The following is a 56,741-nucleotide window of genomic DNA, read 5'->3' as shown; positions in this document are numbered from 1 at the left end:
AAGCGGCAGTCCGTGCAGCAGGCCGAGTGATTCGCCGCGCATGACCGCCTGCTCGGCGGCCCGGGCTTCCGTGCGTGCCCGCTCGTAGCAGGTCGCCGTGATCGCGTTGATGGCCGGGTTGTAGGTTTCGATGCGGGAAATGCACGCGTCCAGCAATTCAACCGGCGAGATTTCCTTGGTGCCGATCAGGCGGCGAAGTTCGACTGCGGAAGCCGAGGTCAGCTTGTCTTGCTCGTTCATGAAGWAGGGTCTCCTCGGGCCGTTTCGTCCTGGAACCGGCGGCCCGCGTCTGGAAGGTCAATCGAGCTTGATATTGGCGCGTTGCGCGATGGCGCGCATCTGCGGCATTTCCTTTTCGATCATGCTGGTGACTTGCTTGCCCGGCGCGTAGGAGGGCTCGATGCCGTTGTCAGCCAGTTTCTTGCGCGTAGCCGGATCGGCGATGGCCTCGGCCAGCGCCTTCTCCAGCTTTGCCTTGACTTCGGGCGGCAGGCCTCGCGGCGCGACGAGCGCGATCCAGGTGCTGGCGTCCATGCCGGGATAGCCGCTTTCCGCCACGGTCGGCACGTTCGGCAGCAGCGACGAGCGCTTTGCCGTGGTGACCGCGATAGCCTTGATCTTGCCGGACTTGAGTTGCGGGATGGCCGCGGCCACGGTGTCCACGCTGAAGGGGATCTGGCCGCCGATCAGGTCGGTCATGGCCGGAGAGCTGCCCTTGTAGGGCACATGGAGCATCTTGATGCCGGTGAGGTTCAGGAGCGCTTCGCCGGCGAAATGGGCGGTCGTGCCGGCGCCGAACGAGCCGTAGGAGTACTTGCCGGGGTCTGCCTTTGCCGCGGCGACGAACTCCTTGAGGTTGTTGACGGGAACGTCGTGGTTCGCGAGCAGTATCAGGCCGGTCGAGCCGATCAGGCCGATCGGCTCGAAGCTCTTCTGCGGGTCATAGGGGAGCCGCGGGTAGACAGCGGGGTTGACCGTGAACGTGGTGCCGGACGTCGCCATCAGCGTGTAGCCGTCCGGCGCGGACTTCGCGACATAACTCGCGCCGACAACGGTGCCGGCGCCGGGACGGTTGTCGACTATCACGGTCTGGCCAAGCCGTTCTCCCAGTTTCTGGCCGACCAAGCGGCCAACGACATCGGTGGCGCCGCCTGGCGGAAACGGCAGGACAAGCTGGATCGGTTTCGACGGGTAGCTTCCCTGCGCGGCGGCGAGGGCTGGCGCCAGGCCGGCCCCGGCGGCAAGGCCGCAAGCCATGAGGAGGGACAAGACGGGGCGGGCAGGGGATCGCATATTGATGCTCCGGCAGGATGGGTAAGCGACGCGCGACAGCGGTGCGCCGGGTAACACCATCATCGTACGATCAAGTTGGAATGAAATCGTAGCAATGTTTAGAACTATTGATTGCCAAATCGGCAATCCGTAGAATTGACCGCATCCCTGTTCATTTGCGCCGAGGCGCCCCCATGTCCTACCGCATCCTGCAGGAAACCGCCGTGCGCTACTTTCTCGAGGTGGTGCGCACCGGCACGGTCAAGGACGCTGCCCTGAAGCTGAACGTCGCGCCGTCGGCGGTGAGCCGGCAGATCGCCAAGCTGGAAAGCGAGCTCGATACCCTGTTGTTCGACCGGCGGGCGAGGGGGCTGGTCCCCAATGCGGCAGGAGAGTTGCTGGCGGCACACGCCAAGCGCACGCAACAGGACATCGACCGCGTGGCGGGCGATATCCAGGCGCTGCGCGGCTTGCGCGTGGGGCGGGTGCGGCTGGCGAGCGTGGAGGGCATCGCGCACGAATTCATTCCGTTGCTGGCGGCGAGCTTCAGGGAAAAGTACGTCGGGATCCGCTTCGACCTCGACGTCTGCCCGCAAGGCGACATTGCCCGGCGCATCCGCGATGGCGAGGCCGACGTGGGCATCACGCTGAGCGGGCTTCCCGAGCCGGAGATCGAAGTGGAGCTGCGTCATCCGGCCCCCGTGCTCGCCATCATGGCGCCCGGCCATCCGCTGGCTGGACAGCGCCAGATTTCACTGTCGCAGGTCGTCGAATATCCGCTCGCGCTGCCGCCCAAGGACAGCTCGCTGCGGCAGTTGCTCGACACCAGCTGCAGTCGCCAGGGCCTGCGCTACCAGACCGTCTTTTCCAGCAACCATCTGGACTCGCTGGCCGGATTCGCGGCAGCGGGGGGCGATGTCATCACTTTCTACGGCGAGCTTTCCGTGCGGGGCCGCCTGAAGGCCGGCACCGTCGCCGCCGTGCCGTTGCGCGACCGGGAGCTGAACGAGCGCTATATCGAGATCCAGACCCTGGCCAAGCGAAACCTGCCGCCCGCGGGGCGGGCCTTCGTCCAGCACCTGACGGAGGCCATCACGGCGTGAGCGGTGAATGATTGCCTTATCGGCAATCATTTATTCGATTAATTGCTCGCGACGCATATTCCGTTTAGCCGGGCCAGCGTGGAGAATCGGGGCACGGATTCTCTCCCTCCTGCTACCCCTACGGCTCGCCATGACCCAGATCGCAAATCTGCCCTTTTCCAAGATCCGCATCGCCAACGGCCTCGCCTTCCTCTCCGGCGAGTTGCCGCTCGAGGCCAACGGCAGCATTCCCGAGGGCATCGAGGCCCAGACGCACCTGGTGCTCGCGCGGATCGCGGCTACGCTTGAAGAGGCCGGCCTGACGCTCGGCGATGTGGTCTCGGCAACGGTCTATCTCACCGACAAGACGGATTTCGCGGGGTTCAACCAGGCGTATCGCGAGCATTTCCAGGATCCRCTGCCGGTCCGCACCACGGTCTGCTGCGACCTGGTGCTGCCGGCCCGCCTCGAAATCTCGGTGGTCGCCGCGACCCGCTCCTGAAACACGGACTACCGGCATGACAACGGACATCGTGGTACTTGGCGCCGGCATGGTCGGCGTGTGCACGGCAGTCGCGCTGCGCCAGCGCGGGCATGCGGTCGTGCTGGTCGACCGGCAGGCGCCCGGCAGGGAAACGTCATATGGCAACGCGGGCATCATCCAGCGCGAAGCGGTTCAACCCTATGCTTTTCCGCGCGAATGGATGGCCGTCCTTCGCGTGATCACCCGCCAGGGCAACGATGTCCACTACCACCCCGGCGCGCTCGCGGGCCTGCTGCCGACGCTGGCCCGCTACTGGCGCGAGTCCGCGCCCAAGCGGTATGCGGGCACGGTGACAGCCTACAGCGCGCTGATTCGCCACTGCCTCACCGAGCACGACAGGCTCATCGCGCTGGCCGGCGCGCAGGACCTTGTGCGCAAGTCAGGGTGGCTGCAGGCTTATCGCAGCAACTCGCCATTCGACCATGCGGCGCGCGCCGCGAGCGCGGTCGCGCGCGAGCACGGGCTCGATTGCCGCATCCTCGACCGGGCCGGGCTTGCCGCTGCCGAGCCGGCGCTGCACGGGACGATGGCCGGCGCGATCCACTGGCGCGATCCCTGGACCATCGCCGACCCCGGCGAGCTGGTCAGCCGCTACGTCACACTGTTCGAGAAAGAGGGCGGCATCGTCCGCCGCGGCGACGCCACCACGCTGAAGCCGGCCGGCACCGGCTGGACCGTGGCAACCGAAGACGGCCCCCTCACGGCGGCGCATGCCGTGATCACGCTAGGCCCTTGGGCGCCAGCCTTGACCAGGCCTCTCGGCTATCGTTTTCCGCTGTTCGTGAAGCGCGGATATCACCGCCACTATGCGGTCGAATCGATGCCGGAGCTGCCGCTGCTCGATGCCGAGCATGGCCTGATGCTGGCGCCGATGCAGCGCGGCTTGCGCCTGACCACGGGGGCTGAGTTCGCCCACCACGAAGCGCCGCCGACCCCCGTCCAGTTGCAGCGCGCCGAGCGCTACGCCCGCGAGCTGGTCCGGCTCGGCGCGCCGGTAGAGGACACGCCCTGGCTCGGCGCCCGGCCGTGCGTTGCCGACATGAAGCCCGTCGTGGGCAGGGCGCCACGCCATCGTGGGTTGTGGTTCAATTTCGGGCACGCCCATCAGGGCTTCACGCTGGGCCCGGTCACGGCGCGCCTGATCGCCGAACTGCTCGACGGCGTGCCACCCTATATCGATCCCCGCCCGTACGACCCGATCCGCTTCGGGGGCTGACGTCTGCAGACGGTGCGCCGCCCGCACCGGGAGCCAGTGCCAGGACTCGTCCGCGCATCGACGCTGTCGGCGCCAGAGAACGCAATTAACGCCCCAGAGAATTACCCACTGACAACACGCGCACGTTGTGCGCGGGCTTGCAACCGTCCTGGCTCTGCCTGGTGCCGGGGGCTGCCCAGGCGCATGTGGCACGGCAGCAAGCAGGCGAGCACGAGACAGTTGGCGACGGTCGTTTGCGTGATGCGAATGATTATGACAATCATCAGTAATTGACGGCGCCATCAACTAGACTTAGCCGCATGTATCGCCTGCCGAGCATCCGCGAGCTGGGAGGAGCCAATGCCCGCCTTCGCCGTTCCTGTTCTCGCCCCCCGCTTGCTCCCGAAGACGCGCGCACAACGCATCACCATTGTCGTGCGTATCGGAAGCGCCGCCCCTGTTGCGTACGCCCAGCCGGCAGAGGCCACGGAGCCATCCGGTACGCCATCCGCGCCGGCATCGGCGGCCATGCTGCCTCAGGTCACCGTGCGTGGCGACACTTCGCCCGACGTATCGCCGCCGCCTCATGCCACCAGGAATCACCATGCAGAACGTTGGAATCTTCCACCTCTGGTCGCAAGGCGACTTCGTCATACGCGCGGCCGCCATTGTTCTGCTCGCAATGTCACTGCTGTCGTGGATCGTGATTCTCAGCAAGGCGTGCGATCTGGTTCGCCTCAGGAAGAATGTGCATGACGCAGAAGGGCGCTTCTGGCACGCGGACGATTTCGACCACGCGCTGGACACGCTGGGCGCCGGCCAAGTCAATCCCTTCCGCGCGCTCGCCCTGGCCGGCAAGGACGCCATGCAGCGCCACCACGCACACCAGCCGCAACTGCATGCCCAACTGGATATCTCGGACTGGCTGACCCGCTCGCTGAAGATGTCGATCGAAGAAGCCGTGGCCCGTATGCAGGCGGGCCTTGCCATCCTGGCATCGGTAGGCTCCACCGCACCGTTCGTGGGTCTGTTCGGCACCGTATGGGGGATCTATCACGCGCTGATCGGCATTGGTGCGTCGGGCATCCCGACGGTAGACAAGGTGGCCGGCCCCGTTGGCGAGGCCTTGATCATGACCGCATTCGGCCTGGCCGTGGCCATTCCCGCCGTGCTGGGCTACAACGCGCTGAGCCGTGGCAACAAAGGCGTGATCAGCAAGCTCAACCGTTTTGCGCACGATCTGCACGGCTACTTCGTGACCGGAACACGCCTGCACCCCAGCGCTTCCCGCCGGGCCGAGGACGGGCCGGTGCGGCTGGCTGTCAGGAACTAAGCGGGTTTGGCGGTACCAGAGGGACACCCATGCAATCTGGCACGCTCCACGCCATATCCATGGCGCCGGTGCCTGCCGCCGCGCCGTGGTCTATCCTGAAGGCAGCCCGGCCTCGCCGGCTGGACGCCGGGCGCAGGATGGCCGTCATCTGTTCGGTATTGCCAGCCGTGCTGACCAGAAGCGAGGCAGGTGCCATGCTCAGGAACACCGTTTCAGCGCTGGCCGCGATCTTGGCGCTGGGGCTGCCGGCGTTCGCCGGCGCCGCCGCTCATCCGTCCGGCACGCTGGCCGTGACGTTCATCCATCCCGAGACCTATACCGATGCCTCATGGTCGCAGGGATACGGCAGCGACCGCCAGGTGCTTGAGGAAATCAACCAGCATCTGGCCCGGCTCGCCGCCCGCTCGCTTCCCGAAGGCTACGCGCTCACGATCGAGGTGCTCGACATCGACCTGGCCGGCTATGTCGACTGGCGCTACGCGTCGCAGATCCGGGTGATTCGCGACGCCACATGGCCGCGCATGAAGGTCAGGTATGTGCTCAAGCATGGCGACGAGGTCGTCGCCAGCGGCGAGGAGCGCATGTCCAACATGAACTTCAACTGGGGCGTCAATCTGTACGGCTACTCGGACCGGCTGCGCTACGAGAAAGCCATGCTCGACGACTGGTTCGAGCGGAGGATTGCCAAGGTCACTGGCCACGCCTGACCGGCCAGGGCAGGGCGTTCCAGGCCGGACGCGCGGCGGTCCCGGCACCGCGCGCAAGCGGATGCGCCATCCCTGGCGTCCCGGGCTGCGCACATGCCCTGGCCCGCACGACTATGCCTCGTCGATCTCGCCGAAGCGGGCGGCGAGGAAGTCGATCAGTGCTCGTACTGACGGCAGGAGGCCGCGGCGCGACGGATACACGGCATGAATGACACCGCCCCGCGGCTGCCAGGCGGGTACGAGGTGGACCAGGTGTCCTTGTCTGAGCTGATCCGTGATCAACATGGACGGCAAGCACACAACCCCGATCCCCGCCGTTGCCGCGCGAAGAAGCGTGAGCATGTCGTCTGTCACGAGCCTGGGTACATGCCGCACTTCGGCGAAGGCGCCTTCCGGGCCTTCCAGGCGCCATACGTGGCTGGACTGGGCCGGGCCCAGGTCAAGCGTGGGAAGGTGCGCCAGATCCGCGGGAGACCGCGGCTCGGCCTGGCCCGCCAGGAGCCGGGGACCCGCCACCACGCACCATGCACGCCCGGCCAGCACCTTCATCACGAGATCGCTGTCGTCTAGCGGCGGTACCCGTACCCGGATGGCAACATCAACGCGCTCTGCAATCACGTCCACGCGCCGGTTGGTGGCCTCGAGATGCACGGTTACCTTGGGGCACGCAGCCATGAACTCTGCCACCATCTCGCCAACTCTGGCGTGAAGCAGGGCCACCGGGCAGGTGACGCGGACAATGCCCTGGGGCTCCGAGCGGGTCAGGTCGATCGCCTGCTGTGCCGCTTCAGCCTCCACCAGCACCGCCTTGCAATGCCCGTAGTAACTGTGTCCGATCTCGGTCACCGAAAAGCGCCGCGTGGAGCGCTGGATCAGGCGCACGGCGAGTCGCTCCTCCAGCAAGGCAATGCGACGGCTGAGCTTGGACTTCGGGATCCCGAGTGCGCGACTGGCGGGCGCGAAACCTTGATGGTCCACCACCTGGGCAAAGTAGAAGAGATCGTTCAGGTCCTGTTGCATCGCGGCATCATCATCGTCCTATGGATAGAACACAGAGGATAAACGACGCTGCCTACCGGTATGCGAGCGGCATGCCTATGCTTCCTATCACCGCAGCCGGACAACCGGCCGACGAATCAGGAGCATCGGATGAAGAAGGTTCTGGGTATATATGGCAGTCCACAAGGCCACTGGGTCGGCGATGGCTTCCCCGTGCGCACGCTCTTTTCGCAGGCGAACCTTGGCAATCGCGCGAGCCCTTTCCTCATGCTCGACTACGCGGGCCCGGCTCACTTTGCGCCGACCTTCGGGCGCCGCGGTGTGGGCGAGCATCCGCATCGCGGGTTCGAAACGGTCACCATTGTCTATCAAGGTGAACTGGAGCACCGCGATTCAACTGGGCAGGGCGGAAAGATCGGCCCGGGCGATGTGCAATGGATGACTGCCGCAGCGGGGATCCTCCACGAGGAGTACCACTCGGAGGCGTTCGCCAGGCAGGGTGGCACGCTTGAGATGGTGCAACTCTGGGTCAACCTGCCAGCGCGCGAAAAAATGAGCGAGCCGGGCTACCAGACGCTGCTTGACGCAAATATCCCGCAAGTTGCGCTACCTCGAGGCGCTGGATCGGTGCGCGTGATTGCAGGGGAATTTGGTGGCGCCCTCGGGCCGGCGCGTACGTTCACGCCGATCGACGTCTGGGATGTACGCCTGCTGCAAGGGCATGGTGCCGAGTTCACGGTCCCCTCAGGGCGGAACGTGCTGATGATCGCGCTGCATGGCAACGTAACGGTCAACGGAACGCAGTCGGCGCACGAAGCCCAGCTGGTCGTCCTCGAACAGGCGGGCACCGGCTTCACGCTCGAAGCCGACAGCGACGCCACGATCCTGCTGCTCTCCGGCGAGCCGCTGGACGAACCGGTGGTGAGCTACGGGCCGTTTGTCATGAACACGCAGCGGGAGATCGAACAGGCTCTGTCGGACTATCGCAGCGGTCAGTTCGGGCGGATTCCCGCCAGCGTCGACTGATACCGCCGCCGATGTAACCCCGTTCCTGGCGTGTGGCAGGTCGTCACGCGCCATCGCCCGGCAGCCGGGCCGTTTCCGGCATGCCCAAACAACACTGTTCCAGGAGATTTACCATGAGCGCTCCCGTCAACTTCAACGGCAGGGCTCCGAAGATCGACCCTTCGGATACCGCCATGCTGTTGATCGACCACCAGAGTGGTTTGTTCCAGACCGTGGGCGATATGCCCATGCCCGAGTTGCGCGCACGCGCCGCGGCACTGGCCAAGATGGCCACCCTGGCCAAACTGCCGGTCATCACCACGGCGTCGGTGCCGCAAGGGCCCAATGGTCCGCTGATTCCGGAGATCCACGAAAACGCACCCCACGCGCGCTACGTCGCGCGCAAGGGCGAGATCAATGCCTGGGATAACCCGGAGTTCGTCGCGGCGGTGCGAGAGACCGGTCGCAAGTCGCTGATCATCGCCGGCACGATCACCAGTGTCTGCATGGCGTTCCCCTCCATCAGCGCGGTCGCGGATGGCTACAGGGTCTTCGCCGTGGTGGATGCCTCCGGCACTTACTCGAAGATGGCGCAGGAAATCACGCTGGCCCGCGTGGTACAGGCGGGGGTAGTACCGATGGATACCGCCGCGGTCGCCTCCGAACTGCAGCAGACCTGGAACCGGCCGGACGCGCAGGAATGGGCGGATGTCTATACCCGGATCTTCCCCGCCTATCAGTTGCTGATCGAAAGTTACACGAAGGCGCAGGACGTCCTGGCGCACCACGAAACTCTCGATTCTCAACGTTGATCCGAACACTTTCCTCCAGGAGTTGAAGATGACCAAGACCTACAAGCGGCTGGACAAGAACGACGTCGCCGTTCTGATGGTGGATCACCAGGCTGGGCTGCTCTCACTGGTGCGTGATATCGAGCCGGACAAGTTCAAGAACAACGTGCTGGCACTGGCCGACCTGGCCAAGTACTTCAAGCTTCCCACTGTGCTGACCACCAGTTTCGAGGACGGTCCGAACGGTCCCCTGGTGCCGGAGCTGAAGGCGATGTTTCCGGATGCGCCGTTTATTCCCCGGCCTGGCCAGATCAATGCGTGGGACAACGAGGATTTCGTCAAGGCGGTCAAGGCCACGGGCAAGAAGCAGTTGCTGATCGCTGGCGTGGTGACCGAGGTATGCGTTGCGTTTCCTGCGCTGTCAGCCATCGCGGAAGGCTACGACGTGTTCGTGGTCACCGACGCATCCGGTACGTTCAATGAAGTGACGCGACATTCCGCATGGAACCGCATGGCCGAAGCCGGTGCGCAACTGATGACCTGGTTCGGCGTCGCGTGCGAACTGCATCGCGATTGGCGTAACGATATCGAAGGGCTGGGCACGCTGTTCTCGAACCATATCCCGGACTACCGGAACCTGATAACGGCCTACACCACGGCGAAGGCATCCAGATAGACTCCGCCGATCGCTCAGAAACTGGCGATCTGCGGCGGGAATGGGGCCGCGCCCCGATCGGCCGACCGGGGCAGCAAGTTGCCCCGGGGCCGCGACTGCAAAGGAGGAAATCAAAGGAGGAAGTACTTCCAGGGTGCGCTACTTGCCTGCCGGTACGGCCGGCGCCTCCTCCGTGCGCGGTTGGTCAGCTACGATTCTGGCGCCGACATCGTTCAGCAGTCGCTGGAAATCGGGCGACGTCATGATGATCTTCCCGGCGGCGGCACGCAGGCGGTCGACGGCCTCGGCCGGCAGCGAGAACGACGTCGGGAGTTCATTCAGGTAGGCCAGTTCCTCCTTGTCGGCCAGCTGCGCGAACGATACGTCGATTGCATAGATTGTCGCGTCTGGCGTGCGTAAGGCGGTGGTTACCGCGGCGTCCTTGTTGGCGGCAAAGGCACGGGACTCGCGCACCCGGCGCATGGATTGCCACCGCGCCTGGTTGTCCTTCAACAACTCGGTCGCCTCGTAGGAATAATGGTCAATCGGAACGCCGGTGGCTTTCACCAGGATCTCCAGCGTGCCCGGCGGGGATTCCGATTTGTCCCATGCTGTTTTGGGCGTGGACAGGGAGTTGACGACAAAGACGACGATTCTTCGCGTATGGTCGAGCGGCGAAGGCTGGCGGATCAGATGCAGCGCCTCCATAATCTCCAGCGAATCCAGCACGCTACGCATGCCGAGGTTGTCTGAAACGCCGCCATCCACGATATGGATGTAGGGCCGGTCGGCGCTGTCTCCGAATTCCGCCTCCTCCCTCAGATGGCGGGTCGCGCGCGCAGCCGGCCTGGGCGGGTCGCTGGCGTCGAGAAACGGCTTGATCCAGCCGGGAGGGGCGTAGCCGCAATGGCCGCCATAGTTGTTGAGCGTGATCGGCGTGAGCACCACCGGCACTGCCGACGACGCCGCTGCGGCGCGGGAAAGCCGGATCGCACTCAGATCGGAACAGAGCACGTCGAATGTGGTCTGTGTAAAGGGCAGGCGGGCTCCTGTGGAAATGTCCGTGGCCGAGGCGATGATGAACGGWCCGTKTCCGCGATTGAGGTCGCCGAACGTSGCRCCRTGGAACAGGATCTCGTCATACAGGTCTGCCGCCAGTTCCGAGCGGCCCCAGCCGCTCGACCACAGGGACGGCCAGTAGGCAGGATTGAACGTGCGCAACGTAATCGTGCCTTGCACATCGCGCTTGAGGAAACGTTGTTCGTAGTCATCAAAGAGTTTGTCACCGTAGAGCCCATAGGCGAGCGCCGTGAAGCTTCCGCCCGACACACCGGTGATGACGGCGACATGGTCAAGCAGGCGAGACTTGTTCCCCTTCGGGCCGACAACTTCCGTATTGCGCAGGAACTCGAGGACGCCGTACGAAAAGGCGGCCGCACGTGTTCCCCCGCCAGAGAAGGCCAGGATTACCAGGTTTTCGTTGTCCGTTGAGTGTTGCGGGCGGGTAAGGAAGCGATAGCCGGTGTTTGGGTCGGCGTTGGCGATCGGCGGGTTGACCGGCCGGCTGGCGCAGCCGCCAAGCAGGAGCAACAACGCAAGCATCAGCACTGCAGGCGTCGGCAATCGTGTCATGGATCCTCCGAATCAGACGATGCAAGCCTCGCTATCTCGAGGGAGTGTGCAAACCGGGCTTTCTGGAAATCGGTTGATACCAGCAATTAGCATAGTCGGAAAAAACCGTGCGACCGCCACAGCGGGCGAAGAATGGTGGCGCAACCGCATGGAGAATCCGACGCTAACCTGGTTGGCGTCCCTCGGTTATCGGAACAATATGTCGTTATCCGCACTCCTTCGGCTTGTTCCGGGCTACCCTGCGGCAATGCCGGGCCGTCATCTTGCCTGTTACCGGCTTCCCGATGCGGACAGCGAATCGTAGTCCGGTGAGCGCATCAAGTCGTGCAACTGGCGGCGCCGCACGCCCATATTGCCGCCATCGAACAACGGGAAGGCCAGCGCATCCTGCAACATGCCAGCCAGGGGAAGGGCATGGTCATAGCTGTCGATGCCCACGACCCGCATCAGGTCGGTGATCACGCGGACTGCCATTTCCGAGCAGAAGACCTTGGCGTGCAACGCGAGTTCAAGCGCGCCGGGAGCGCCTGCGTCTATCGCGCTGCAGGCGCGCAAGCTCAGCGCACGGCACGCCTCGATGGCCATCTTTGCATCTGCCAGCGCATAGCCGACCGCCTGGTGCTCGATGATGTTGGCAACTCCCGCTCGCTTCTCTGTCCTCGCAAAGTGCAAGGCAAAGTCAAACGCTCCCCGCATTACCCCGACTGACATGATCCCGACCAACGCTGCCGTGCCGGAGAAGCTTGCCTCGACCAGGTCCTTGCCACCACCGACGGTGCCGATCACGCTGTCCTTCGGCACGCGGACATTGTCCAGGCGGAACTGCGGCGTATAGTGCGCCCGGTGTCCCATGGACTCGGTGCAGCCGTCGGGCACGATGCCCTCTCCCGGTTTCGCCACCGCCAGGATGCTGATTGCATGGTCAGGATCGGCTTGTGGATCCGTCCGGCATACCACGCACAGCAGGTCCGCGCCCTTGTTATCCCAGCCCGTCGCCGACGATACCCACTTCTTGGTGCCGTTGATGACCCACTCGTCGCCTTCCATGCGCGCCGTCGTGCGCACGCCCGCGCCGGGGGCGGGAGAGGAGAAATTGGCGCTGCCGCCGGGTTCGGAGTTCGCAAGTGCGGCCAGCGGGGCGCCTTTCCGTGCGAGGAATGGCGCGAAATAGCGCTCGTGTTGTTCAGGCGTGCCGGCTAGCACCAGCGGGAACAGGCCGAGCAGTGTGGCAAACATGGTGAGCGGCACGTTGACATCCACCGCGTAGAACTCCTCGGCAACGATTGCCATGTCCAGCATGCCGGCCCCTTCGCCACCGAATGGCTTGGGAATGATGCGCCGCAGGAAGCCCGCCTCGATCAACTGCGCATACATAGGCCTGGTTGCGGAGAATCGCGCCTCGGGTGTGTGCAGGTGGTGCGTGGCCGGCGCCACCTCGGACAGGACCTGCTGCGCAAAGCGCCTGGCGGATCGCCTGAGGTCGCATTGCTCGGCGGTGGGCGTGAAATCAATCGGCATGGCGGCTCCTTGTGACGGCAGGACGTGGCAGGACGTGGCAGGACGTCTATCGATTCGTAGTATCAGGCCGCCACGAAGGCAACGCTGGCGCCCGCGCATGCGTCTGACAGAAGTTGTCAGGGGCCCTCGCGTCGAGATCCTCCGCGGGACTGGCCGCGCGGCAGGTCAACGGTCTGCCTTGGTCCTGACAGAATCATTCTGCGGCGAAATCGGAGCGAACCATACTGCGCGGTTTCGCAGCCGGGTCTTCCCCGATCGCCAAAGTGTTGTCGGCGAGTTATTGCGCTGGTGTTGGCCAGCATGGAACCGCGGTACAGCGCTATCCGGCCCGTCCTTTGTGCTGGCCACGCGAGAGGATGGCGAGCGCGGTCGTGTCAAAAAAATCCCCGGTCGATGCCGGGGCGCAATGCACTGTCGCGAGTGGGCGGCGACAGGGCTGGAGATACCGATGATTCAGGTCAGAAGACGTGGCGGACGCCGACGGCGACGCCGAACATGCCTTTCTGCCCGGGCGTCTGGAAGTAGCCAGTGGCGAAGCTATCCTGGGTGCCGTCGAAGTTCAGGCCGGCATTGTGCGAGTAGGCCGTAGTCAGGTAGACGTCGGTACGCTTTGACAGGGCGTAGTCGGCGATGAAGTTGACCTGCCATGGATTGGCCGGATTCGTGGGGAGTGCCGTCGCCGTCGGCGTCACCGTCTTGACGTCGGCGTAAGCGTAGCCAAGCGTGAAGCCGAGGGCTGTCGTAGCCTGGTAGTTCGCGCCGATCCAGTAGTAGTCGTCACGCAGGAAGGTGGCGCCATTGCCGAAGTCCATCTTCGCCCATCGGTATCCGGCCATCACCTTCAGCGCGCCGGTAGCGTAGCTGGCGGCCGCGCCCGCCTTGCGGCTGCGTCCCGCTTGCCCGGACACGAGCGCAGGGTTCCACTGGTCATAGAAGGCCGTGAGGCCCAGCGTGCCGTCGAGATACGTCACCGACGCGCCGTAGCCGGCGTTGTCGCTGGCGTGGCCCGGCGTTTCGGTGGGCAGCGCGATGGGCGTGAGGCCGATCGCCGGTGCGCCGACGCCGAACGAATAGTGTGCCGCCATGCTGACCGGGCCCCACGCGTTGGTGTACTTCACCACATTGTCTTCGCGGTAGTTCAGGCCGGCCATGAAGACGTCGGGTTCGTAGAGGGTCGCGAAGCGGGTCGGGCTGAAGTTGACTGCGCCCTCGAACATGCTCGTGTACTGGCGGCCGAAGGTTACCTTGCCATACTGGCTGCCGATGCCCACATAGGCCTGGCGGTTGAACGCGCGGCTCTGTGCGGCAATGCCGGTGTCGATGCCGAAGCCGCTTTCCAGCACGAACAGCGCCTGCATGCCGCCGCCAAGATCCTCGGTGCCGCGCATGCCCCAGCGAGAGCCCGAGAGGCCGCCGTTGGTTGGCATCGAAAGGCGGCTGCCGCCCTGTTGCTGCGGCCCGGCAGCCACCCGGTTGACATATTCGATCGGGGCGTCAATGACGCCGTACAGCGTGACACTCGTTTGCGCTGCAGCGTGGCCGCTAAGCAGCGCCGCGGCAGCCGCCAGGGAAATGGCCGTTCTTTTCATTGCAGATGGTCTCCGTCCAATTTGTTTATTGCGCTTCCGGCTCTCCTCCGACCCGCCGGAAGTCATGTGACCGCACTCTTCATCGCTGGCACGGCGCCGGCGCTAAATCAGGCGGCTCTTCGCATTGGAGCGCGACAGCGGGGGGGCGCATGCCACCGAAATCGGGGGGGAGGGTTTTTACGGCCGCTGGCGATCCGGTTTCATGCGCAACAAGACGTTCGAGCTGACGCAGGGTCAGGCCGAACTGTTCGAAGACCGCGTCCTCGAGTTGGCAGCGATCGGAGAAGCCATAGCGGGTGACCATGGCATGGGAGGGCCGCCCCAGGCCAGGGAGGTCGAGCAGCAGGCGGAGGAGGCGGTGCGCGCGGACGGCTTCGCGGAAGCTGGAGCCTTCGGCGAACAGACGTCGTGACAGGGATGCCTTTGAAATGCCGGCAATGCCGGCAAACCAGTCCAGGTTCCAGTCTTCGAGTGGTTCGGTGAGGACCAGGCTGGCTAGCCAGCGCGTCAGCGGTCGGGATGCGGACGACCCTGGCCCGGGGTGGGCAAGAGCGTCCATCGCGACATCGATGCAGGCGGCGCCCTCATGGCCCAGTTCGATCGCGATCGGCGTGAAGGGCCGCAGCGTCAGGCGCTGGGTCGGCCGCAGCAGCCGGCTCCGGGCGCCGTGGCTGCAGCGGATCGTGCCCGCATCGGCGGAGATGATCGCCGTGGATGGGAACGCGAGGTTACGGATGGTGGTGCGCACGGACGTGTGCGCGCGGAGGAGCAACTGCATTGGAATCTGCTGGCATGTGCGCCGCACGGCGCGTGTCGGGGCAGCGCCTCGCGAAGCCGGGCGCCGTCGTCATCGGTCCATGACCTTGCCGGTGACCTTACCGGCTGCGTGGGCCTGCGTTCCAACCGCCTTCGGGGGGGCGCGCGACGGGCAGTGCCGCCCGTGTTGGATGAACCCGATCCACGCTGTAGAATCCAGCGTACACAAGCATCCTTCCCCGACCTCCCATCCGGGGCATCAATCGAGCATGCCAGAGACTCCCGCGAAGCCCGGGCCGCCATCGCCAAGGGCGACGCTCAGGCCAGTTATCGCCAGCAAGCTGGTGCCTCCGCACATTGGCCGCAAGACCGTGCCGCACGAGCCCTTGCTGGCGCGCCTGATGGCGGAGCGCCGCCGTCGCTGCTTCCTGCTGCAGAGCCCGGCCGGCTACGGCAAGACGACGACGCTGGTGGCATGGGGGCAGGCCTTGACTCCGCTGGGCTATCACGTCACGTGGCTGTCGCTGGATGCCGACGACAATGAGCCGTCCACGTGGGTGGACTACCTGCTGTCCAGTGTTGCGATTGTCGACCCGGCGATCACGCGCGACGCCATGCTGCTCGAAGGCGTCGGTACGGACCAGGAAGCCATCGAGCGCACGGTGATCGCACTGGTGCGAGGCATCGCCCGCTACCGCCGCGAACTGGTGATCGTGCTTGACGACCTGCACCACATCACCGACAGCCGGATCTGGGAAGCCCTGCAATGGTTGCTGGACTATGCGCCTTCGAACCTGCACCTCGCTTTTGCATCGCGCTCGGCGCTGCCCGTGTCGCTCGAACGTTTGCGCGCGGCCGGCCAGACGCTGGAGTTCGGCCTTGCGGACCTGCGTTTCTCGCCGGAGGAAGCCGAGCGCTTCCTCCGGGTGCAACTCGGCGATATTGAGCCGGCCGCCGCCCGGCGGTTGCACGCGCAGACCGATGGCTGGGTCGCCGGCCTGCAGCTATTGAGTGTCGCGCTGAAGAAGAAGCGCTCCGCCTTGTCCGCCGATGATCTTGATGTGACGATCCGGGAGTACGTGCGCGACTCGCAGACGTTCGCCGCCTACTTCGAGCGCGAGGTGTTGTCGCGGATGACGCCGGGCGAACTGGAACTGCTGACGCCAGCCGCCGCCTGCGACCGCTTCTGCGCCTCGCTATGCGCAACGCTGACCGGACGTGATGCCGAAGGGAAGGGCGGGGAAGAAGGGGCCCTGCTGGAGCGGCTGGAGAACGACAACCTGTTCATCGTCTCGACCGAGYAGGACGGTGCCGAGACCTGGTACCGGCTCCATCCCTTGCTGCGCGAGACGCTGCTGGTCCGCTTCCAGAGCTGGAGCACGGGGACGCGCCACGCCATCCATGCGCGGGCGTGGCAATGGTTCCTGGGCCGCGGACACCTCGACGAGGCCGTGCAGCATGCGCTCAAGGCTGGCGAGCCCGCGCGCGCGGCCGAACTGGCCGAGCGCTGTGCGCATTCGCTGTTTGCGCGCGGGGAACTGGCAAAGCTTGTCGCCCTGGTGCGGCTCCTTCCGCCCGAGCAGGTGCAGGCAAGCGTGCCACTGCGCATGTGGATGGCGCGCCAGCACCTTTACCACCGCGATTTCGCGGCCTGCGCGGCTGGCATCGAGGCGCTCCAGCGCGATCTTCCCGCCCAGGCCATGGCGGATCGCTTCACGCTCGTGGCCCTGCGGGCCGTGCTCGCCGTCCAGCGCGACGATGTGGAAGGCGCGATGGCGCTGCTTCCGCAATTGCTGGCGCCGCCGCCCGCGACCGACGGCATCACCCTCGCGGCCTGCAATAACCTGCTGTCGTGGATCTACATGCAGCGTGGGGAGTATGAGCGCGCGCGCGCCATCCAGCTCGACGCGAAGCGCCCCACCATCGACGGCGCAGCGCTGATGGGAACCTCGGCGGGTACCCTGCAAGGCCAGTGCATGGTCGGCCTGAGCCATGCGCTCGAGGGTCAACTGCTGCAGGCCGAGCGCATCTACCGTTCTGTACTGCGTGAAGCCGAGGCGCGCGGGCGGTCCTGCAACGACCCGGCGTGCATGGCGGCGTCGCTGCTGGGCGAGGTGCTGTACGAACAGAACCAGAACGAAGCGGCGCGGGAACTGCTGGAGAGTCGCGTCGACCTGCTGGAGCGTGTATCAATTCCGGATTCGGTGCTGCGGGTGATGATCGTCCTCTCGGGCGCCCACTGGCATGCCGGCAACCGGCTGGAAGCCTTCGCCTACCTGGATCGCCTGGAGGAATACGCGAGCGGCCTCGGACTGGACCGCTTGCTGGCCTACGCCCTCGGGGTGCAGGTCCAGCGGCGCCTGCTGCTGGGAGAGCTTGACGCGGCGAAGGCCTGCCTGGCGCGCCTGCAGGAAGTCGAGGCACGCCGCCCCCGAAGCGGGGCCGAGCGCTTCAGTGGCCCCGACTTCGCGCTGCGCGGGGCCACGGTCCGCTGGCTGCTGGCGACCGGAGACATGGAGCAGGCGGCGCTGATACTCAATCCGCTGATCGCACACTGCGAGGCCCACGGCCGCATGCACAACGTCGCCGCCCTGCAGCTGCAGCGTGCCGTCGTCGATGCGAAGCTGGGGCGTTCCGCCGCTGCCCGCGCCAACGTCGTATCGGCCCTGCATCTCGGTCATCGCCTCGGGCTGCTGCGCAGGCTGCTGGATGCCGAGCCATCGGCGATGGATCTGGTTGGCGAAATCGCGCGGCAGGAAACGCTCGACCCGGTGCTGACCTTCTACGTCGAGCGGCTACAGGCGGCGTTGCCGCCAAAGCCCGCCACGGACAACGCAAGAGCCCGCAAGCGAGCGGCATCCGTCGGCGTTGCCGCGCTCAGCGAGCGCGAGACCGATGTGGTGCGCATGCTGCCGGAGTTGATCACGACCAAGAAGATCGCGCGGGCGCTCGGCCTTTCGCCGGAGACGGTCAAGTGGCACCTGACCAATATCTACGCCAAGCTCGGCGTGAGCGGTCGCGACGAAGCGCTGGAGCGCCTGCGCGACGTGGACTGGGGAACGGACGACGACACCGGCGGCTGACAGGCAAGGGGCCCGCCGCCGGTGCATGGGCGGCGCTCCCTTACTGCGGACCGCCTGCCACGGCCACCACCTGGCCCGTGATGTAGTTCGACTCAGGCAGGCAGAACAGGTACACCGAGCCCGCCGCTTCCTCCGGCGTGCCGCCCCGGCCCAGCGGACAGCGCTGCGCATGGGACTTGATCAGTTCCGGATTGATGCCCACGCGGATGTCGCGGCCTTCGATCTTGACGGTGGCGCCGGCCTTCGCGTCGGCTTCGGTCATCCGGGTGTGGATCAGGCCGAAGGCGACGGCATTGACGTTCACCTTCAGCCGGCCCCATTCGCGGCTCAGCGCACGCGTCATGCCGATCACGCCGGCCTTGGCCGACGAATAGTTGAGCTGGCCGGCGTTGCCGTTGAGCGCAGACGTCGACGACACATTCACCACCTTGCGGAACACCTCGCGCCCGGCGGCGACATCGGCCTGGTGCTGCGCCTTCAGGTGCGGATAGGCGGCCCGCAGGATGCGGAAGGGCGCCGTCATGTGGCAGTCGAGGATGGCGTACCACTGCTCGTCCGTCATGCGCTGGACCACGTCATCCCAGGTGTAGCCGGCGTTGTTGACGATAATGTCGATGCCGCCGAACGTCCTGATCGCGGTGCCGATATAGCGCTCGGCGAAATCCGGCGCCGCCACGCTGCCTACGCAGGCCACGGCTTCGGCGCCGTTCTTGCGCAGCATCTCGACCGTCTCGTGCGCCGGATCGGCATCGAGGTCGTTGACGACGAGGCGTGCGCCTTCGCTCGCCAGTTTCAGTGCGATGGCCTGTCCGATGCCACGGCCGGAGCCGGTGACGAGGGCGACCTTTCCATCAAGCTTTCCCACGATATTTCCTTGTTCAGTATTTGGGTTTCACAGCGCGACGACCGCATCGCCGAGGACCTTCGCCTCGCCATACTGGTTCGTGGTCTGGATCTCGAGGCGCGCGCGGCGCTCGCCTTCGGCTTCGAAGGTCTCCACCACGCGGCCGGTGCAGGTGATCTGGTGGCCGAGGTGCGTGATACCGGTGAAGCGCACGCTGAAGTCGCGGATCTGGCGCTGGTCGACCCACTGCGTCAGCAGCCGGCCGAGCCAGGCCATCGACAGCATGCCGTGCGCGAACACATCGGTCATGCCGGCCTTGCGGGCGTAATCGAGGTCGATGTGGATGGCGTTGTGATCGCCCGATGCGCCGGCGAACAACGCCAGCATGGTGCGGTTGACCGGGGCCAGCGCCAGCGGGGGGAGGGTGTCGCCGGCCTTGACGGCGGCGAGGTCGGTCTTGCTCATGAGCTGGTCTCCTTGTCAGCCGTTGCGGTGCACTAGTACGCTGCGGAGGTCGGCGATGTGGTCGCCGTTCTGGTTGGTGACGCGCGTCTCGCGCACGAGGAAGGACAGCGCGCCGCCTTTCTTGTCATAGATGTCGCCGATGCGGCTCTCGAAGCGCAGCGTGTCGCCCGCATAGGCCGTGCGGTGGTAGTGGAACGATTGCTCGCCGTGCAGGACGCGCGACGGCTCGATGCCCACTTCCTGGCGCCAGGCGGTGGTCGGCTGGGTGAATTCCAGCGAGAACAGAAAGGTCGGCGGCAGCGGCAGGGTCGGGTGCCCGGCGTCGCGTGCGGCGGATTCGTCCGTGTAGATCGGGTTCGTCTCGCCGATGGCCTTGGCGAAGAAGCGCAGTTGCCCCGCCTCGGCGGTGGCGTGGAAGCTCGGCAAGACCTTGCCGATATGCGATTTGTCCAGCATCTCGATGTCTCCTTGATGTCCGTGAGCGCAGGGGTCAGGCCACCTTCTTGAACGCGGTGACCACGCAGGCGCCGCCCAGGCCGAGGTTGTGCTGCAGCGCGACCTTGGCGTCTGGCACCTGGCGGTCGCCGGCCGTGCCGCGCAGCTGGTGGACCAGCTCGTAGCACTGCGCCAGCCCGGTCGCGCCGAGTGGGTGCCCCTTCGACAGCAGGCCGCCCGACGGATTGACCACCCAGCGACCGCCATAGGTGTTGTCGCCGTCCTCGACCAGCTTCTCGCCTTCGCCGTCCTTGCACAGGCCAAGCCCTTCGTAGGTGATCAGTTCGTTCTGTGCGAAGCAGTCATGCAGCTCGATCACGTCGATGTCTTCCGGGCCGATGCCGGCCTGCTCGTACACCGATTGCGAGGCGGACTTCGTCATGCCAACGCCGACCAGGTCGATCATGGTGGGCGATTCGAACGCATCCGGCCGGTCGGTGGTCAGGGCCTGGCCGGCGATGACCACATCCGTGCGCAGGCCGCGCTTGCGGGCAAATTCCTGCGACACCACGATGGCGGCCGCCGCGCCACAGGTGGGCGGGCAGGCCATCAGGCGCGTCAGCACGCCTTCCCACACGGCCGGTGCGGCCAGCACTTCCTCGGGCGAGACCACCTTGCGGAAGATCGCCAGGGGATTGTTGGCGGCGTGACGGCTGGCCTTGGCGCGGATTTTGGCGAAGGTTTCGAGCTTGGTGCCGTACTTCTCCATATGGGCGAGACCAGCCCCCGCGAACATGCGGATGGCGCCTGGCAGATCGCAGTCCGGCTGGATCCGCTCGACGATTTCCAGGGTGCGGCTCATGGCGCGCGGACGGTCACCCCAGTGGCTGGCCAGCGCGCCCGGCTGCATTTCCTCGAAGCCGACCGCGATGGCGCAGTCCACGGTGCCGCTCTGCACGGCCTGGCGGGCGAGGAACAGCGCCGACGAGCCGGTGGCACAGTTGTTGTTGACGTTGACCACCGGCACGCCGCTCAGGCCCACGCGATACAGCGCGGCCTGGCCGCAGGTCGAATCGCCGTACACATAGCCGGCGTAGGCCTGCTGCACGTCGGCGTAGGACAGGCCGGCGTCTTCCAGCGCCTGGACGATGGCCTGCGCACCCATCTCGTCATAGTGGGCGCTCATGCCGGGCTTGGCGAACGGGATCATGCCGACGCCGGCGACAAACACATTGCGTGTCATGGGACTTCTCCTTGCTTCTGGAATGCGGGATTGTTGGAATCAGAGCTTGCGCGAGATCAGCTCGCGCATGACTTCGCTGGTGCCGCCGTAGATGCGGTTCACGCGCGAGTCGACGAAGGCGCGGCCGACCGGGTACTCCATCATGTAGCCGTAGCCGCCATGCAGTTGCAGCATCTCGTCCAGGCACTTGCCGAGCGTCTCGGTGGCATACAGCTTGGCCACGGCGGACTCTTCCAGCGTCAGGCTGCGGCGCATGTGCTCGCCGAGGTAGTGGTCCACCATCAGGCGTACGGCGATGGCCTGCGCCTGGATGTCAGCGAGCTTGAAGCGCGTGTTCTGGAAGTCCCACACGGTCTGGCCGAAGGCGCGGCGGTCCTTCACGTAGGCAAGCGTGTGCTCCAGCACGGCTTCGAGCCGCGCCGCTGCGCCGACGGCGATGGAGAAGCGCTCCTGAGGCAGCTCTCTCATCAGATACGCGAAGCCCTTGCCTTCCTCGCCGAGCCGGTTGGAGACCGGGACGCGGACGTTGTCGAAGAAGAGTTCGGCGGTATCCTGCGCATGCTGGCCCACCTTCTCCAGCTTGCGGCCACGGCGAAAGCCGGCACGGTTGGTCTCGACCACGATCAGGCTGATGCCCTTGGCCCCGGCGGTGGGGTCGGTCTTGCAGACCACGACGACGAGGTTGGCGGTCAGGCCGTTGCTGATGAAGGTCTTGCTGCCGTTGATCACGTACTCGTCGCCGTCACGCACGGCGGTGGTGCGCACGGCCTTGAGGTCGCTGCCGGTGCCCGGTTCGGTCATGGCGATGGCCAGGATGGTCTCGCCGGAGCAGGCGCCCGGGAGCCACTTCTGCTTCTGTTCTTCGTTGCCGATGCGGGCGATGTACGGGGCGATGATGTCCGAGTGCATGCCGATGCTGAGGCCGGAGAGGCCGCAGCGTTGATATTCCTCGACCATCACGGCCGAGTGACCGTAATCGCCGCCACCGCCGCCATACTCGGTAGGCAGGGTCACGCAGAGCAGGCCCTCGCGGCCGGCCTTCAGCCAGGTCTCGCGGTCGACCTTGCCGGCCTTGTCCCACTCGGCCTGCTTCGGCGCGCACTCGCGCTCAAAGAAGCGGCGGGCCGTGGTGCGGAACATCTCATGGTCTTCGCGATAGATGGTACGGATCGGTTGCAAAGCAGTCTCCTTACTTGGGTTCGGTATGGATGGGGGCCGGCTGGCGGTCCCAGTCAAAGCGGGGTGGCTCGCCGGCCAGGAAGGCGTCGACGGCGGCGGCGTGATAGGGGGCGGCGGCGGCGATCGCCTGTGCGCTGCACTCCAGGTCCGCCAGCGGGGCGTATTGCGACTCGAAGCTCTGGTTAAGCAGCCGCTTGCTCAGGCCCATGGCCTCGCGCGGGCCGGCGAGGAAACGGCGGGCGAACTCCCACGCCTGCTGCGAGAGGTCATCCGGCGAATGGATGGCATGCACGATGCCAAGCTGCTTCGCCTCCATGGCATTCACGCGGCGCGCGGTCAGCACAGTTCCTTCGCCACCGACATGCCGACCGCGCGCGGCAGCAGGTAGAACGCGCCGAGGTCCGGCACCAGTCCCACCTTGGCGAACGACATGCAGAAGAACGCGCGCGACGACGCCAGCATGAAGTCCGCCGCGAGCGCCAGCGAGAAGCCGGCACCGGCAGCAGCGCCGTCCACGGCCGCGATGACGGGAATCTCCAGGTTGCGCAGGCGCTGCATCCACTGGTGGGCGGACTGCACGCGGCGGCGCATCGCGTCGGGTGAGCGAGCCTCCGCGTCGGTGCTGGCGCGGACTTCCTGAAGCGACTTGAGGTCGCCGCCGGCGCAGAAGCTGCCGCCGGAGCCGGTCAGGATCAGGGCACGCACGCTGCGGTCGCCCTCGATGCGCGCAATCATGTCGGCGTAGTCCGCGCGCAGGTCGAGGGACAGCGCGTTACGGGCGGCGGGGCGCTGGTGCGAGAACTCGGCAACGCCGTCCTCGATGAGGAGCTGCGCGTCGCGCAGGCGGATCAAATCTGCAGCCATGGTGTCTTGTCCTGGTTTGGCGAGTCGTCGGGAGTCGCGCTGCGCGGGCTCCCGGGATGCATTCGATATTGGGGAATGGCAAGGGGTGCCAGCCCACCGGCGTTGGGGGGGGGCAGGCCGGATCAGTCGACGCCCGCACCCACCGTCTTCACCACGGTTTCCCAGCGGGCAAGATCGGCGCCGATGCGTTCACCCAGCCGGTCGGGCGGCAGGTATGCCGGCATGAACCCTTGCGTGCGGAAGTGCTCGCGGCTGTCCGGGGCGGTGACGATGGCCTTCAGCGAGCCGGTCAGGCGTGCGGCCACGTCGGCGCGGAGTGCGGCGGGCGCGCGGCCCAGCCCATCACCACGTAGCCGGGGACGCTTTCCGCCACGGTCGGCACGCCGGGGAAGTCGGGCGAACGCTGCGCGCCGGTGGTCGCCAGGGCGCGCACCTTGCCGGAACGGAGCTGCGGCAGCGACGTGACGGGCACGTCGAACATGAAATCCACGTTGCCCGCCATCACGTCGGTCAGGGCCGCGGCGCTGCCCTTGTATGGGATGTGGTTGAGCTTCACGCCCGACTGGCTGGCGAGCAGCGCGCCCGACAAATGGTTCGACGAGCCATTGCCGGCCGACCCGTAGGTCACCTGGCCGGGCCGCGTGCGCGCCGCCGCGAGCAGGTCCTTCAGGCTCCGGTAAGGCTGGTTTGCCCCGGTAACGAGCACGTTCTCGTACTCGCCGACCTGCGCTACCGGCGTGAAGTCGCGGCGTGCGTTGTAGCCCACATTCGGATAGATGGCCGGATTCACGGTCAGCGCGCCAACCGTGGCGAAGCCCAGTGTGTAGCCGTCGGCGCTGGCGTGCGCCACCTTCTGCATGCCGATCGAGCCACCCATGCCCGGCACGTTTTCCACCACCAACGGCTGGTGCAGGTCCTGGCTCAGCTTCTGGCCGACATAGCGCGCCAGCACGTCCGCCGGGCCGCCGGCGGGAAAGGGCACCACGAGGCGCAGCGGCCTGGACGGCCAGGTTTGCGCCTGCGCGGCCACGGGCGGCGCGCCGAGCGCAAGCGCCGCCGCAATCAGCGTGACTGCCCTGGAAAAGTCGGTCCCTCTCATGTGATGTCTCCTGTCTGTCGCCCTGGCGGAGCCGGCTGGCGCGCCTGATTCGCGGCGTATGCGGTGAAGCGGGATGGTCGGGCGCGGCGGGGCCGTGCAGCCCACCGGCGATGGGGGGTGTGCCCGGCACCGGCGCGGCGCGCGGGCGGAAATCCCCCCCCAACGTCGGTGGGCGGAGCCCCCACGCCGGCTGGTCTACTTGCCTCCAAGGCTGCAGTCCGCTGCGGCATTCGCTGAGTGATCCAAGAGAAGGAAGAGGGGGGAAGTGATGGGCGTTCTTTCAGGTATTCGCGTACTGGAATTCGAGGGCATCGGCCCCGGGCCGTTCGCGGCGATGCTGCTGGCGGACATGGGCGCGGACGTGATCCGCGTGGACCGGCCGGTGGCTGCGGCGGACCTGGGTCCGAAGATCGAGGGCCAGCGCATCAACGTGGTGGCGCGCGGCCGCAGCTCGGTGACGCTCGACCTGAAGCGCCCGGAGGCGGTGGAGGCTGCGCTCGCCCTGATGGAGAAGGCCGACGTGGTGATCGAGGGTTTTCGCCCCGGCACGATGGAGCGGCTTGGCCTCGGCCCGGCGCAGGCGCTGTCGCGCAATCCGCGGCTGGTGTACGGCCGCATCACCGGCTGGGGCCAGACCGGCCCGCTCGCCGCCAGCGCCGGCCACGATCTCAACTACATCGCGCTGTCGGGCGTGCTGTCGGGCATCGGTCGCGGCGACGATGCGCCGGTGCCCCCGCTCAATCTGGTGGGTGACTACGGCGGTGGCGGCATGCTGCTGGCCATGGGCGTGCTGGGCGCGCTGATTCATGCGCAACGCACCGGCACGGGCCAGGTGGTGGACGCCGCCATGACGGAAGGCGCCGCGCAGCTTGGCGCCGTGGTGTGGGGCCTGCTCGCCTCGGGCCACTGGCGCGAGCAGCGCGGCAGCAACCTGCTCGACGGCGGCACCCCCTGGTACGACAGCTACGCCACGCGCGATGGCCACTACATGGCCGTGGGCGCGGTGGAGGAACGCTTCTACCAGGAACTGGTGGAAAAGCTCGGCCTTGCCGGCGCGAACCTGCCCGACCGGAACAACCGTGGCAACTGGCCGGTGCTGCGCCAGCACTTCAGGATGGCATTCCTGTCCCGCACACGCGACGAATGGTGCGCCGTGTTCGACGGCAGCGACGCCTGCGTGGCCCCGGTGCTGAAGTTCTCCGAGGCGCCGCGGCACCCGCAGAACGTCGCCCGCGGCAGCTTCGTCGAGGTCGACGGCGTCACGCAGCCCGCCCCCGCGCCGCGCTTCTCGCACACGCCGTCGGCAATCCGCCGCAGCGCCCCGGCCCGTGGCGAGCACGGCCTGCAGGCGCTGCAGGCATGGGGCTTCGCCACTGACGCCATCGATCGCATGTCCGGCCTTGGGCTGGGCTTCGCCCCGGCCGACGCCGAACGACAGGCGGCCTGAGCGCATTCCTTCCAACGCAATCTGAATTTCCTGCCATGAGCCACGCTTACATCGTCTCTCCCTTGCGCACGCCGGTCGGCAAGTTCGGCGGCGCGCTCGCGCCGCTCTCCGCGGCGGATCTCGCGGCCCACGTGCTGCGTGCCGTCCTGCAACGCTCCGGCGCGCCGGAGGATTCCATCGACGAAGTCATCGTCGCGCAGTCGTACCAGTCCAGCGAGGCGCCGTGCATCGGCCGCTACGCTGCCTCGCTCGCCGGGCTGCCGGAAAGCGTCTCGGGCTACGCGGTGGACCGCCGCTGCGGCTCGGGGCTGCAGGCCGTGATCAACGCGGCGATGCAGGTGCAGAGCGGCGTGTCCGGTGCGGTGCTCGTCGCTGGCGTCGAGAGCATGAGCAATATCGAGTACTACAGCACCAGCATGCGCTGGGGCGCGCGAATGGGCGACGCGGCCATCCACGACCGCCTTGACCGTGGCCGCGTCAACTCGCAGCCGGTAAGCCGCTATGGCGTGATGGCCGGCGGCGCCGCCGAGACGGCCGAGAACCTGGCCCGCGACTACGGCATCGCCCGCGCGGAGAGCGATCGCTATGCCGCGCGCAGCCACCAGCTTGCCACCGAGGCGTGGAACGCTGGCCGCTTCGAGGAGGAGGTGGTGCCCGTGCCGGTGCCGCAGCGCAAGGGCGCCCCGATCCTGTTCCGCCGCGACGAAGGCATTCGCGAGGATGCCAGCCTGGAATTGATGGCCAAGCTGCCCGCGCTGCTGCGCGACGGCACGGTGACGGCCGGCAACGCCTGCCAGCAGAGCGACGCCGCGTCCGCCTGCCTGGTGGTGTCCGAGGACTACCTGAAGGCCCACCGGCTCGAGCCGATGGGGCGGCTGGTCGGCTGGGCCGGGGCGGGCTGCGACCCGCTGCGCATGGGCATCGGACCCGTGCCGGCCGTGGCGCGCCTGCTGCCGCGCATCGGCATGACGCTGTCGGACCTCGATCTGATCGAGGTCAACGAAGCCTTCGCGGTGCAGGTCCTCAGCGTGCTGCGCGCCTGGGGCATCAAGGACGTTGAGGCGGATGGGCGCATCAACGTCAACGGCTCCGGCATCTCGCTGGGCCATCCCATTGGCGCCACCGGCGTGCGCATCCTCGCCACGATGCTGCACGAGATGCGCCGGCGCGGCGCGCGCTACGGCCTGGAAACCATGTGCATCGGCGGCGGGCAGGGCCTGGCGGCGGTGTTCGAGCGCGTCTGAGCGGCGCGCTGCAAGTGATTCACGCATTCAAGGAGGAAAACATGACCCACGCTGAAGGCAACGCGCCGCGCGGCGCGTCCGAGCAGCCCTGGCAGGAGCAGGACGGGCGGCTGGTGCTGCTGGCCTATCGTCGCAATGGCGGCGACACGCTGCACTTCCCACCGCTGCCGTTGACGTCGCCGCAGGCCAGTGACACCGAGCTGGTCGCGCTGCACGGCACGCCGACGCTGTACAGCTACACCGTGATGCACCCGTCGCCCAAGACCGGCCTGCCGCCGATGCCACTGGGCCTGGCCGACTATCCGGAAGGTGTGCGCATCTTCGGTCGGCTGGTGTACCCGAACGGCCGCCGGCCTGCGATCGGGGACACCTTGCGGACATGCCTGGTGCATACCGCCGAGGGTCCCGTCTATGCATTCGAACCGGTGAGCACGGAGGGGAGCCGATGAACAAACCGATCTACGTTGCGGGCGTCGCCATGACCCCGTTCGGCCGTCACGACGGCTCGATGCAAGACCTGGCGCAAAGCGCCGTGCTCGGCGCCGTGGCCGACGCCGACGTCGACATGGCGGAAGTGCAGGCCTTCTACGCCGCCAACGTCTTCGGCGGCATGGTGCTGGGGCAGGTGCTGCTGCGCGACCTCGGCGTGACCGGGCCGGCCATCTACAACGTCGAGAACGCCTGTGCCAGCGGCGCCACCGGCGTCCACCTGGCCTGCCACGCGCTGGAAGCCGGCCGCTATGACACCGTGGTGGTGTTCGGCGTGGAGCAACTGACCGCGCTCGGCGGCGGCGCGCTGCCGCTGCAACGCAACGACTACATGACGTCGCTGTACGCCCGTGCCGGCATGACGCTGCCGTCGGTCTACGCCATGCGTGCGGCGCGCTACCTGCACGAGTTCGGCGTGAAGCCGGACGTGCTGGCCGAGGTCGCGGTGAAGAACCGCCGCCACGGCGGCCTCAATCCGTATGCGCAGACCCGCACCGGTGTCAGCGTGGACGAGGTGATGGATTCGCGCATGGTCTTCGATCCGCTCACGCTGCTGCAATGCTGCCCGTCGGCGGTGGATGGTGCGGCGGCGCTGGTGCTGACCACCCGCAAGCCGGCCACGCGCAGCAAGYCGGTGCGCGTGCTCGCCTCGGCGGTGCAGTCCGGCCGGCAGGAAATCGGCACCGAGGACATCCTCGCCGCCGAAATCACCGCGCGCACGGCGCGGCTGGCGTACCAGGAGGCCGGCGTCAAGCCTGCCGACATCGACATGGTGGAGCTGCACGACGCCTTCACCATTGCCGAACTCATCTACTACAGCGCGCTTGGCCTGTGCGAGCGCGGCGAGGCGCACGAACTGCTGAAGTCGGGCGCCACCACGCTCGGCGGCCGGGTACCGGTCAACCCGAGCGGCGGCCTGCTCGCCAAGGGGCACCCGCTGGGCGCCACGGGCGTGGCGCAGATGGTCGAGGCCGTCTGGCAACTGGAAGGGCGTGCCGGGGAAAGGCAGATACCGGGCGCGTCGCTGGCGCTGACGCAGTGCACGGGCGGCGGCATCGCCGGCGTGGACCACGCCGCGTCGGCGGTGCACATCCTCGGCCACTGATTGAAGGAGATTTCATGGACAAGCAGATTGCCGTCGTTACCGGCGGCGCACAGGGCATCGGCCTCGGCATCACGCGGGCCCTGCTCGAAGCGGGCCACGCCGTCGCCGTGTTCGACCTGAACGGCAAAGCCCTCGAAGGCCTGGGGGCCGAGCTCGGCCACCATGCCGAGCGCCTGATGGTGCTGCGCGTGGATGTGACCTCGGACGCCGAGGTGCAGGCGGCCGTCGCCCAGATCAAGGCGCGCTGGAAGACGCCCGACATCCTCGTGAACAACGCCGGCATCACGCGCGACAAGCGTTTTGTCAAGATGACGGAGGAGGACTGGGACTTCGTCATCGACGTTAACCTGAAGTCGCAGTTCCTGTGCGCGCGCGCCGTGGTGCCCGGCATGATCGAGCAGGGCTATGGCCGCATCGTCAATATCTCGTCGCGGGCATGGCTGGGCGGCTTCGGCCAGGCCAACTATTCGGCCGCCAAGGGCGGCGTGGTGAGCCTGACCCGCTCGCTCGCCATTGAGCTGGCGCGCCACGGCATCACCGCCAACGCCGTTGCGCCGGGCATCATCGAGACGCCGCTGTTCGCCACGCTGACCGACGAGCAGGCCGAGCGCCTGAAGTCGAGCGTACCGGTGGGCCGCATTGGCAAGCCGGAGGACATCGCCCAGGCGGTGCTGATGTTCGCCGGCCGCGCGGCGTCATACATCACCGGGCAGACGCTGTACGTCTGCGGCGGCCGCTCGCTGTCGAGCCCGAGCGTCTGAGGGAGAGGCAGATGACTATTCACTACCAGCAGACGGGTCACGTGGCGGTGCTGACACTGGACGCGCCCGAGTCGCTCAACGCCCTGACCGTCGAAGAACTAGTAGCGCTGCGCGAGCGGCTGGCGCAATGCCAGGACGACGACAACGTGCGCGCCATCGTCATCACCGGCGCGGGGGACCGGGCCTTCTGCACAGGGGCCAACCTGAAGGCGACGCTGCCGCCGTCCACCGGATTTGCCGCCGGCGCCTTCAAGAGCCGCGCCGGCGAGGCGCAGCAGGGCGGCTACACCCGCCTGCTCGATCTCACCGACCTGCAGATCTGGAAGCCGATGATTGCCGCCATCAACGGCTACTGCCTCGGCGGCGGGCTGGAACTGGCGCTGCAGTGCGACCTGCGCATCGCCGCCGCGTCGGCCAGCTTCGGCCTGCCCGAAGTCAAGGTGGCCAGCGTGCCCGCGGTGGGTGGCATGCAGTACCTGTTGCGCGCGGTGCCCGCCGCCCATGCGATGAAGATGGCGATGACCGGCGAGCGCATCGGCGCCGACGAGGCGCTGCGCATCGGCCTGGTCAGCGACGTGGTGGCGGCCTCCGGCCTGATGGAACTTGCGATGGCGCTGGCCACGCGCATTGCGGCCAACGGTCCGCTCGCCGTCCAGGCCGTCAAGCAGCTCGCGGTGCAGACCTCGCACCTGGCGCCGCGCGAGTTCGTCGCGCAGGCCAACCTGCAATGGGGGCTGCTGCGCGACAGCGCCGACCGCATCGAGGGCCGCACGGCCTTTGCCGAGAAGCGGCCGCCGGCATACCGCGGCGCCTGAGCAATACGGAGACAGCATTCATGAATTTCAACTTGACCGAAGAGCAGGAAATGATGGTGGCCGCCGCCCGGCGCATGGTGCAGACCCGCATCGACCCGGTACTGCGCAGTCATCCGGCCAACCAGCCGCTGCCCAAGGCGGCCATGCTGGAGATCTTCGCCGCCTTCGCGGAGCTGGGCATCACGGCCCCGCGCGTGCCGGCCGAAGCCGGCGGCGGCGGGCTGAAGATGCTCGACTACGGCATGATCTTCGAGCAGCTGCCGCCGGTGGTGGCGCTGTCGCTGGCCTCGCATGAGGGCACCATCCTGCGCATCCATCTCGGCTGCCCGGACCCTATCCGCGAGCGCTACCTGCCCGACCTGATCGCGGGCCGCAAGATCGCCTGCACGGCCAATACCGAGGCCAATGCCGGGTCGGACTCCGGCGCCATCCGCACCAAGCTGGAAGTCGACGGCGACGACGCTTACCTGACCGGCCGCAAGATGTGGATCACCAATGCCTCGATCTGCGACGTGGTGAACGTGTCCTGCACCACCGGCACGGACGAGAAGGGCCGCCCCGTCACGCGCCGCGCACTGGTCGACCGCAGCGAGGTCGATTTCGAGGTCCGCGAGACGGCCATCACCGGCCTGCGCCAGGGTCACCTGAGCGAGCTGGTGTTCGAGCGCACCCGCGTGCCACTGAGCCACGTGATGGGCGAGCCGGGGGACGCGGCAAAGACGCTGACGATGGCCTGGAATGGCAACCGTCCGCTCATCGGCCTGATGTGCGTGCATCTGGCGCAGAAGGCGCTCGACCTGGCGCTGGACTACACGAAGTCGCGCCAGCAGTTCGGCAAGCCGCTGGCGGCCCACCAGCTGGTGCAGCAGGACCTGGCCGATATCGAGACGGCCATCGTGTCGTCGCGCCTGCTCTGCTACTACGCACTCGACTGCATCGACCGCGGCCTGCGCGCGAACGGCACCTCGGCCATGGCCAAGCGCTATGCCACGCAGGCATGCGAGCGGGCCATCCACCTGGCGATCCAGCTGCACGGCGCGATGGGCATCAGCGAGGAACTGGGGCTGGAGCAGATGTGGCGCGATGCGCGCGTCTTCCAGGTGCCCGATGGCATGAACGGCATTCTCGCGCTGATCCAGGGCCGCGAGCTGACCGGGACGGCGGCGTTCCGCTGATCCAGCGATTTCTACCCAATACCTGCAGCACACAGAGAGACAGAGGGAAACACCATGAACGACAAGATGATGGAAGGCAAGGTCGTGATCGTCACCGGCGCGGGCCGTGGCATCGGGCGCGAGATCGCGCTGGCAATGGGCCGCAACGGCGCGAAGGTCGTGGTCAACGACGTGGGCGTGACGGTGACCGGCGACGCGAGCCAGGAAGACCCGGCGGAGGAAGTGGCGGGCCAGATCCGCGCCGACGGTGGCGAGGCCATCATCAGCCGCGAGAGCGTGGCCGAGGCCGACAGCGCGGCGCGCATCGTCGAGGCTGCCGTCGACCACTTCGGCCGCATCGATACCGTCGTCAACAACGCCGGCATCCTGCGCGACCGCATCTTCCACCAGATGACGCCGGACGAGTTCGACGCCGTGCTGCGTGTGCACCTGTACGGCTGCTTCAATATGAGCCGCGCCGCCGCCACGCATTACCGCAACCAGAAGAGCGGCAATTTCGTCCACATGACGTCTACCTCGGGCCTGATCGGCAACATCGGCCAGGCCAACTACGCCGCCGCCAAGATGGGCGTGGCGGGACTGTCCAAGGCCATCGCGCTGGACATGGCGCGCTACAACGTGCGCTCGAACTGCATCTCGCCGTTCGCCTGGAGCCGCATGGCCGGCGCCATTCCCGAGACGCCGGACCAGGTCGAGCGCATCGCCAAGGCCAAGACCATGTCGCCGGCGGACATTGCGCCGCTGGCCGTGTTCCTGGCAAGCGATGCGGCGTCGGCTGTCAACGGCCAGATCTTCACCGTGCGCCGCAACGAGATCTTCCTGATGAGCCAGCCGCGCCCCGTGCGCGCCATGCAGCGCAGCGAAGGCTGGACGCCGCAGACGCTGGCGTCGCACCTGCTGCCGGCGATGGCGCCGTCGTTCTTCCCGGTGGAAGTCTCGGGCGCCGTGTTCGCCTGGGATCCGGTCTGAGGAGCCGACAATGGAATTCACGGTTCCCGGCGAATGGGTGGACTTCGGCGATGCGCTGCTGAAGTTCATCGACCGCGAGGTGGTTCCTCTCGAACAGGAACATCGCGCGCTGCTGTCCAGCGAGCGCACCTTGTACACGGAAGACGGGCGCTTCAGCCCGGAAGTGCTGGCGCTGCGCCGCCGCGTGCGGCTGCGCTCGGCCGAAACAGGCTTCTATACCGCGCTCGCGCCTGAGTCGCTCGGTGGCGGCGGGCTGGGCGCGCAGGCGGCGGCCTATGTGCAGGAGCGCCTCAATGCACACTGCGGCCCGGATCGTCCGCTAGTGCAGACGGTGGTGCTGCCGTCGCCTTTCACCAACGGGTTGTCACCGGTGCTGCGCCACCTGGACCCGGCCGTGCTGGCGTCGGTGCGCGACGAGCTGGCAAGCGGCGAGAAGACCATGTGCTTCGGGCTGAGCGAGCCGGATGCCGGCTCCGACGTGTTCGGCATGCGCACCCGCGCCGAGCGGGATGGCGACCATTGGGTGCTCAACGGCACCAAGCAGTGGATCACCAACGCCCCCTACGCCGACTACGCGATGGTCTTCGCGGTGACCGACGAGGCGAAGGCGCGTGCCCATAAGGGCGGCATCACCGGCTTCTTCCTGCCGACCGGCACGCCGGGCTTCTCGGTGCCCAGCGTGATCCCGACCATGGGCCACCTGGGCGGCGATATCGCCATTGTCTCGCTGGAGAACGTGCGCGTGCCGGATTCGCACCGGCTCGGCCCCATCGACCAGGGCCTGTCGGTGGCCCTCGATGGCGTGAACGCCGGCCGCCTGAGCATGGCAGCCTCCGGCCTGGGCCTCGCCCAGTGGGCGCTGGCGCAGGCGCTGGAGTACGCTAAGGTGCGCAAGACCTTCGGCACACCGATCAGCGGGCATCAGGCCGTGCAGTTCATGCTCGCCGAATGCGCGATGGACATCTATGCCACAAAGTCGATGATCCGCCACTGCGCCTGGCTGGTGGACCAGGGCCAGCCGGCCACCAAGGAGGTGTCGATGGTCAAGGCCTCGTCCACGGAGATGGTGGGGCGCGTATTCGACCGCGCCATCCAGATCCACGGCGCCATGGGCCTGACCAACGAACTGCGGCTGGAGGCGGGCTACCGCCACGCGCGCACGCTGCGCATTCCGGACGGCACATCGGAAATCCAGCGCCGTACCATCGCCCGCCAACTGCTCGGCGGCGATACGGCAATCTGAACGCATAGGCGGTACGCAAAATCCGCACATAAATACAGGAGGAGACCTGGTGATGCATTCCCCTATCATCGAACGCCCGACCGGCCCGCTCGACCTCGACCGCAGGTACGCGAAGGCCGGCCTGCCCGTGCGCATCCACACCCCTGATACCACCGTCTTCGAGAACCTGGAGTTCGCCGCCCGGCGTTATCCGCGCAAGACCGCGATCCAGTTCTACGGGGCCGCCCACACCTATGGCGCGCTGCTGCGCGAGGTGGAAGGCATGGCGGGGTACCTGCAGCAAGCCTGCGGCATCCAGCCGGGGGACCGCGTGATGCTGTTCAGCCAGAACTGCCCGCAGTTCATCGCCGCGTACTTTGCCATCCTGCGCGCGCAGGCGGTCGTGGTGCCGGTCAACGCCATGCTGCTGGAAGACGAACTGCGGCATATCGCGACCGACAGCGGCGCGGTGGCCTGCTTCTCCGCGCAGGAGATTGCGCCGCAACTGCTCCCGCTGCTTGGCGAGACGCCGCTGCGCCATGTGATCGTGCACGCCTATGGCGACGCGCTTGGCGATGACGACGCCGGCCTGGCCATTCCCGACTGGGTCCGCGTGCGCAGCACCGCCGGCAACCTGCCGCCCGGCGCCACGGGCTGGCTGCCGGCGCTGGCCGAAGGCCATCTGCCGCGTCCCTACACGGGCAAGCAGAGCGACCTCTGCATGCTGCCCTATACGTCGGGCACCACGGGCGCGCCGAAGGCCTGCACGCACGACCACCGTACGGTGATGAGTTCGGTGTCGGCCTCGCAGATCTGGCGCAAGACGAGCACCGAGGCATGCTACCTGGCCGTCGCGCCGATGTTTCACCTGCTTGGTCTGCAGAACGGCATCAACGGCCCGATCTTCATGGGCGGCACCATCGTGCTGCTGCCGCGCTGGGACGCTCGCACTGCCGCCGATCTGATCGAACGCCACCGCGTGACGTTCTGGGGTGCGCTGCCGCCGATGCTGGTGGATTTCTTCAGCCAGCCCGGCATCGAGAAGCGCGACCTGAGCAGCCTCTGCGTGGTCGGGGGCGGTGGCGCCGCCATGCCCGAGAATACCGCCGCGCTGATGCGCGAGCGCTATGGCCTGCAGTACCTGGAAGGCTACGGCCTGACGGAGACCGCTTCGTTCCTGTTCGCCAACCCGATGCACCGGCCCAAGCCGTCCTGCCTCGGCGTGCCCACCTATGGGGTGGAGGCCTACGTGATCGATCCGGAGACCCTGCAGCCGGTGCCGCAAGGCGAAGTAGGCGAGATCGTCGTCCACGGTGCGCAGATCATGCATGGCTACTGGAACAGCCCCAAGGCCAACGCCGAGTCCTTCATCGAACTCGACGGCAAGCGCTTCTTCCGTACCGGCGACCTCGCCAGCATGGACGAGGACGGCTACTACTTCATGCGCGACCGACTCAAACGCATGATCAACGCCGCCGGCTACAAGGTCTGGCCGGCAGAGGTCGAGGCCATGCTCTATCGCCACCCCGCCATCCAGGAAACCTGCGTGATCTCGGCCCGCGACAGCCATCGCGGCGAGACCGTGAAAGCGGTGATCGTGCTCAAGGCCGGACAGGAAACCACCACGGTCGAAAGCCTGCTGGCCTGGTGCCGCGAGCATATGGCGACGTACAAGGCGCCGCGCATCGTCGAGATCGTGCCGGCCATCCCCCGCACCGCCACCGGCAAGCTGGCATGGCGCACGCTGCAAGAAGCGGAACTGCGCAAATGAGCGCCATGGAGACCGAGACGCAATTCGACGACATCGTGACCGGTGGCAATACCGATGCGCCTTCGATGATGAGCGGGGAGACGGCGGCCGACACGATCCTTGGCCGGCCCGCGGTGCCGCCGGCGTGGGCACGGAACGGAGGGAAGCTCCGATGACATCCGCTTCCATGGCCCTGGAGGGCGCACAGGAAGACGTTCCGGCCGGGTTCGAGCCGCTGATCACGTCCGCCGGATTCCTCCATACCTGCGGCCAGTTCTACATGCACACGGACCAGCCCGTCGTGGGCTTCCGCGTGGGCCGGGAGCACCTGAACCTGATCGGCATCGCGCATGGTGGCTTTCTTGCCACGGTGGCGGACGTTGCGCTGGGCGCGGTGGTGCGGCGCGACCTCGCCGTGGCCGCCGCGCCGACCGTGCACCTCAGCATCGACTATGTGGGCGCGGTGCAGCCAGGGGACTGGGTGCAAGCGCACGTCCGGATCCTCAAGGATGGCCGCAAGCTCATCAATGCCGATTGCGATGTGCGYGTGGGCGAGCGCGTCGTGCTGCATGCCAGCGGGGCCTTCTTCGTCAAGGTGAGGGCGGGCAAGGCCGTCGCCTGACACCTTCCGGCCGCAGGATTCGCAACAGGAAAAAAGAAATGCACCTCACACTCAGCCTTCAGCGCGCCGTGCAACTGACACCGGATCGCACGGCAACCATTTTCCACGACCGCCGCCGCACCTATGGCGAGATGGCCGCACGCGTCGCGCGGCTGGCTTCCGGGCTGCGTACCCACGGCATGGCGACGGGCGACCGTGTCGCCATGCTCGCGCTCAATTCCGACCGCTATCTTGAGTACTTCATGGGGGTGTGGTGGGGCGGCGGCGTGGTGAACCCCGTCAATATCCGCTGGAGCGTGCCCGAGATGGCGTATTCGCTCGACGATTGCGACACACGCATCCTGATCGTCGACGACCATCACCTGCACCTGGTGGATGCGATCCGCGCGGCGTCGCGCTCCGTCAGCGTGGTGATCCACGCTGGCGACGGCGAAGCGCCTGCCGGCATGCTGTCGTTCGAAGGCCTGATCGCGGCCAGCGAGCCGGTGGCGGATGCCGGCCGGGGCGGGGCCGACCTGGCTTCGGTGATGTACACCGGCGGCACCACGGGCTTTCCCAAGGGCGTGATGCAGACGCACCTGAACCTGTGGTCGAGCGGGATGCAACGGCTGGCGGAAGCGCCGCCCGTGCGCGATGCCGCCGTGCTGCACGCCGGGCCGTTCTTCCACGTGGCGAGCCTGGGGCGCGCCATCGTACAATGGCTGGCCGGCGAGACCCACGCCGTGATCCCGTCCTTCGACGCGGCCGACGTGCTGCGAGCGATCCGCGAGGACGGCGTCGCGGAGATCGCGCTCGTGCCCACCATGATCCAGGCGACGCTGTCGCACCCGGACTTTGCCATCACCGACTTCTCCCGGGTACGGCGGCTGACCTACGGCGCCTCGCCGATTTCCGCCGCGCTGCTGGAGGAGGTCATGGCGCGTTTGCCTGGCGTCGAGCTGAGCCAGTCGTATGGCCTCACCGAGGCCTGCCCGGGCGTCTCGTCGAACCCGCCCGCCAACCACAGTGAGGCTGGACGCCAAAGTGGCCTGTTCCGCTCGGTGGGCCGTGGCGGCCCGGCCGTGCTGGTGAAGATCGTCGACGAGGCCGGCAACGAGGTGCCGCGCGGCACGGTCGGCGAGATCATTGTGTTCGGACCGAACATCATGGCCGGCTACTGGAACAAGCCGGAGGAGACCGCCAAGGCGCTGCGCAATGGCTGGCTGCATACCGGCGACGGCGGCTATATGGACGAGCAGGGCTATCTCTTCATCGTCGATCGCATCAAGGACATGATCGTCAGCGGTGGGGAGAATGTCTATTCGGCCGAGGTGGAGAATGTCATCGCCAGGCATCCGGCGGTCGCCGCCTGCGCCGTGATCGGCGTGCCGCACGAGAAGTGGGGCGAGGCGGTCCATGCCGTAGTGGTGATGCGACCGGGCATGACGGTGGATGAGGATGACGTCCGTCGGCACTGCCGGGAGTTCATCGCCGGGTACAAGGTGCCCAAGACCGTGGAGTTCCGTATGGCGCTGCCGTTGTCGGGGGCGGGGAAGGTGTTGAAGAAGGATCTGCGGGCGCCGTTCTGGGAAGGACGAACGCGGGCGGTGAACTAGACGGAACGGGCCGCGATAGCGGCCCGTTTTTCTTTCAGCCGGGCATGACGATGGCCCAGCGTTTGCTCGTTTGCTCCCCCTCCCGCAATACGTCGCAATACGGGAGGGGGAGCAAACCGTCAGGGTTCGACCACGTTGAACATCGGATCGAAGTCCTCCAGCATCCCGAGCAGCTTCACCACGCTTGCCGTATCCCCCTCGACCTGGATGGCACCCGTCTCGACGAGATGGCTGAACATCGCAGGCAGGCCGTCACCGGCCTGCAGCGCGGCCAGTGCCTCGCGTCCCAGTGACACGCTCGCCGTGCATGCCCCACGCGCCGCGCCGGGCAGGTAGGTCATGGTGGCGTTTTCCAGCCGCATGGCCCAGCATTCGCCCGTCTCGGGGTTGCGCCATTCGATCTCCATCTGTTCGCCGTTGGCCTGGTCGCCATCCAGGCGCACGGCAAAGTAGTCGAGCAGCAGTTCTAGCGGCAGGACCGACACCAGGTCGCGGCTGACATTCCTGCGGCGCAGCTTCGGCACGCCCTTGCGCAGTTCCTGCGCCCCCAGCAGGAAGGCATTGCGCCAGGTCGACGATTCGGCCGCGAAGCCGAGCTGCTCCAGCGCGTCCGCGCACAGGGCGCGGGCGTCCTGGTTGGCCGGGTCGGCGAAGACCAGGTGGTTGCTGACCTCGGCCACCCAGCGGTACTCGCCGCGCGCGAAGTCGGCGCGGGCCTTTTCCAGCAGTGCCTCGGCGCCGCCCATATAGGCCACGTAGCGCGGGCCGGACTGCTCGGGCGGCAGCGTGTGCAGGTGGGCGGGGTTGCCGTCGTACCAGCCGAGATAGCGCTGCACGATGGCCTTCACGTTGTGCGAGATGGTGCCGTAGAAGCCGCGGTTGGCCCACGTGCTGGCGAGCGAATCGGGCAGCTTCATGACCTCCGCCACCTCGATGCCGGTCATCCCGCGGTTCATCAGGCGCACGGTCTGGTCATGCAGGTGCTTGTACAGGTCCCGCTGCTGGCGCAGGTAGTGGCGAATGCGCTCGTTGCCCCAGGTGGGCCAGTTGTGCTGGGCGAACACCACGTCGGCGGTCGGCGCGTAGCGGTCGAGTGCTTCGTCCAGGTAGCGTGACCAGACGCGGGCGTCGCGCGCCTGTGCGCCGCGCAGGGGGCAGAGGTTGTGCATGGTCTGCACGCCGATCTCGGCCGTGTTCAGCGCGCGCAGGCCGGGGAAGTGCATGAACATCTCCGACGGTGCCTCGCTTTCCAGCGCCAGGTGGAAGATGATCTCGACGCCGTCGATGACGTGCGTCTCGACTTCCTGCTCGATGGTCATGGTCGGCGGGATCAGCGTGCCGGTGCCCACCGGGATGCCCTTGCCGATGCCGCAGTCGACCTGGCCGCAGGCGTGCTTGGGCAAAGACAGCCCGCCCTGGAACATGCCACGCCGCATCATGGCATTGCCGGCCAGTACGTTCTCCGACACGGTATGCCACATGAAGCCCTGCGGTGCGATGATCGGTACCTTGCGGGCCACGGCATCGGCTTCGTCCAGCACGCCGCGCGCGCCGCCGTAGTGGTCGGCGTGGCTGTGCGTGTAGATGAGGGCGCTGACCGGGCGGTCGCCACGGTGCTTGCGGTACAGGGCAATTGCTGCCTCGGCGGTCTCGGCGACGGTCAGCGGGTCGATGACGATCACGCCAGTGTCACCCTCGATGAAGCTGACGTTGGCGACGTCGAAGCCGCGCACCTGGTAGACGCGCTCGGTCACCTTGAACAGGCCGTGGGCCATGTTCAGGCGTGCCTGTCGCCACAGGTTGGGGTGGACGGTGGGTGCGGGCTGCGGATCATCGAGGAAGGCGTAGTCGGCCATCGACCAGACCAGCCGGCCCCGGGYGTCGCGGATCYCCGCGTCGGGAATGGTACCGATGAAGCCGCGCTGGGCGTTCTCGAAGTCGATATCGTCCAGAACCGGCTGGACCTGAGAGGTTGCGTTCATGGGAAAGCCGTGAAGTGTGACAAGGGGAAAAAGCAAGGAAAAATCAGTCGGCGGCCTTGGCGCCGGAGGACTGGATAAGCTGAGCCACGACTGGCTCGTTGGCTTCGAAGTCGCGGCGGAATTCCACGGCGCTGTTGCCGACCGGTTCGAGCGAGTAGGTCTCCAGGCGGGTCCTCATGGCCGGGGAGCGGGCGGCGGCGCGGGCTTCCTTTTCCAGACGGGCCAACACGGCCGGGGGCGTCTTTGCCGGCGCCAGCATGCCGACCCATCCGGCCGGGGCGAGTTCGGCATCCTGGAAACCGGCCTCGGTCATGGTCGGTACATTGGGCAGGCCCTTGGCCCGCGTGCTGCCCATCACGGCAAGCGGTTTGATCTTGCCGGAATCCATGTAGGGCCGCAGCGCTACCAGTGTCCCCACGCCCCAGGTGATCGCGCCGGCGGCGATGTCCTGTGCCATCGGCGATTCGCCCTTGTAGGGGATGTGCGCCATGTCGAGCTGCCTGCTGCGGCTCAGGTAGGCACCGACCAGATGGGCATAGGTGCCTTGCCCGTACGAGCCGTAGCTGACCTTGCCCTTGTGCCGGGCGGCCCATGCCAGCAGGCCCTTGACGTCGTTCGCAGGGACGTCGGCGGAGGCGGCGAGCACGAGATTGCCGACGCACAGCTCCGACACGAAGGCGAAGTCGCGCCGGACGTTGTACGGCACGGAGGCATAAAGGTAGGGCGTATTGATGAGCGGTGCGGAGTGGGAGATGAGCACGGTGTAGCCGTCAGCTGTGGCACGCGCTACGTTCTGCAAGGCCAGGATGCCACCGCCACCTGGCTTGTTCTCCACCACGATGCTCTGACCCATCTGCCTGCCCATCTCGTTGGCGAACGAGCGGGCCACCGCGTCGAGCGCGCCCCCCGCGGGCGCCGGGACCACGAAGGTGATGGGACGGCTGGGATACTCCTGGGCGAAGCCGGCGCTGCTGAATGCCAGCGCCAGGACTACGGAAAGTGTCTTGATGCGCACGAAGTGGCTCCTCGCTTGTGTTTCGGTTGGCATGGCTGCCGCGTGGCGGCAACCGCTTCCCGAAGCGTAGGGCCGGCCCCTGGCGTTCATCCCACCGGGGTTGGGGGGCGGGGATTTCCCCAACACCGACCGCGAAACGCCCGCGCCGATCTTTGCGAAAACACGTAGACCACAAGTCAGAAGAGTTGATTTGAATACGCACCGCAAACTGGTGGTGACACACAACTTCATTGACCTGCAGCGTTATCGTGTCGTTTCCAGCGGGAAGGTGCCGACCGGAGCGGTTGCGCTGGCGATGGCGTTCGAGTACGACGGCGGAGGCCTGGGTAAAGCCATATCCCCGGGCGGCCCCTCACCCGCCATGCAGTGGCCGAGGCATGCCAGCTCGCGCGTCAGCGTAGTGGCATCGAGAAACCCGCTACGCCGCATTCGTTGCGGCATGCCTTCGCGACGCACCTGCCGGAGGGCGGCACCGATGTGCACACGATCCAGTTGCTGATGGGCCATCGCAGCCTTGCCACCACGGTGCGCTCTTGAAGATCGCGACCAGCACCGTGCGCGAGCCGTGCTGCCCGCCGACAGCTTGCTTACTGGCGCGCAGCAGCCGCACGCCGACAGCCCCTCAGTTTGTCTTGGCCTGCGCCAATGCAGACAATACAGCAAGGCTCATCGCGCCGACGCCCGCCTTGATCGTGGGCTCCGGCACGGGAGCGAAGAAGGGGGAATGGTTCGAGGGCAGCGCCGTCTCCCCCGGCTTGCGCGAAGCGTGGTAGCGCTGCGGATCGTAGGCGCCGATGAAGAAGTACATCGACGGCACGCCGGCATTGACGAACTCCGAAAAGTCCTCGCTGCCAGTGATCGCCGGCATGCGCGTCACGCCCTTGCCGTAGGCGCTGCGCAACACGGCCTCGGTACGGGTTACCAGTTGCGCATCGTTGATGACGGCCTTGCCGCCCTCAGTAATGCGCACCTCGGGCTCGGGGGCGCCAGCCATGTCGGCCACCGCCTTGGCGGTCCGGTTGACGCCTGCCAGCATCTGCTCGCGCACCTCGGGTTTATAGGACCGGATGGTCCCGCGCAGGACCACGTCGTCGGGGATGATGTTGCCTACGGTGCCGCCCTGGATAGCGCCGACTGTGACCACGCCGAATTCCTTCGGGTCCTTCTCGCGGCTGATCACGCTTTGCAGGTCTACCACGAAGCGTGATGCCATCATGACAGGATCGATCGTCCTGTTCGGGGCGGAACCATGCCCGCCGCGGCCTTTGAAGCGGACTTCCAGGTCATCCGAATTGGAAGTGAGCGGGCCGGCATCGAAACCGATGAAGCCCACCGGCATGGGCGCCGTGTGAAGGGCAAAGGCGTAATCAGGCTTGCCGAAGCGCGTGAACAGGCCGGCCTCGAGCATGGCCTTTGCCCCGGAAACCAGTTCTTCCGCCGGCTGCGCCACGAACATCAAGGTGCCATGCCATTGCGCTTTCATCGACACCAGCGTCTGCGCGGTGCCCACCCAAGCCGCCATGTGCACATCGTGCCCGCAGCTGTGTGCGACCGGCGTGGGCTTGCCCTTCCAGTCAGTGACTGCTTTGCTGGCGTAGGGCAGTCCCGTCTTCTCCTCCATCGGCAAGGCGTCGAGTTCGGTGCGCACCAGCACCGTAGGCCCTGGGCCATTACGGAAGATCGCCACCAGGCCCGTCTTGCCGATGCCCTCGGTGACGTCGAAACCGAGCCTGCGCATCTCGCTGGCCAGCCTCGCGGCGGTGCGGGTCTCCTGGAATCCGAGCTCGGGGTGCGCGTGCAGGTCCATGTAGAGGGCGTCGAGCGCGGGGTAGGCCGACACCAGGTTGCCATCGATTGCGGTCTTGAGCTTCGCCACATCGATCTCGGCCTGGGCGCAAACCGTGCTGGCGAACATACTCAGCAACACACCGCCGGCAAGCTGCGATATCCGGGAAGAAAAGGTCATGCAAACGTCTCCGTTGATCTTGGTAGCGGGAGCGCGGCGATCGGCAAACACCGGCGTCACGTTAGTGCCTGGAGCACTAGGCTAGCTGATCGCTGTGGCGGATTCGCCCCCCGGAATGGGTGGCTGGGGATTGCCCTTACGTCAGGGCCACATGCCGCATGCCTTCACACGGCGCGCCAATGCCCCTCCCAGAACTTGTCGCGAATCTGGCGCTTGAGCACCTTGCCAACCGCGCTGCGCGGCAGGTCGGTCCAGAACTCAACCGACTTGGGCGCCTTGACGCCGCCGAGCACCTGCTTGCACTGCGCCATCAGCTCTTCGGCCATGACCTCGTGTCCGGGCTTGACCTGCACGATCGCCTTGACCGCCTCGCCCCATTTGGGATCGGGTACCCCGATCACCGCGCAATCGAGCACGGCCGGGTTGTTGAGGATGACGGCCTCGATTTCCGACGGGAAGACATTGAAGCCACCACTGACGATCATGTCCTTCCTGCGGTCGACGATGGTGATGAAGCCGCGCTCGTCGCGGATGCCGATGTCGGTCGTGTGATGCCAGCCGAACGTCGATACCTGCGCGGTTTCTTCCGGCATCTTGTAGTAGCCCTTCATGACCATGGTCGAGCGGACCACGATCTCCCCTTTTTCACCGGGGCCGAGGAGGTTGCCGTCGTCGTCCATGATCTCGACGCACGCCAGCGGCGTGCCCTTGCCGGCCGAGCGCAGCGCGGCGTCGTCGAAGCTGCCGTTCGGCAGCAGGTAGTCCTGCGGCCGCTTGAAAATCACCGGCATGCCGCATTCGCTCTGGCCGTAAACCTCGTGCACGACCGGGCCGAAGCGCTCCACCGCCTCGCGCATCCGCTCCGGGGCGATGGGCGCGCCACCGACCAGCAGGCATCGGAGCGAGGACAGGTCCGCGGTGGCAATGGCCGGGTCCGCCAGCAAGGCGTAGAGGACGGTGGGCGGGAGGAACATATGGGTGATGCCCTCGCGCTGGATGACCTCCAGCACGGTCTTTGGATCGAAGCCTGGCAACACCACGGTGCGGCCGCCCCGGATCGCCCCTGCCAGCGTGACGATGGCGGCCGCATGCGTGAGCGGCGCCACCGCCAGCACGCGCGAGGCGCGCTCCAGTTGCAGCGATTCGTAGACGTTGATCAGGGCGATCTCGTATGAGCGGTGGGTATGCTCCGCGCCTTTCGACGGGCCGGTAGTGCCGCCGGTGGGCTGCAGCAGCATGGTCTGGTCCGGATTCTCCGGCGGCGCGCGAAACGGCTCACGGTAGGCGTCGAGCCAGTCCTGCAGGCAGTCGCCATGCGCCGAGGGTTGGTCGATGCAGATGAACTTGCGCACCCGTGGCAGGCCGGCCTTCAGCGCCAGCACGGCGTTTTCGTACGCGCTGTGGAACAGGATGGCCTCGCAGTCGGCGTAGTCGAGCACGGCGATGTTGGTCTCTACCGCGTTGCGCGTGTGCACCGAGATCCAGGCCATGTCGGCCCGGTTGGCAGCGATCTGCAGCAGGCTGATGCGATAGTCGTTCGGCGCGTAGATCGCGATATGCGCGCCGGGCGACAGCGCCTTGTCGGCGTTCAGGCCATGGGCCACGGCATGCACGAAGCGCCTGGCCTGGGCAAAGGTGACGTGCGTGGCGCCGTCGATGAAGGCGAGGTCATCCGCGAAGCGTGAGGCGGCGGCGTCGAAGTAGTCTGCTAGGCGCATTGGGTTCTCCTTTGTGCTTCGCCGGCCCAGCCGCGGGGTAGGGCGGGCCAGCTGATGGTCTGGATGGGGGCTCGCCCGCCGTGGCGGGACGGCGTGCTCAAGGTGTGACGATATTGAATTGGGTGTCGAAGGTATCGAGCATGCCGATGAACTCGCCCAGCTTCTGGCCCTGACCCTCGAGCTTGATCTGGCCCTTACTGACCGCGGTCGGGAAGTCCAGGCGACGCAGGTTGATCTCGTCCAGCGTGGCCTTGGCCAGGCGCACGGTGACGTCGGCGTTCGGGTTCAGTTCGCCGCGCCGGTATGTCAGCACGCCGTTGTGCAGCGTCAGCGCGAAGGGCTGCTTGCTGTCCTCGAACACCCAGTTCAGCGTCATGTCGTGGCCCTGTGCCTTCCCGGCGTTCATGCGCACGGCAAGGTAGTCGAAGAACAGGCCAGGTTCCATCGCCTGGATCATGTCGAGGCGGGTGGCGCCCATGTCGTACTTCGGGACACCGTTGCGCAGTTCCATGGCTGCCGTCAGGTAGGCGTTGCGCCATGTGGCATTTTCAGTCTGGTAGCCGAGTTGCTCCAGCGCCGCCGCCTGCAGGTCACGCGCGGCCTTGTTGTCGGCATCGGCGAATACGACGTGGTTGCCGAGCTGCACGGCCCAGCGGTAATCCCCCTTGTCCATCGCGCCGCGCATCAGGCGCAGCACGGCGTCAGCACCGCCCATGGCGGCTACATAGCGCCTGGCGGCATCGGTTGGCGGCAACGGGTCGAGGTTTGCCGGATTGCCGTCGTAGAAGCCGAGGTAGCGCTGGTACACGGCACGCGAGTTGTGGCTGAGCGAGCCGTAGTAGCCGCGCGTGTACCACTTGCGGTCGAGGTCGCCCGGAAGCTTGTCCATCTTCTCGGAGATCTCGGCCGGTGTGTAGCCTTTGTTGATCAGGTTCAGCGTGCCGTTATTGAGGTATGCATACATGTCACGCTGGTCGGCCAGCATCGTGCGGATGCGGTCGGCGCCCCAGGTCGGCCAGTTGTGCGACACGAACATCACGTCGACCTTGTCGCCGTAGCGCTCCAGGCTCGCGTCGATGTAGGTGGCCCACGCCTTGGGGTCGCGCACCAGCGCGCCACGCAGCGTGAGAATGTTGTGCATCATCGGCGTCGTGTTCTCCGACATGCACAACGCCCGCAGCTCAGGGAAGAAGAAATTCATCTCGGCAGGCGCTTCCGTGCCCGGCGTGAGCTGGAACTCGACCTGGACACCAGCGATCCGGTGCGTCTCGAACGTGTTCCGGATCAGCACGGTCGGCGCAAGCAGGGTCTGCGTGCCGTGCACCGGCAGGCCCTTGCCGAGCCCGCCGTCGATCTGCCCGAGTTCGCCGTGCGGCAGCAGGACGCCGTACTGGAACTGCGCGCGGCGCATCATGGCGGTTCCGGCCAGGACTCCCTCGCTGATGGCTTCCTCCATGAAGCCGGCCGGGGCATAGATCTTCACCTTGCCGGAACGCACGTCAGCCTCGTCCACGACGCCGCGCACGCCGCCGAAGTGGTCGCCGTGGCTGTGGCTGTAGGCCACCGCCACCACCGGCTTGCGCGGGCGATGCTGGTAGTACAGTTCCAGCCCTGCGCGGGACGTCTCGGTCACGGTCAGCGGGTCGATGATGAACAAGCCCTCGTCGCCCTCGATGATCGTCATATTGGCCGCGTCAATGCCGCGGACCTGGTAGATGCGCGGCGCCACCTCGAACAGGCCGGCGTTGCGGTTCAACTGGGCCAGCCGCCACAGGGCAGGGTTGATGGCGTCGGACACCTTGTCGGTATCCAGGAAAGCGTAGGAGTCCAGGTCGATCACGACCTGCCCGGCCGCATTGCGGATCTTGCCCTTGAATGGCGCCACCAGGCCGCGCGTGACCGACTCGAAATCGGTGCGGTCGGTAAACGGCAAGGCCTTCACGGCCTCGGCGTTCTTCGCGGCGGTGATGGTGCTCGGCGGCAGGCTGCCTTGCGGGTTGGCGGCCAGCACGGGCTGGAACAGCGTCGCGCCGATCAGCGACGCCATCACGGCCAGACGGCAACGCGCGGTTGAAAAGCGATTCATACATCCCTCCAGTAAGTCTTCTCTATGCGGCAGGCGGGGCGTTCACCGCCGGATCAGCGACGCGATGAACTGCCGCCCCTGCTCGGTGTACGGCGGGGGCAACGGATCCAAGGCCTTTGGCGGGCAGCGATAGACGGCTCGCGCGTGGCTGAACGTGCGGAACCCGTCCCGGCCGTGGTAGACGCCCATGCCGCTTGGGCCGACGCCGCCGAACGGCAAATCCTCGACGCCGCCGTGAGCGAGCACGCCGTTGAGCGTCACGCCGCCCGACGTGGTGCGCGTCGAGGACGCGCGCTTCTTCCGTGGGGTCGGTGCCGAAGTAGTACAGGCCGAGCGGATGCGGATGCGCCTCGATGTACGCAAGCACCTCGTCGATGGAGTCGTAGGGCTTCACCGGCAACAGCGGCCCGAAGATCTCGTCCTGCATGATGGCCATGTCGTCGGTCGGGTCGATGACCAGCGCCGGGGCCATGCGGCACACCGTGCCTGCGTCATCAAAGGACTCGTTCGCCGGGCTCAGCTCGACGACGCGGGCGCCATGACGGGCCGCGTCGGCCAGGTAGCCCTGCAGGCGCCGCAGGTGCCGCTCGTTGACGATGGCCGTGTAGTCGGGGTTGTCGCGAAGCGTGGGATAGCACCGCGCCACGGTGTCGCGGGCCGCGTCGATGAAGGCTTCCACGCTCGCTTTCGGCACGAATACGTAGTCGGGCGCCAGGCAGATCTGGCCTGCGTTGCACAGCTTGCCGGCCATGATGCGGGCCGCGGCCTCGCGCAGGTCCGCCGACTGCGAGACGATGGTCGGCGATTTGCCGCCGAGTTCCAGCGTGACCGGCACGAGATTCTGCGCCGCGGCGGCCATTACCTTGCGCCCGACGGAGCCCGCGCCGGTGAACAGGAGATGGTCGAAACGCTGGCGGGTAAAAGCTTCACCAACGTCCTGGCCGCCTGTCACCACCGCGACCTCGCGCTCGTCGTAGGCCGAGCGGATCAGCCGCGCCATCAGCTCCGCGGTGGCCGGGGTGAATTCCGATGGCTTGATCACCGCGCGATTGCCCGCGGCGAGGATGCCGGGCAAGGCCATGAAACACGCGGCCATCGGGAAGTTCCACGGCCCCATGACGCCCACCACGCCCCGCGGCTGGTATTGCACCCAAGCCTCGCCACGCGGCACCGGGCGCGGCTCCGGCTGCATCCATTGCTCCACTTGCGCGCGTGCGTGCTTCAGCGCGTTCAGCGGGGAAAGCACCTCGGTCACGCGGGAGAAATCATGGCTGCGGTGGCCGAAGTCGGCGCCGATGGTCTCTACGATCTCCTGCTGGTGATCCACCAGCAGGCCGATCGCGCGGTCCAGCCAGTCGATGCGCTGCGCCGCACTGGCCGGTCCGGCTGCCAGATGCGCCGCCCGCTGGCACGCGACGATGGCGGCGATCCGGGCGTCGATGCCCGCGCTGGTGCAGGTGGGGGTATTGTCTTGCATGCTGTCTTCTCCTTGATCTCAGCCGGCCGTGCCGGAACGGCCGAGGATCAGGTCGGCGGCCTTCTCGCCGATCATGATGGCGGGGGCATTGGTGTTGCCGCCGATGATCGTCGGCATGATCGAGGCGTCGGCCACTCGCAGGCCCTCCACCCCGCGCACACGCAAATCCGGATCCACCACGGACGCAACATCCCCGCCCATGCGGCAGGTGCCCACGGGGTGGAAAGCCGTATCAGCCTGCTGGCGGATCATGGCGCGGATGGCGTCGTCGTCGCTGCCGTCGGCCGCGAGGTGGCCATGGTGCAGCGGCTTCGCGCCGAAGCGGGACAGCGGCGCCTGGTCCAGGATGCGCTTGACGATGCGCACGCCTCTCACCAGCACATCCATGTCGCGTTCATCGGACAGCATGTTCAGGTCGATGGCGGGCACCTCGCCGGGATCGGCGGACTTCAGGCGCAGCACGCCCCGGCTGTATGGGCGCAGCACGCAGACGTGGCACGAGTAGCCATGGCCGTACGGATGCTTGCGGTCGACGATGGCCGGCGCAAAGTGAAGTTGAAGGTCGGGATCGGCCAGTTCCGGCTGCGACTTGATGAACGCACCCGCCTCCACGAGATTGCTGGTCCACATGCCGGTGCGCACGCGCCGGTAGTAGCGGCGCAGTTCCATTGCCATGCGCAGGCCGCCGCGCAACGAGATGCCGAACAGGTCGGCGGTGGTCAGCCGCGCCGACAGCAGCGCGTCGACGTGCTCCTGCAGGTTGCGGCCCACTTCGGGCGCGTCGTGGATGACGGCGATGCCATGCTCGCGCAGATGGCCGGCCGGCCCGATGCCGGAGAGCATCAGCAGTTGCGGCGAGCCATATGCCCCGGCGCTCAGGATGATCTCGCGCCGGGCCCGCAGCACCTGCTCCCGGCCATCGCGCATCACGGCCACGCCGGCGGCGCGCTTGCCGTCGAACACGATGCGCAGCACCTGCGTATCCGTCAGCACATGCAGGTTGCCGCGTCCGCCGGACAGGTCGCCCTTGCCGCCCCGGCTGCCGTGCAGGTAGGCGCGGGCGGCATTCCACCGTTCACCGTTGCGCTGGGTGACCTGGAACATGCCCGCGCCTTCCTGGCGCGGACCGTTGAAGTCGTCGTTGCGCGGGTAGCCGGCCGCCTGCGCGGCCTCGATAAACAGGTGCGAGAACGGCGTGGGCGAGCGCACGTCGCTGACATGGAGCGGACCATGGCCGCCGTGCAGCGCGTCGTCGTCGCGGCCCGCCAGGCGCTCATTGCATTCGGCGCGCCGGAAGTACGGCAGCACGTCCTGCCACGCCCACCCGTCGCAGCCGAGCGCCGCCCAGCGGTCGTAGTCGCCAGGCGTGCCGCGGATGTAGATCATGCCGTTGATCGACGAGCTCCCACCCAGGCCCCGGCCGCGCGGCTGGAAGCTGCGGCGCCCGTTGAGTCCGGCCTCGCGCTCGGAGCGGTAAAGGTAGTTGCGCTGGCTGCGACGAGTGACGGTAACGGCCGCCGCCACCGGCGTCGTGACCAGTGCACTTTTGTCGTGCGGCCCTGATTCGAGCAGCGCGACTCTTCCGCTGCCTGCGTCGGCCAGACGGCCCGCCACGGCACAGCCGGCCGATCCGCCGCCAATCACGATGTAGTCAAACTGACTTTCCATCAGGTGCATTCCTTGTCCTCGTGAGATGTCCAGGCTCCGCAGCCCTTCACTGACCTGGCATGCGGATGCCTTCATACGCTCGACCATCCAGTGGCGTGTCATGGAACGGCAGCCTAGATGCCGCGCCGGTCCTGGTTGCGCACTTCCACCTGCCTCGGATAGACACGGCAGCAGGGAGGTCGCCCACTGGAAGATCCCGTTTCGCGTAAGAAGCGGGCGCGCGAATTCTTGCTGCGATCGGCTTCCCCGGCCGCCAACGCCAGAATTCGCACAGTAAGTGCGACTAGCCGGATACGTGTCTCTTGCCCCCGGCGTCACAGACGGATTGAAGCATTCGAGATAGGGGCGATACCCACCGGGCTTGGGGGGGGAATTGTGTAATGCGCCGAACGGGGCAATGTCGCGACAAGGGTGCTGGAATATCGTCAGCGAGCCACATTACGAATTGACCGGCTGCGCCAATCTCTGTGGCGTTGCTTCAGGCGCGAGGGCGGAACCTGATCCCGGAAACGGCGCTGGAGGCAGCGCTGGAGGGCGATGGAGCGCAGGCACAAGCTTTCGACATTGCCGGTGCCGCGCTGCTCATCAACTGACTGCGTGGAACGCCGGCAGGACTTCCGCGGCGATTTCTTCGATCACCTCGCGCGGCGGGCGCCCCGAGGCCGGTAAGTTCAGCGATACATGATGTGTCCCGCTTTCACGCATGTCCCGCAGCACGTCGACCAGGCCGCGCCGCCCGACGTGGTAGCCCAGTGGAATGGGCGTTGCGGGCGCGTCCGGGTTGGCATCCAGGTCCAGTCGCATGGCCACACCAAAGCCTCGGAACGCACCGGGCACGGCGCGCTCGACCGCGGTGCGCCACATCCGGTGCCTGGCGTGCTGGTCCTGCGGCTCGCGGTGATAGGTCATCCAGCCGCAGGCGTTCCGTGCGATCCAGTCGACGCTCTGGCCGCCTGAGCCAACGGCCAGCAGCGGGATGGCGGCTGGCGACGCCGGCAACAGGAAGAACGCCGGCGAATCGGGACCTGCGTGGTCAGGCGCGACTCGTGAGGGCAGGTTGACCGCCGCCGCGACGGTCTCCCAGTTGCGCCGGAACAGTTCCCTGCGTTGCTCGGTGTCCTTGCCGAACGCGGCGTACTCCGGTGGCCGGTCGCCGGAGCCCAGGCCGAGCATGAAGCGATTCTGCGACAGTGCATTGGTCGAGATGGCACCCTTGGCAATATGCAGCGGATGCCGCAGTGTCAGGACGATGGCGCCGCTGGCCAGGGCGATCTGTTCGGTCCGCGCAGCCAGCGCGCCGAGGAAGACCCAGGGATCGAGGTGGCCGACTGGATCCGGATAGTCGGCACTGTTGAGCGGCACGTCGCGGATCCAGAGCACACGAAATCCGAGCGTGTCGGCCAGGCGGGCCAGCCCAAGCTGCTCGCTGAAGTCCGCCACGGTTTGCCCGGCCCGGAGCATCGGCAGTGACAGGCCCACGGAGAGTTGCCGGTCACTGAAGACCCGCCCGAACGTGCCTGCGTGCTTGTTGTCCATCGCGCATTCCTCCTTTCGCGCAGCGCTTCACGGCGCCTTCAGCTCGGCGGTGACGGCGACCGCCACGGGCAGCCGGCCCGGCAGGTTGCGCACCCCGCACAAGGAACGCGCATGGCCGGCCCGGCCGGCGAATACCGCCGCCAGCAATTCCGAGGCGCCGTCGAGCACATACGGATGGCGCTCGAAATCGTCGGTGCACGCGACATAGCCTTCCACGCGCACGATCTGCCTGACACGTCCGAATCCCCCCAGGTAGCGATGCATCTGGGAAAGGGCATTGAGGGTGGCCAGCCTGGCGGCGAGCCGGCCTTCCTCGACCGTCAGCTCGCCACCGACCAGGCCGACCAGTTTCGGCTGGCCGGCGACCATCGGGCCCTGCATCGATACGAACAGCATCGCACCCGCCTCCACCACCGGCAGGTAGGCGCCCAGCGGCTGCATCGGTTCGGGCAAGGCAAGGCCAAGCGCCGCCAGGCGCTCCATCACGTCGTCAGCCATGGTTGGGCTCCCGCGTTATTGCATGACGCCGGCAAGGCATCATGCCACCCAAGGCAGGAGCACAATGCTGCCCCGGGCGTGTTGGCCGGCGATGCGCCGGTGTGCCTCGGCAGCCTGCGACAAGGGCAGCACGCTGTCAACCTGCGGCTTGATCTTGCCCTCCCGGATCGGGGCGAGCCAGGCGTCAAAGTCCTCGATGTCGCCCACCAGCGTGCCGCGCAACTGCTTCTGCGCGAAGAAGAAGTCGCGGATATCGAAGGTGACATCCGTGCCGGCCATGAAGCCCATGGCCACGATGATGCCGAGGGGCTTCACCGCGGCAATCGTGCGGGGCAGGATGTCGCCACCCAGGTTGTCGATCGCGACATCGACGCCGCGGCCATCGGTCCAGGCGTGCAGTGCTTCAACGAAATCCTCTTCCCTGGCATTGATGACCAGTTCGGCGCCGAGGTCTTTTGCGAGCGCGGCAGAGGCGTTGTCCTGCACGGTGGTGGCCACGCGCGCGCCGAGGGCACGGGCTACCTGGATGGCCATCATGCCGGTGCTCGACGCGCCGGCATGAATCAGCACCATGTCGCCTTCGGTGACTTCGCCGACGATCTGCACCGAGCGGATGGCGATCAGCAGCGCCACCGGCAGTGCCGCAACCTGCTCGACCGGCAGGCCGGTGGTGTCGCGCAGCAGCCAGGCCTCGGGCACGACGATGTACTGGGCATAGGTGCCCGGGATCTGGATGCCGGGGATCGCGTAGCTGGCCGCCGCGGTCACCGGGCGGATGCCGGCCTCGGCCGCAGCGGTCGGGTAGCCTGGCATGGAGATCACGCGATCGCCGGGCGCGAAGCGGGTTACGCCCTCGCCAAGCCCGGCCACTTCCCCGACTGCGTCGGATCCCAGGATGTGGGGGAACGGCAGCGCCGGGGCGATCTGCCCGAGGCGCACATAGTGATCCAGCCGGTTCACGCCGACGGCCAGTACCTTGACCAGCACTTCGCCCGGGCCGGGCGTCGGGGTAGCCATGTCTTCCAGTTGAATCTGCTCGGGTCCGCCAAAGGACCGGATGACTGCTGCTTGCATCTTGGAACTCCAATATCAGTGAATCGGTGCCTCGGTTCGAGGCACCTGGTGTCTTTGTCCTGTGTCTTTGCCCTGTGCTCTACGACCGGGGCCAGGGACAATGCCGCGACGGTGGACGAGCTTGACCAGAACCTGGCCCGGAGCGCACCACGCCGCGGCGTAGCAAGGCCTCGTCCCACGCTTACGCGAGCAGCACCGTGATGGCCTTTTCTTCGGTGTAGGCCAGCACGCCGGACAACCCGCATTCGCGCCCGATGCCGCTGGTCTTCATGCCGCCCCAAGGCAGCCGCGCATCGATCGGTGCCCAGCAATTGATGCCGATGGCGCCCGCCTTGACCGCATGCGCGACGCGATGGGCCCGTGCCAGGTTGCTGGTCCAGACGGTGGCGGCAAGCCCGTAGCGCGTATCGTTGGCCAGTGCGATCGCCTCGTCTTCGGAATCGAAGGCAATCACGACTCCGACGGGACCGAAGATTTCCTCCTGCGCGATGCGCATGCTGTTGCGCGCCTTCGCAAAGATGGTCGGCCTGGCGAACCAGCCGCGCGTGTGCGGCGCGACGCCACCAGCCAGCAACTGAGCGCCTTCCCTGATGCCCTCCGCGATATAGGCGTTGATGCGCTCGAATTGCTCGCGCTTGGCCACGGCACCCATCTGCACGCCTTCCGCCGCAGGATCGCCGACCGCGATCGATGCCGCCACCTCCGCCAGCGCCGTGGCAAACGAATCGGCAAGGCTGCGGTGCACCAGGATGCGCGAGCCAGCGGCGCAAACCTGTCCTTGGTTGAAGAACAGGCCCATCGCGCAGCCTTTCACAGCGGCTTCCAGCGGCGCATCCTCGAACACGATCTGCGGGCTCTTGCCGCCGAGTTCCAGTGATACGCGCTTGAACAGCGGCCCGGCAATGCGCTGGATCTCGCGCCCGACCTCGGGGCTGCCGGTGAAGGTGATCTTGTCCACGCCGGGGTGCTCGCACAACGCGCGGCCCACGACCTCGCCAGCGCCGGTCACGACGTTCAGCACGCCGTCAGGGAACCCGGCTTCCTTGCACAGCGCCGCAAGATGCAACGCGGACTGCGGCGTCTCCTCGGCCGGCTTCAGCACCAGGGTGCAGCCGGCGGCCAGCGCCGGCCCGATCTTCCAGCAGGAGTTGCGCCGCGTCGCGTTCGCACAGGTCTGCAAGCTTGCCGATCAACCGGCCACGTTCCGTGCCGGACATGCGCGACCAGATTCCGCCGTCCAGCTGAGCGCGCGCAGCCTGTACCGCACGGTCCACATCCTCGCGCGTGCCGGCGGCCATGGTAGCGATGACGCTCTCCGTCACCGGGCTGGTGACGTCGAGGGTAAGACCGCTGGAGGCGGCCACGGCCTGCCCGTCAATGAAGTGCCGAAGCATCGGGATCATCTTTTGTCTCCTGTTGGCCAGCCGCAATGTCTGGCGGCTGTCTGCCCGCGGGATCGAGGGCGAGCCGGCAGTCTCCCAAGGTCGCCGCAGTCCGGCCATTGCGAAGATTCGCAGTGCTGTTCCGCCGGCCAGCGGAGATCGGATAATTGACCGACCGCACGGTCGGTTATAAGATCGGTCGCGTTACGTGGCCGGCTGATCGCGCGTAGGGCGAGAACGGCGCGCAAAGGAGGCGACATGATCACGCAAAGCTATGAAGCAGTGCTGCTGTGCGCACAACGGGAGCTGCGCGATACGCTGCTGGCAAGCGGCCGTGCCCCGGCCAGGCCGGGCAGTCGTGAACTGGCTGCCGAGATGCTGCTGAACCTCGATGACGCGCAAGCTTGCTGGCGCGTGGCCGCGCGATGGCTGCGGGCGAGCTTTGCCGTGGATCGGGTCGACGCAGGCTTCCACACGCCCGGGCAGCGCTACTACATCCCCTCGGCGCAGGCGCTCGCGTCCGACGATGTGCCGCAGATGGCCGGCACGCCCATCGATACCCACGAAGCGGGCGTCGCTTCGCTATGGCTCACTGGCGAGCCGATCGCCTTCCGGGAAGTCGACAGCGATGCGCGGCTGAGCCGGTCGCTGCGCCGGGTCCTGACCCATGCGCACACCGCGTCCAAGCTCGCGACATGCGTGCGCCACCAGTCCAGACCGGTTGGCCTGATCTGCCTGGACCAGCTCGACCGGGTACGCAACTGGTCGGAGCAGGACGCGCTGCAGCTCAAGAGCGTGGCGGCCGACATTCTCGGCCCCATTCTCCATGCCGCGCGCCAGCTGGCTGCGCAGCGCGACGCGGCGTGCGGGGAGGGCGCGGCACCGCCTGCCGACGCCAGCCAGCTGACTGCGTCGGAGGCCCGCGTCGCGCGCCTGGTTGCGCGCGGCCTCAGCTACAAGGAAATCGCCCGCGAGCTGGAGCGCTCGCATTCCACCGTCGATCATCACCTGCGCAGTATCCGGCAGAAGCTTGGCGTTTCCTCGACGTCCCGCCTGATCCGCGTGCTTGCCGGGATTTTCCCGCAGCATGCCAACTGAGCGACAGGATGGTCCCTGTCCGGACCTTGAGACACTGGATACCCCTTGCAAGCCGGGTGGCCTGATGGGGCACCAGCACCGCAGCGAGATTTGTCCACCATTTGTCCATCATTTGTCCACCGCATGACCGGATAAGCCTGTGGACAAGCCGGGCGGGGACAGATAGCCAACGGCCTCCGAGGATTTGATCAATGTYCCGGCAAAGAGAGTAGCCGCAACCGAACCGCCGGATCTGGCACGAATAGTACGAATGCTCCTATAACTGGAAGGTGGACCGGAAGGCACCGGCCTCACTTGTCTAGGAGGAGCATCATGTGCCGCTGGCTGGCCTACTCGGGCAAATCCGTTCCGCTGGAAACGGTGCTGTTCCAGCCGGAACACTCGCTGATCGACCAGAGCCTGAATTCGCGGCTGGGTCAAACCACTACCAATGGCGACGGGTTCGGTGTCGGCTGGTACGGGCGTCACTCGGAGGTGCCGTTCCGCTACCGCTGCCTGCACCCGGCCTGGAGCGACACCAACCTGCGTGAGACGGCGCGGGCCGTGCGGGCGCCGCTGTTCGTCGCCCACGTGCGCGCGGCCACCGGCACGCCGACGCAGGAGACCAACTGCCATCCGTTCCGCTTCGGCCGCTGGCTGTTCGTGCATAACGGCCTGATCCGCGAATACCCCCTCGTGCGGCGCGACCTGATGATGGCCGTGGCGCCGCACCTGTTCCGCTGGATCGAGGGATCGACCGATTCCGAGGTCATGTTCTTCCTGGCCCTGACCTTTGGCCTGGAGCGCGACCCGTGCAGCGCGCTGGAGCAGATGGCCGGGCTGATCGAGGACGTCGGCCACCGCCACGACGTGCAGTATCCACTCAATATGACCGTCTGCGTGACCGATGGCCGGCAGATCGTGGCAGTGCGCTATTCGAGCGAGGCAGACTCGCGCTCGCTGTTCCACAGCACCTCGTTCCGGCAGTTGCGCGCACTCTACCCGGATGACCCGCGCGTCATCGCCGCCGGCGACGATGCCTTCCTGGTGCTGTCCGAGCCGCTGATCAATGTGCAGGGGGTGTGGGAGGAGATTCCCGAGGCGAGCATCCTGGTCGCCCGGGGCGGTGAGATCGAGCACAACCGCTTCCTGCCGCGGCTGCCGAACCAGTCGAAGTAAGGGGGCGGTCGGAGGCGAATCGGGAGCGGGATTCAGCGCCACAAGGGCGGGCAGGCGGTGGTGGACTGCTTGCCGGGCTGGCAGCTATTTGGGATAGACGCGTGAGTGCCGTTCTGGATGCTCGGCCACGGCCCAAAGCGCCGCAAGGTGCTCGCGATGACGATTCGCATGGTGTCCCCGGAGCGATTCGTCGAAATTTTCAGAAAAGTCTTGCCAGCCAACTGCGCGCGCCTTAGTATTCGGTCCCTTCGCAACACGAAGCGCGGCTGCAAAGCAGACGGGACAAGGGTTGCGGGGGCAAAGGTGAGGTTGGCGGTGCTATTGCTATAGGCGCGGCGAACCGGAGCAAAAAAAAGTTTTGCAAAACCTTTGATAAAACGTAGAAAGTAATTCATAATCTCGTTTCTCTGCTGCTGAAAACAAAGCAGCGACGCGGTAAGCAAAGCGAATCGCGGCAAGTTCTTTAACAAACAAACAACCGATAAGTGTGGGCGCTTGATAGCGGATGCCCGGTGCGCAAGCACTGGAGCTTACAAGTTATAAAGTGCTCGCACAGTAAAACATGTTCGGTTCTTCTTCGGGAGGATCGAGTCAGTTTT

52 protein-coding genes and 1 pseudogene (1 of these 53 running past the window's edge) are annotated in these 56,741 nt (G+C 66.8%); 25 read left to right on the top strand and 28 right to left on the bottom strand.

The annotated features are described in order from the left end of the window. Positions 1-240 carry the start of an amidase gene (locus AC1DK4_RS15440; RefSeq protein WP_441619759.1) on the bottom strand. 1,284 nt of this gene lie to the left of the window's left edge, so the window shows 240 of its 1,524 coding nt (coding positions 1-240); the start codon lies at positions 238-240; its stop codon lies beyond the left edge, outside the window. 57 nt (positions 241-297) lie between these two features. Next, complete coding sequence (locus tag AC1DK4_RS15435) at positions 298-1,293, bottom strand: Bug family tripartite tricarboxylate transporter substrate binding protein (RefSeq protein ID WP_441619757.1); 996 nt, start codon at positions 1,291-1,293, stop codon at positions 298-300. A gap of 173 nt (positions 1,294-1,466) precedes the next feature. On the opposite strand from AC1DK4_RS15435, the gene AC1DK4_RS15430 reads away from it, so the two are divergent. The 5 genes from AC1DK4_RS15430 (at position 1,467) to AC1DK4_RS15410 (ending at position 6,133) form a co-directional block, all read left to right on the top strand. After that, positions 1,467-2,375, top strand: a complete 909-nt coding sequence (locus AC1DK4_RS15430) for a LysR family transcriptional regulator (protein WP_441619755.1) — start codon at positions 1,467-1,469, stop codon at positions 2,373-2,375. Between the two features lie 130 nt (positions 2,376-2,505). Beyond that, entirely contained in the window at positions 2,506-2,856 is a 351-nt protein-coding gene (locus AC1DK4_RS15425) for a RidA family protein (RefSeq protein WP_441619753.1), read from the top strand. A 16-nt stretch (positions 2,857-2,872) separates the two neighbouring features. Next, a complete protein-coding gene (locus tag AC1DK4_RS15420; RefSeq protein WP_441619752.1) occupies positions 2,873-4,114 on the top strand; it encodes an NAD(P)/FAD-dependent oxidoreductase in 1,242 nt (413 codons plus the stop codon). Between the two features lie 583 nt (positions 4,115-4,697). Then, entirely contained in the window at positions 4,698-5,426 is a 729-nt protein-coding gene (locus AC1DK4_RS15415; protein ID WP_441619750.1) for a MotA/TolQ/ExbB proton channel family protein, read from the top strand. 194 nt (positions 5,427-5,620) lie between these two features. Further along, positions 5,621-6,133 (top strand): DUF3016 domain-containing protein, encoded by a 513-nt coding sequence (locus tag AC1DK4_RS15410; protein ID WP_441619748.1) that lies wholly within the window; start codon positions 5,621-5,623, stop codon positions 6,131-6,133. A 111-nt stretch (positions 6,134-6,244) separates the two neighbouring features. Here the strand turns inward: AC1DK4_RS15410 and AC1DK4_RS15405 are convergent, their stop codons facing one another. Next, the gene (locus AC1DK4_RS15405) at positions 6,245-7,153 is read right to left on the bottom strand and encodes a LysR family transcriptional regulator (protein ID WP_441619746.1); all 909 of its coding nucleotides are present in this window, start codon (positions 7,151-7,153) and stop codon (positions 6,245-6,247) included. A gap of 129 nt (positions 7,154-7,282) precedes the next feature. On the opposite strand from AC1DK4_RS15405, the gene AC1DK4_RS15400 reads away from it, so the two are divergent. The 3 genes from AC1DK4_RS15400 (at position 7,283) to ycaC (ending at position 9,604) form a co-directional block, all read left to right on the top strand. Beyond that, complete coding sequence (locus AC1DK4_RS15400; RefSeq protein ID WP_441619744.1) at positions 7,283-8,158, top strand: pirin family protein; 876 nt, start codon at positions 7,283-7,285, stop codon at positions 8,156-8,158. A gap of 113 nt (positions 8,159-8,271) precedes the next feature. Then, positions 8,272-8,949 (top strand): isochorismatase family protein, encoded by a 678-nt coding sequence (locus tag AC1DK4_RS15395; RefSeq protein ID WP_441619742.1) that lies wholly within the window; start codon positions 8,272-8,274, stop codon positions 8,947-8,949. A 28-nt stretch (positions 8,950-8,977) separates the two neighbouring features. Continuing rightward, a complete protein-coding gene (gene ycaC / locus AC1DK4_RS15390; protein WP_441619740.1) occupies positions 8,978-9,604 on the top strand; it encodes an isochorismate family cysteine hydrolase YcaC in 627 nt (208 codons plus the stop codon). Positions 9,605-9,742: 138 nt separating this feature from the next. On the opposite strand, the gene AC1DK4_RS15385 is transcribed toward ycaC, so the two are convergent. The 4 genes from AC1DK4_RS15385 to AC1DK4_RS15370 all read right to left on the bottom strand — a co-directional run bounded on the left by AC1DK4_RS15385 (position 9,743) and on the right by AC1DK4_RS15370 (position 15,100). Next, positions 9,743-11,215 (bottom strand): patatin-like phospholipase family protein, encoded by a 1,473-nt coding sequence (locus tag AC1DK4_RS15385; RefSeq protein ID WP_477131622.1) that lies wholly within the window; start codon positions 11,213-11,215, stop codon positions 9,743-9,745. A gap of 270 nt (positions 11,216-11,485) precedes the next feature. Further along, complete coding sequence (locus tag AC1DK4_RS15380; protein WP_441619842.1) at positions 11,486-12,733, bottom strand: acyl-CoA dehydrogenase family protein; 1,248 nt, start codon at positions 12,731-12,733, stop codon at positions 11,486-11,488. A 458-nt stretch (positions 12,734-13,191) separates the two neighbouring features. Then, a complete protein-coding gene (locus AC1DK4_RS15375) occupies positions 13,192-14,322 on the bottom strand; it encodes a porin (RefSeq protein ID WP_441619736.1) in 1,131 nt (376 codons plus the stop codon). A 79-nt stretch (positions 14,323-14,401) separates the two neighbouring features. Further along, positions 14,402-15,100 carry a hypothetical protein gene (locus AC1DK4_RS15370; protein ID WP_441619734.1) on the bottom strand — a complete coding sequence of 233 codons (699 nt, stop codon included), beginning with the start codon at positions 15,098-15,100 and terminating at the stop codon, positions 14,402-14,404. 247 nt (positions 15,101-15,347) lie between these two features. Here AC1DK4_RS15370 and AC1DK4_RS15365 point away from each other — a divergent pair, with 247 nt between their 5' ends. Continuing rightward, positions 15,348-18,161: a winged helix-turn-helix domain-containing protein gene (locus AC1DK4_RS15365; protein WP_477131621.1), complete on the top strand. Its 2,814-nt coding sequence runs from the start codon at positions 15,348-15,350 to the stop codon at positions 18,159-18,161. Positions 18,162-18,201: 40 nt separating this feature from the next. On the opposite strand, the gene AC1DK4_RS15360 is transcribed toward AC1DK4_RS15365, so the two are convergent. The 9 genes from AC1DK4_RS15360 to AC1DK4_RS15320 form a co-directional block, all read right to left on the bottom strand. Continuing rightward, complete coding sequence (locus AC1DK4_RS15360) at positions 18,202-19,026, bottom strand: SDR family NAD(P)-dependent oxidoreductase (protein WP_441619730.1); 825 nt, start codon at positions 19,024-19,026, stop codon at positions 18,202-18,204. Between the two features lie 27 nt (positions 19,027-19,053). Beyond that, the gene (locus AC1DK4_RS15355; RefSeq protein ID WP_441619729.1) at positions 19,054-19,470 is read right to left on the bottom strand and encodes a MaoC family dehydratase; all 417 of its coding nucleotides are present in this window, start codon (positions 19,468-19,470) and stop codon (positions 19,054-19,056) included. Positions 19,471-19,485: 15 nt separating this feature from the next. After that, complete coding sequence (locus AC1DK4_RS15350) at positions 19,486-19,926, bottom strand: MaoC family dehydratase N-terminal domain-containing protein (RefSeq protein WP_441619727.1); 441 nt, start codon at positions 19,924-19,926, stop codon at positions 19,486-19,488. A 34-nt stretch (positions 19,927-19,960) separates the two neighbouring features. Beyond that, on the bottom strand, positions 19,961-21,148 hold the full coding sequence (locus AC1DK4_RS15345) for a lipid-transfer protein (RefSeq protein ID WP_441619725.1): 1,188 nt from the start codon (positions 21,146-21,148) through the stop codon (positions 19,961-19,963). A 39-nt stretch (positions 21,149-21,187) separates the two neighbouring features. Beyond that, on the bottom strand, positions 21,188-22,327 hold the full coding sequence (locus tag AC1DK4_RS15340; RefSeq protein WP_441619723.1) for an acyl-CoA dehydrogenase family protein: 1,140 nt from the start codon (positions 22,325-22,327) through the stop codon (positions 21,188-21,190). Between the two features lie 10 nt (positions 22,328-22,337). Next, on the bottom strand, positions 22,338-22,670 hold the full coding sequence (locus tag AC1DK4_RS15335; protein WP_441619721.1) for an enoyl-CoA hydratase/isomerase family protein: 333 nt from the start codon (positions 22,668-22,670) through the stop codon (positions 22,338-22,340). Then, positions 22,664-23,191 carry an enoyl-CoA hydratase/isomerase family protein gene (locus AC1DK4_RS15330; protein ID WP_441619719.1) on the bottom strand — a complete coding sequence of 176 codons (528 nt, stop codon included), beginning with the start codon at positions 23,189-23,191 and terminating at the stop codon, positions 22,664-22,666. The genes AC1DK4_RS15335 and AC1DK4_RS15330 overlap by 7 nt, the downstream gene beginning before the upstream one ends. 122 nt (positions 23,192-23,313) lie before the next feature. Next, complete coding sequence (locus tag AC1DK4_RS15325; RefSeq protein ID WP_441619717.1) at positions 23,314-23,496, bottom strand: hypothetical protein; 183 nt, start codon at positions 23,494-23,496, stop codon at positions 23,314-23,316. Then, positions 23,481-24,290 (bottom strand): Bug family tripartite tricarboxylate transporter substrate binding protein, encoded by an 810-nt coding sequence (locus tag AC1DK4_RS15320; protein ID WP_441619715.1) that lies wholly within the window; start codon positions 24,288-24,290, stop codon positions 23,481-23,483. Before AC1DK4_RS15320 ends, AC1DK4_RS15325 begins: the two co-directional genes overlap by 16 nt. Positions 24,291-24,558: 268 nt before the next feature. Between AC1DK4_RS15320 and AC1DK4_RS15315 the strand changes: the two genes are divergently transcribed. The 13 genes from AC1DK4_RS15315 to AC1DK4_RS15255 are packed head-to-tail and all read left to right on the top strand — an operon-like array spanning position 24,559 to position 37,484. Then, the gene (locus tag AC1DK4_RS15315; protein WP_441619713.1) at positions 24,559-25,737 is read left to right on the top strand and encodes a CaiB/BaiF CoA transferase family protein; all 1,179 of its coding nucleotides are present in this window, start codon (positions 24,559-24,561) and stop codon (positions 25,735-25,737) included. Positions 25,738-25,772: 35 nt separating this feature from the next. Further along, positions 25,773-26,981 carry an acetyl-CoA C-acetyltransferase gene (locus AC1DK4_RS15310; protein WP_441619711.1) on the top strand — a complete coding sequence of 403 codons (1,209 nt, stop codon included), beginning with the start codon at positions 25,773-25,775 and terminating at the stop codon, positions 26,979-26,981. A 41-nt stretch (positions 26,982-27,022) separates the two neighbouring features. Further along, entirely contained in the window at positions 27,023-27,430 is a 408-nt protein-coding gene (locus AC1DK4_RS15305) for a Zn-ribbon domain-containing OB-fold protein (protein ID WP_441619709.1), read from the top strand. Beyond that, entirely contained in the window at positions 27,427-28,575 is a 1,149-nt protein-coding gene (locus AC1DK4_RS15300; RefSeq protein WP_477131620.1) for a thiolase family protein, read from the top strand. The genes AC1DK4_RS15305 and AC1DK4_RS15300 overlap by 4 nt, the downstream gene beginning before the upstream one ends. Positions 28,576-28,589: 14 nt before the next feature. After that, positions 28,590-29,336: an SDR family oxidoreductase gene (locus tag AC1DK4_RS15295; RefSeq protein ID WP_441643432.1), complete on the top strand. Its 747-nt coding sequence runs from the start codon at positions 28,590-28,592 to the stop codon at positions 29,334-29,336. Between the two features lie 11 nt (positions 29,337-29,347). Next, positions 29,348-30,151: an enoyl-CoA hydratase/isomerase family protein gene (locus AC1DK4_RS15290; protein WP_441619703.1), complete on the top strand. Its 804-nt coding sequence runs from the start codon at positions 29,348-29,350 to the stop codon at positions 30,149-30,151. 20 nt (positions 30,152-30,171) lie between these two features. Beyond that, the gene (locus AC1DK4_RS15285; RefSeq protein WP_441619701.1) at positions 30,172-31,326 is read left to right on the top strand and encodes an acyl-CoA dehydrogenase family protein; all 1,155 of its coding nucleotides are present in this window, start codon (positions 30,172-30,174) and stop codon (positions 31,324-31,326) included. Positions 31,327-31,380: 54 nt separating this feature from the next. Continuing rightward, complete coding sequence (locus AC1DK4_RS15280) at positions 31,381-32,295, top strand: SDR family oxidoreductase (RefSeq protein WP_441619699.1); 915 nt, start codon at positions 31,381-31,383, stop codon at positions 32,293-32,295. A 10-nt stretch (positions 32,296-32,305) separates the two neighbouring features. Beyond that, positions 32,306-33,538 (top strand): acyl-CoA dehydrogenase family protein, encoded by a 1,233-nt coding sequence (locus AC1DK4_RS15275; protein WP_441619697.1) that lies wholly within the window; start codon positions 32,306-32,308, stop codon positions 33,536-33,538. A gap of 52 nt (positions 33,539-33,590) precedes the next feature. Beyond that, positions 33,591-35,288 carry a long-chain fatty acid--CoA ligase gene (locus AC1DK4_RS15270; RefSeq protein WP_441619695.1) on the top strand — a complete coding sequence of 566 codons (1,698 nt, stop codon included), beginning with the start codon at positions 33,591-33,593 and terminating at the stop codon, positions 35,286-35,288. Beyond that, positions 35,285-35,443 carry a hypothetical protein gene (locus tag AC1DK4_RS15265; protein WP_441619693.1) on the top strand — a complete coding sequence of 53 codons (159 nt, stop codon included), beginning with the start codon at positions 35,285-35,287 and terminating at the stop codon, positions 35,441-35,443. Before AC1DK4_RS15270 ends, AC1DK4_RS15265 begins: the two co-directional genes overlap by 4 nt. Further along, complete coding sequence (locus AC1DK4_RS15260) at positions 35,440-35,889, top strand: PaaI family thioesterase (protein ID WP_441619691.1); 450 nt, start codon at positions 35,440-35,442, stop codon at positions 35,887-35,889. Before AC1DK4_RS15265 ends, AC1DK4_RS15260 begins: the two co-directional genes overlap by 4 nt. A 38-nt stretch (positions 35,890-35,927) precedes the next feature. Then, a complete protein-coding gene (locus AC1DK4_RS15255; protein WP_441619689.1) occupies positions 35,928-37,484 on the top strand; it encodes an acyl-CoA synthetase in 1,557 nt (518 codons plus the stop codon). A 119-nt stretch (positions 37,485-37,603) separates the two neighbouring features. Here the strand turns inward: AC1DK4_RS15255 and AC1DK4_RS15250 are convergent, their stop codons facing one another. Together AC1DK4_RS15250 and AC1DK4_RS15245 are read right to left on the bottom strand one after the other, a co-directional pair. Continuing rightward, complete coding sequence (locus tag AC1DK4_RS15250; RefSeq protein ID WP_477131619.1) at positions 37,604-39,466, bottom strand: alkyl/aryl-sulfatase; 1,863 nt, start codon at positions 39,464-39,466, stop codon at positions 37,604-37,606. 43 nt (positions 39,467-39,509) lie between these two features. Next, positions 39,510-40,481, bottom strand: coding sequence for a Bug family tripartite tricarboxylate transporter substrate binding protein (locus AC1DK4_RS15245; protein ID WP_441619685.1), 972 nt, complete (start codon positions 40,479-40,481; stop codon positions 39,510-39,512). Positions 40,482-40,847: 366 nt separating this feature from the next. Here AC1DK4_RS15245 and AC1DK4_RS15240 point away from each other — a divergent pair, with 366 nt between their 5' ends. Further along, positions 40,848-41,018 carry a tyrosine-type recombinase/integrase gene (locus AC1DK4_RS15240; protein ID WP_441619683.1) on the top strand — a complete coding sequence of 57 codons (171 nt, stop codon included), beginning with the start codon at positions 40,848-40,850 and terminating at the stop codon, positions 41,016-41,018. 85 nt (positions 41,019-41,103) lie between these two features. On the opposite strand, the gene AC1DK4_RS15235 is transcribed toward AC1DK4_RS15240, so the two are convergent. The 9 genes and pseudogenes from AC1DK4_RS15235 to AC1DK4_RS15195 form a co-directional block, all read right to left on the bottom strand. After that, complete coding sequence (locus AC1DK4_RS15235; RefSeq protein WP_441619681.1) at positions 41,104-42,447, bottom strand: amidohydrolase; 1,344 nt, start codon at positions 42,445-42,447, stop codon at positions 41,104-41,106. 164 nt (positions 42,448-42,611) lie between these two features. Beyond that, positions 42,612-44,165 (bottom strand): class I adenylate-forming enzyme family protein, encoded by a 1,554-nt coding sequence (locus AC1DK4_RS15230; protein WP_441619679.1) that lies wholly within the window; start codon positions 44,163-44,165, stop codon positions 42,612-42,614. Between the two features lie 97 nt (positions 44,166-44,262). Then, positions 44,263-46,251 carry an alkyl/aryl-sulfatase gene (locus AC1DK4_RS15225; protein WP_441619677.1) on the bottom strand — a complete coding sequence of 663 codons (1,989 nt, stop codon included), beginning with the start codon at positions 46,249-46,251 and terminating at the stop codon, positions 44,263-44,265. Between the two features lie 22 nt (positions 46,252-46,273). Then, the gene (locus tag AC1DK4_RS15220) at positions 46,274-47,728 is read right to left on the bottom strand and encodes an aldehyde dehydrogenase family protein (protein ID WP_441619675.1); all 1,455 of its coding nucleotides are present in this window, start codon (positions 47,726-47,728) and stop codon (positions 46,274-46,276) included. Positions 47,729-47,746: 18 nt separating this feature from the next. Further along, positions 47,747-49,396 carry a GMC family oxidoreductase gene (locus tag AC1DK4_RS15215; RefSeq protein WP_441619673.1) on the bottom strand — a complete coding sequence of 550 codons (1,650 nt, stop codon included), beginning with the start codon at positions 49,394-49,396 and terminating at the stop codon, positions 47,747-47,749. A 585-nt stretch (positions 49,397-49,981) separates the two neighbouring features. Further along, positions 49,982-50,932, bottom strand: coding sequence for a TIGR03571 family LLM class oxidoreductase (locus tag AC1DK4_RS15210; protein WP_441619671.1), 951 nt, complete (start codon positions 50,930-50,932; stop codon positions 49,982-49,984). Positions 50,933-50,959: 27 nt separating this feature from the next. Beyond that, complete coding sequence (locus AC1DK4_RS15205) at positions 50,960-51,430, bottom strand: RidA family protein (protein ID WP_441619669.1); 471 nt, start codon at positions 51,428-51,430, stop codon at positions 50,960-50,962. Positions 51,431-51,469: 39 nt separating this feature from the next. Next, positions 51,470-52,504: a quinone oxidoreductase family protein gene (locus tag AC1DK4_RS15200; RefSeq protein WP_441619667.1), complete on the bottom strand. Its 1,035-nt coding sequence runs from the start codon at positions 52,502-52,504 to the stop codon at positions 51,470-51,472. 181 nt (positions 52,505-52,685) lie between these two features. Further along, positions 52,686-53,907: pseudogene (locus AC1DK4_RS15195) on the bottom strand (aldehyde dehydrogenase family protein). Between the two features lie 237 nt (positions 53,908-54,144). On the opposite strand from AC1DK4_RS15195, the gene AC1DK4_RS15190 reads away from it, so the two are divergent. Then, complete coding sequence (locus tag AC1DK4_RS15190) at positions 54,145-54,984, top strand: helix-turn-helix transcriptional regulator (RefSeq protein ID WP_441619665.1); 840 nt, start codon at positions 54,145-54,147, stop codon at positions 54,982-54,984. A gap of 312 nt (positions 54,985-55,296) precedes the next feature. After that, entirely contained in the window at positions 55,297-56,142 is an 846-nt protein-coding gene (locus tag AC1DK4_RS15185) for a class II glutamine amidotransferase (protein WP_441619663.1), read from the top strand. A 32-nt stretch (positions 56,143-56,174) separates the two neighbouring features. Here the strand turns inward: AC1DK4_RS15185 and AC1DK4_RS15180 are convergent, their stop codons facing one another. Beyond that, on the bottom strand, positions 56,175-56,537 hold the full coding sequence (locus AC1DK4_RS15180) for a hypothetical protein (protein ID WP_441619661.1): 363 nt from the start codon (positions 56,535-56,537) through the stop codon (positions 56,175-56,177). Positions 56,538-56,741 lie beyond the last annotated feature (204 nt).

Source organism: Cupriavidus sp. 05N38 (genome assembly GCF_056397345.1).
This window is presented reverse-complemented; position numbering and strand designations above follow the sequence as displayed.

Excerpts from the sequence above, each read along its gene's own strand:
- AC1DK4_RS15370 (WP_441619734.1), bottom strand. The coding sequence starts at position 15,100 with ATGCAGTTGCTCCTCCGCGCGCACACGTCCGTGCGCACCACCATCCGT.
- AC1DK4_RS15235 (WP_441619681.1), bottom strand. The coding sequence starts at position 42,447 with ATGACCTTTTCTTCCCGGATATCGCAGCTTGCCGGCGGTGTGTTGCTG.
- AC1DK4_RS15380 (WP_441619842.1), bottom strand. The coding sequence starts at position 12,733 with ATGCCGATTGATTTCACGCCCACCGCCGAGCAATGCGACCTCAGGCGA.
- AC1DK4_RS15345 (WP_441619725.1), bottom strand. The coding sequence starts at position 21,148 with ATGACACGCAATGTGTTTGTCGCCGGCGTCGGCATGATCCCGTTCGCC.
- AC1DK4_RS15190 (WP_441619665.1), top strand. The coding sequence starts at position 54,145 with ATGATCACGCAAAGCTATGAAGCAGTGCTGCTGTGCGCACAACGGGAG.
- AC1DK4_RS15200 (WP_441619667.1), bottom strand. The coding sequence starts at position 52,504 with ATGCAAGCAGCAGTCATCCGGTCCTTTGGCGGACCCGAGCAGATTCAA.
- AC1DK4_RS15210 (WP_441619671.1), bottom strand. The coding sequence starts at position 50,932 with ATGGACAACAAGCACGCAGGCACGTTCGGGCGGGTCTTCAGTGACCGG.
- AC1DK4_RS15400 (WP_441619744.1), top strand. The coding sequence starts at position 7,283 with ATGAAGAAGGTTCTGGGTATATATGGCAGTCCACAAGGCCACTGGGTC.
- AC1DK4_RS15355 (WP_441619729.1), bottom strand. The coding sequence starts at position 19,470 with ATGAGCAAGACCGACCTCGCCGCCGTCAAGGCCGGCGACACCCTCCCC.
- AC1DK4_RS15185 (WP_441619663.1), top strand. The coding sequence starts at position 55,297 with ATGTGCCGCTGGCTGGCCTACTCGGGCAAATCCGTTCCGCTGGAAACG.
- AC1DK4_RS15305 (WP_441619709.1), top strand. The coding sequence starts at position 27,023 with ATGACCCACGCTGAAGGCAACGCGCCGCGCGGCGCGTCCGAGCAGCCC.
- AC1DK4_RS15270 (WP_441619695.1), top strand. The coding sequence starts at position 33,591 with ATGCATTCCCCTATCATCGAACGCCCGACCGGCCCGCTCGACCTCGAC.
- AC1DK4_RS15225 (WP_441619677.1), bottom strand. The coding sequence starts at position 46,251 with ATGAATCGCTTTTCAACCGCGCGTTGCCGTCTGGCCGTGATGGCGTCG.
- AC1DK4_RS15290 (WP_441619703.1), top strand. The coding sequence starts at position 29,348 with ATGACTATTCACTACCAGCAGACGGGTCACGTGGCGGTGCTGACACTG.
- AC1DK4_RS15430 (WP_441619755.1), top strand. The coding sequence starts at position 1,467 with ATGTCCTACCGCATCCTGCAGGAAACCGCCGTGCGCTACTTTCTCGAG.
- AC1DK4_RS15275 (WP_441619697.1), top strand. The coding sequence starts at position 32,306 with ATGGAATTCACGGTTCCCGGCGAATGGGTGGACTTCGGCGATGCGCTG.
- AC1DK4_RS15330 (WP_441619719.1), bottom strand. The coding sequence starts at position 23,191 with ATGGCTGCAGATTTGATCCGCCTGCGCGACGCGCAGCTCCTCATCGAG.
- AC1DK4_RS15230 (WP_441619679.1), bottom strand. The coding sequence starts at position 44,165 with ATGCGCCTAGCAGACTACTTCGACGCCGCCGCCTCACGCTTCGCGGAT.
- AC1DK4_RS15205 (WP_441619669.1), bottom strand. The coding sequence starts at position 51,430 with ATGGCTGACGACGTGATGGAGCGCCTGGCGGCGCTTGGCCTTGCCTTG.
- AC1DK4_RS15410 (WP_441619748.1), top strand. The coding sequence starts at position 5,621 with ATGCTCAGGAACACCGTTTCAGCGCTGGCCGCGATCTTGGCGCTGGGG.
- AC1DK4_RS15320 (WP_441619715.1), bottom strand. The coding sequence starts at position 24,290 with ATGAGAGGGACCGACTTTTCCAGGGCAGTCACGCTGATTGCGGCGGCG.
- AC1DK4_RS15220 (WP_441619675.1), bottom strand. The coding sequence starts at position 47,728 with ATGCAAGACAATACCCCCACCTGCACCAGCGCGGGCATCGACGCCCGG.
- AC1DK4_RS15405 (WP_441619746.1), bottom strand. The coding sequence starts at position 7,153 with ATGCAACAGGACCTGAACGATCTCTTCTACTTTGCCCAGGTGGTGGAC.
- AC1DK4_RS15285 (WP_441619701.1), top strand. The coding sequence starts at position 30,172 with ATGAATTTCAACTTGACCGAAGAGCAGGAAATGATGGTGGCCGCCGCC.
- AC1DK4_RS15280 (WP_441619699.1), top strand. The coding sequence starts at position 31,381 with ATGAACGACAAGATGATGGAAGGCAAGGTCGTGATCGTCACCGGCGCG.
- AC1DK4_RS15215 (WP_441619673.1), bottom strand. The coding sequence starts at position 49,396 with ATGGAAAGTCAGTTTGACTACATCGTGATTGGCGGCGGATCGGCCGGC.
- AC1DK4_RS15265 (WP_441619693.1), top strand. The coding sequence starts at position 35,285 with ATGAGCGCCATGGAGACCGAGACGCAATTCGACGACATCGTGACCGGT.
- AC1DK4_RS15310 (WP_441619711.1), top strand. The coding sequence starts at position 25,773 with ATGAGCCACGCTTACATCGTCTCTCCCTTGCGCACGCCGGTCGGCAAG.
- AC1DK4_RS15415 (WP_441619750.1), top strand. The coding sequence starts at position 4,698 with ATGCAGAACGTTGGAATCTTCCACCTCTGGTCGCAAGGCGACTTCGTC.
- AC1DK4_RS15255 (WP_441619689.1), top strand. The coding sequence starts at position 35,928 with ATGCACCTCACACTCAGCCTTCAGCGCGCCGTGCAACTGACACCGGAT.
- AC1DK4_RS15395 (WP_441619742.1), top strand. The coding sequence starts at position 8,272 with ATGAGCGCTCCCGTCAACTTCAACGGCAGGGCTCCGAAGATCGACCCT.
- AC1DK4_RS15295 (WP_441643432.1), top strand. The coding sequence starts at position 28,590 with ATGGACAAGCAGATTGCCGTCGTTACCGGCGGCGCACAGGGCATCGGC.
- ycaC (WP_441619740.1), top strand. The coding sequence starts at position 8,978 with ATGACCAAGACCTACAAGCGGCTGGACAAGAACGACGTCGCCGTTCTG.
- AC1DK4_RS15180 (WP_441619661.1), bottom strand. The coding sequence starts at position 56,537 with ATGAATTACTTTCTACGTTTTATCAAAGGTTTTGCAAAACTTTTTTTT.
- AC1DK4_RS15435 (WP_441619757.1), bottom strand. The coding sequence starts at position 1,293 with ATGCGATCCCCTGCCCGCCCCGTCTTGTCCCTCCTCATGGCTTGCGGC.
- AC1DK4_RS15315 (WP_441619713.1), top strand. The coding sequence starts at position 24,559 with ATGGGCGTTCTTTCAGGTATTCGCGTACTGGAATTCGAGGGCATCGGC.
- AC1DK4_RS15420 (WP_441619752.1), top strand. The coding sequence starts at position 2,873 with ATGACAACGGACATCGTGGTACTTGGCGCCGGCATGGTCGGCGTGTGC.
- AC1DK4_RS15350 (WP_441619727.1), bottom strand. The coding sequence starts at position 19,926 with ATGCTGGACAAATCGCATATCGGCAAGGTCTTGCCGAGCTTCCACGCC.
- AC1DK4_RS15375 (WP_441619736.1), bottom strand. The coding sequence starts at position 14,322 with ATGAAAAGAACGGCCATTTCCCTGGCGGCTGCCGCGGCGCTGCTTAGC.